General features: G+C 44.4%; 54 protein-coding genes, 1 tRNA gene, 1 rRNA gene and 1 other RNA gene. 23 read left to right on the top strand and 34 right to left on the bottom strand.

Features of this window, described 5'->3' with window-relative positions; genetic code table 11:
- Positions 1–108 precede the first annotated feature (108 nt).
- From L2717_RS09775 to L2717_RS09760, 4 genes are all read left to right on the top strand, one after another.
- Positions 109–468, top strand: coding sequence for a DsrE/DsrF/TusD sulfur relay family protein (locus tag L2717_RS09775; RefSeq protein WP_220772138.1), 360 nt, complete (start codon positions 109–111; stop codon positions 466–468).
- Positions 469–606: 138 nt separating this feature from the next.
- Complete coding sequence (locus tag L2717_RS09770; RefSeq protein ID WP_220772136.1) at positions 607–1,005, top strand: nitrous oxide-stimulated promoter family protein; 399 nt, start codon at positions 607–609, stop codon at positions 1,003–1,005.
- 360 nt (positions 1,006–1,365) lie between these two features.
- On the top strand, positions 1,366–2,250 hold the full coding sequence (locus L2717_RS09765; RefSeq protein ID WP_220772134.1) for a hypothetical protein: 885 nt from the start codon (positions 1,366–1,368) through the stop codon (positions 2,248–2,250).
- A gap of 177 nt (positions 2,251–2,427) precedes the next feature.
- A complete protein-coding gene (locus L2717_RS09760; RefSeq protein WP_220772132.1) occupies positions 2,428–3,012 on the top strand; it encodes a YSC84-related protein in 585 nt (194 codons plus the stop codon).
- Positions 3,013–3,091: 79 nt separating this feature from the next.
- Here the strand turns inward: L2717_RS09760 and L2717_RS09755 are convergent, their stop codons facing one another.
- The 6 genes from L2717_RS09755 to L2717_RS09730 form a co-directional block, all read right to left on the bottom strand.
- On the bottom strand, positions 3,092–3,697 hold the full coding sequence (locus L2717_RS09755; protein ID WP_220772208.1) for a hypothetical protein: 606 nt from the start codon (positions 3,695–3,697) through the stop codon (positions 3,092–3,094).
- Positions 3,698–3,801: 104 nt separating this feature from the next.
- On the bottom strand, positions 3,802–4,839 hold the full coding sequence (locus L2717_RS09750; protein ID WP_220772130.1) for an acyltransferase family protein: 1,038 nt from the start codon (positions 4,837–4,839) through the stop codon (positions 3,802–3,804).
- A gap of 2 nt (positions 4,840–4,841) precedes the next feature.
- On the bottom strand, positions 4,842–6,239 hold the full coding sequence (locus L2717_RS09745; RefSeq protein WP_220772128.1) for a hypothetical protein: 1,398 nt from the start codon (positions 6,237–6,239) through the stop codon (positions 4,842–4,844).
- 193 nt (positions 6,240–6,432) lie between these two features.
- Entirely contained in the window at positions 6,433–6,783 is a 351-nt protein-coding gene (locus L2717_RS09740) for a YkvA family protein (protein ID WP_220772206.1), read from the bottom strand.
- 50 nt (positions 6,784–6,833) lie between these two features.
- Entirely contained in the window at positions 6,834–7,592 is a 759-nt protein-coding gene (locus L2717_RS09735) for a helix-turn-helix transcriptional regulator (RefSeq protein ID WP_220772126.1), read from the bottom strand.
- 24 nt (positions 7,593–7,616) lie between these two features.
- A complete protein-coding gene (locus L2717_RS09730) occupies positions 7,617–8,156 on the bottom strand; it encodes a YbhB/YbcL family Raf kinase inhibitor-like protein (protein WP_220772124.1) in 540 nt (179 codons plus the stop codon).
- Positions 8,157–8,624: 468 nt separating this feature from the next.
- On the opposite strand from L2717_RS09730, the gene speFL reads away from it, so the two are divergent.
- The 3 genes from speFL to potE all read left to right on the top strand — a co-directional run bounded on the left by speFL (position 8,625) and on the right by potE (position 12,624).
- Positions 8,625–8,741, top strand: coding sequence for a leader peptide SpeFL (gene speFL / locus L2717_RS18245; protein WP_100199882.1), 117 nt, complete (start codon positions 8,625–8,627; stop codon positions 8,739–8,741).
- A gap of 316 nt (positions 8,742–9,057) precedes the next feature.
- On the top strand, positions 9,058–11,220 hold the full coding sequence (gene speF, locus L2717_RS09725) for an ornithine decarboxylase SpeF (RefSeq protein ID WP_220774111.1): 2,163 nt from the start codon (positions 9,058–9,060) through the stop codon (positions 11,218–11,220).
- A gap of 84 nt (positions 11,221–11,304) precedes the next feature.
- Positions 11,305–12,624: a putrescine-ornithine antiporter gene (gene potE, locus L2717_RS09720; RefSeq protein WP_220774110.1), complete on the top strand. Its 1,320-nt coding sequence runs from the start codon at positions 11,305–11,307 to the stop codon at positions 12,622–12,624.
- A gap of 178 nt (positions 12,625–12,802) precedes the next feature.
- Here potE and L2717_RS09715 read toward each other — a convergent pair whose 3' ends face one another.
- A complete protein-coding gene (locus L2717_RS09715; protein WP_220774109.1) occupies positions 12,803–13,327 on the bottom strand; it encodes a gluconokinase in 525 nt (174 codons plus the stop codon).
- A 123-nt stretch (positions 13,328–13,450) separates the two neighbouring features.
- Between L2717_RS09715 and gntU the strand changes: the two genes are divergently transcribed.
- A complete protein-coding gene (gntU, locus tag L2717_RS09710) occupies positions 13,451–14,794 on the top strand; it encodes a gluconate transporter (protein ID WP_220774108.1) in 1,344 nt (447 codons plus the stop codon).
- Between the two features lie 38 nt (positions 14,795–14,832).
- On the opposite strand, the gene gntR is transcribed toward gntU, so the two are convergent.
- From gntR to L2717_RS09695, 3 genes are all read right to left on the bottom strand, one after another.
- Positions 14,833–15,831 carry a gluconate operon transcriptional repressor GntR gene (gene gntR / locus L2717_RS09705; protein WP_220774106.1) on the bottom strand — a complete coding sequence of 333 codons (999 nt, stop codon included), beginning with the start codon at positions 15,829–15,831 and terminating at the stop codon, positions 14,833–14,835.
- 377 nt (positions 15,832–16,208) lie between these two features.
- On the bottom strand, positions 16,209–18,665 hold the full coding sequence (locus L2717_RS09700; protein WP_220774104.1) for a YgiQ family radical SAM protein: 2,457 nt from the start codon (positions 18,663–18,665) through the stop codon (positions 16,209–16,211).
- 213 nt (positions 18,666–18,878) lie between these two features.
- Entirely contained in the window at positions 18,879–19,289 is a 411-nt protein-coding gene (locus L2717_RS09695; protein WP_220774103.1) for an MAPEG family protein, read from the bottom strand.
- Positions 19,290–19,445: 156 nt separating this feature from the next.
- Between L2717_RS09695 and L2717_RS09690 the strand changes: the two genes are divergently transcribed.
- The 5 genes from L2717_RS09690 to L2717_RS09670 all read left to right on the top strand — a co-directional run bounded on the left by L2717_RS09690 (position 19,446) and on the right by L2717_RS09670 (position 24,073).
- Positions 19,446–20,666 (top strand): threonine/serine exporter family protein, encoded by a 1,221-nt coding sequence (locus tag L2717_RS09690; RefSeq protein ID WP_076500798.1) that lies wholly within the window; start codon positions 19,446–19,448, stop codon positions 20,664–20,666.
- A 181-nt stretch (positions 20,667–20,847) separates the two neighbouring features.
- On the top strand, positions 20,848–22,485 hold the full coding sequence (locus L2717_RS09685) for a BamA/TamA family outer membrane protein (protein ID WP_220774101.1): 1,638 nt from the start codon (positions 20,848–20,850) through the stop codon (positions 22,483–22,485).
- Between the two features lie 497 nt (positions 22,486–22,982).
- Positions 22,983–23,312 (top strand): DUF883 C-terminal domain-containing protein, encoded by a 330-nt coding sequence (locus L2717_RS09680; protein WP_220774100.1) that lies wholly within the window; start codon positions 22,983–22,985, stop codon positions 23,310–23,312.
- Positions 23,313–23,321: 9 nt separating this feature from the next.
- Positions 23,322–23,822: a hypothetical protein gene (locus L2717_RS09675; RefSeq protein WP_220774099.1), complete on the top strand. Its 501-nt coding sequence runs from the start codon at positions 23,322–23,324 to the stop codon at positions 23,820–23,822.
- A gap of 2 nt (positions 23,823–23,824) precedes the next feature.
- A complete protein-coding gene (locus L2717_RS09670; protein ID WP_220774098.1) occupies positions 23,825–24,073 on the top strand; it encodes a hypothetical protein in 249 nt (82 codons plus the stop codon).
- 228 nt (positions 24,074–24,301) lie between these two features.
- Here L2717_RS09670 and rnpB read toward each other — a convergent pair.
- Together rnpB and rsmI are read right to left on the bottom strand one after the other, a co-directional pair.
- An RNA gene (gene rnpB / locus L2717_RS09665) (RNase P RNA component class A) lies at positions 24,302–24,653 on the bottom strand.
- Positions 24,654–24,718: 65 nt separating this feature from the next.
- Positions 24,719–25,561, bottom strand: coding sequence for a 16S rRNA (cytidine(1402)-2'-O)-methyltransferase (rsmI, locus tag L2717_RS09660; RefSeq protein ID WP_220773310.1), 843 nt, complete (start codon positions 25,559–25,561; stop codon positions 24,719–24,721).
- A gap of 87 nt (positions 25,562–25,648) precedes the next feature.
- On the opposite strand from rsmI, the gene L2717_RS09655 reads away from it, so the two are divergent.
- The 4 genes from L2717_RS09655 (at position 25,649) to dolP (ending at position 29,145) form a co-directional block, all read left to right on the top strand.
- Entirely contained in the window at positions 25,649–27,556 is a 1,908-nt protein-coding gene (locus L2717_RS09655; protein WP_220773309.1) for a penicillin-binding protein activator, read from the top strand.
- Positions 27,553–27,879 carry a YraN family protein gene (locus L2717_RS09650; RefSeq protein WP_220773308.1) on the top strand — a complete coding sequence of 109 codons (327 nt, stop codon included), beginning with the start codon at positions 27,553–27,555 and terminating at the stop codon, positions 27,877–27,879. Before L2717_RS09655 ends, L2717_RS09650 begins: the two co-directional genes overlap by 4 nt.
- A 109-nt stretch (positions 27,880–27,988) precedes the next feature.
- Positions 27,989–28,582, top strand: coding sequence for a phosphoheptose isomerase (locus L2717_RS09645; protein WP_220773307.1), 594 nt, complete (start codon positions 27,989–27,991; stop codon positions 28,580–28,582).
- Positions 28,579–29,145 carry a division/outer membrane stress-associated lipid-binding lipoprotein gene (dolP, locus tag L2717_RS09640; protein ID WP_220773306.1) on the top strand — a complete coding sequence of 189 codons (567 nt, stop codon included), beginning with the start codon at positions 28,579–28,581 and terminating at the stop codon, positions 29,143–29,145. The genes L2717_RS09645 and dolP overlap by 4 nt, the downstream gene beginning before the upstream one ends.
- A gap of 76 nt (positions 29,146–29,221) precedes the next feature.
- On the opposite strand, the gene L2717_RS09635 is transcribed toward dolP, so the two are convergent.
- Positions 29,222–30,127 carry a DMT family transporter gene (locus L2717_RS09635; RefSeq protein WP_220773305.1) on the bottom strand — a complete coding sequence of 302 codons (906 nt, stop codon included), beginning with the start codon at positions 30,125–30,127 and terminating at the stop codon, positions 29,222–29,224.
- Between the two features lie 120 nt (positions 30,128–30,247).
- Between L2717_RS09635 and L2717_RS09630 the strand changes: the two genes are divergently transcribed.
- The gene (locus L2717_RS09630; protein WP_220773304.1) at positions 30,248–31,120 is read left to right on the top strand and encodes a LysR substrate-binding domain-containing protein; all 873 of its coding nucleotides are present in this window, start codon (positions 30,248–30,250) and stop codon (positions 31,118–31,120) included.
- Between the two features lie 56 nt (positions 31,121–31,176).
- Here L2717_RS09630 and trpS read toward each other — a convergent pair whose 3' ends face one another.
- The 3 genes from trpS to rpe all read right to left on the bottom strand — a co-directional run bounded on the left by trpS (position 31,177) and on the right by rpe (position 33,605).
- Complete coding sequence (trpS, locus tag L2717_RS09625; RefSeq protein ID WP_220773303.1) at positions 31,177–32,175, bottom strand: tryptophan--tRNA ligase; 999 nt, start codon at positions 32,173–32,175, stop codon at positions 31,177–31,179.
- A 72-nt stretch (positions 32,176–32,247) separates the two neighbouring features.
- Complete coding sequence (locus L2717_RS09620) at positions 32,248–32,928, bottom strand: phosphoglycolate phosphatase (RefSeq protein WP_220773302.1); 681 nt, start codon at positions 32,926–32,928, stop codon at positions 32,248–32,250.
- Positions 32,929–32,930: 2 nt separating this feature from the next.
- Complete coding sequence (gene rpe / locus L2717_RS09615) at positions 32,931–33,605, bottom strand: ribulose-phosphate 3-epimerase (protein WP_076500824.1); 675 nt, start codon at positions 33,603–33,605, stop codon at positions 32,931–32,933.
- A gap of 270 nt (positions 33,606–33,875) precedes the next feature.
- Here rpe and L2717_RS09610 point away from each other — a divergent pair, with 270 nt between their 5' ends.
- Positions 33,876–34,241: a hypothetical protein gene (locus L2717_RS09610; RefSeq protein WP_220773301.1), complete on the top strand. Its 366-nt coding sequence runs from the start codon at positions 33,876–33,878 to the stop codon at positions 34,239–34,241.
- Positions 34,241–34,426, top strand: a complete 186-nt coding sequence (locus L2717_RS09605; protein ID WP_220773300.1) for a DUF2970 domain-containing protein — start codon at positions 34,241–34,243, stop codon at positions 34,424–34,426. Before L2717_RS09610 ends, L2717_RS09605 begins: the two co-directional genes overlap by 1 nt.
- A 17-nt stretch (positions 34,427–34,443) precedes the next feature.
- On the opposite strand, the gene L2717_RS09600 is transcribed toward L2717_RS09605, so the two are convergent.
- The 9 genes from L2717_RS09600 to L2717_RS09560 form a co-directional block, all read right to left on the bottom strand.
- Positions 34,444–35,283, bottom strand: coding sequence for a Dam family site-specific DNA-(adenine-N6)-methyltransferase (locus L2717_RS09600; protein ID WP_220773299.1), 840 nt, complete (start codon positions 35,281–35,283; stop codon positions 34,444–34,446).
- Positions 35,284–35,331: 48 nt separating this feature from the next.
- Positions 35,332–36,771 (bottom strand): AAA family ATPase, encoded by a 1,440-nt coding sequence (locus L2717_RS09595; protein WP_220773298.1) that lies wholly within the window; start codon positions 36,769–36,771, stop codon positions 35,332–35,334.
- A gap of 18 nt (positions 36,772–36,789) precedes the next feature.
- Positions 36,790–37,866 carry a 3-dehydroquinate synthase gene (aroB, locus tag L2717_RS09590; RefSeq protein WP_220773311.1) on the bottom strand — a complete coding sequence of 359 codons (1,077 nt, stop codon included), beginning with the start codon at positions 37,864–37,866 and terminating at the stop codon, positions 36,790–36,792.
- Between the two features lie 8 nt (positions 37,867–37,874).
- Entirely contained in the window at positions 37,875–38,390 is a 516-nt protein-coding gene (gene aroK / locus L2717_RS09585; protein WP_076500830.1) for a shikimate kinase AroK, read from the bottom strand.
- A gap of 216 nt (positions 38,391–38,606) precedes the next feature.
- Positions 38,607–40,658 (bottom strand): type IV pilus secretin PilQ, encoded by a 2,052-nt coding sequence (locus tag L2717_RS09580; RefSeq protein ID WP_220773297.1) that lies wholly within the window; start codon positions 40,656–40,658, stop codon positions 38,607–38,609.
- A gap of 21 nt (positions 40,659–40,679) precedes the next feature.
- Entirely contained in the window at positions 40,680–41,207 is a 528-nt protein-coding gene (locus tag L2717_RS09575) for a pilus assembly protein PilP (RefSeq protein WP_220773296.1), read from the bottom strand.
- A complete protein-coding gene (locus L2717_RS09570) occupies positions 41,207–41,830 on the bottom strand; it encodes a type IV pilus inner membrane component PilO (protein ID WP_220773295.1) in 624 nt (207 codons plus the stop codon). Before L2717_RS09570 ends, L2717_RS09575 begins: the two co-directional genes overlap by 1 nt.
- Entirely contained in the window at positions 41,827–42,411 is a 585-nt protein-coding gene (locus tag L2717_RS09565) for a PilN domain-containing protein (RefSeq protein ID WP_220773294.1), read from the bottom strand. Before L2717_RS09565 ends, L2717_RS09570 begins: the two co-directional genes overlap by 4 nt.
- Positions 42,399–43,478, bottom strand: a complete 1,080-nt coding sequence (locus tag L2717_RS09560; protein WP_220773293.1) for a pilus assembly protein PilM — start codon at positions 43,476–43,478, stop codon at positions 42,399–42,401. Before L2717_RS09560 ends, L2717_RS09565 begins: the two co-directional genes overlap by 13 nt.
- Positions 43,479–43,666: 188 nt before the next feature.
- Here L2717_RS09560 and L2717_RS09555 point away from each other — a divergent pair, with 188 nt between their 5' ends.
- Entirely contained in the window at positions 43,667–46,192 is a 2,526-nt protein-coding gene (locus L2717_RS09555; protein ID WP_220773292.1) for a penicillin-binding protein 1A, read from the top strand.
- A 111-nt stretch (positions 46,193–46,303) separates the two neighbouring features.
- Here the strand turns inward: L2717_RS09555 and argH are convergent, their stop codons facing one another.
- From argH to argC, 5 genes are all read right to left on the bottom strand, one after another.
- Positions 46,304–47,671 (bottom strand): argininosuccinate lyase, encoded by a 1,368-nt coding sequence (gene argH, locus L2717_RS09550; protein ID WP_220773291.1) that lies wholly within the window; start codon positions 47,669–47,671, stop codon positions 46,304–46,306.
- A gap of 118 nt (positions 47,672–47,789) precedes the next feature.
- Positions 47,790–49,028 (bottom strand): argininosuccinate synthase, encoded by a 1,239-nt coding sequence (locus L2717_RS09545; protein WP_220773290.1) that lies wholly within the window; start codon positions 49,026–49,028, stop codon positions 47,790–47,792.
- Positions 49,029–49,087: 59 nt separating this feature from the next.
- Positions 49,088–49,993, bottom strand: coding sequence for an ornithine carbamoyltransferase (locus tag L2717_RS09540; protein ID WP_220773289.1), 906 nt, complete (start codon positions 49,991–49,993; stop codon positions 49,088–49,090).
- A 12-nt stretch (positions 49,994–50,005) separates the two neighbouring features.
- Positions 50,006–50,788, bottom strand: coding sequence for an acetylglutamate kinase (gene argB / locus L2717_RS09535; RefSeq protein ID WP_220773288.1), 783 nt, complete (start codon positions 50,786–50,788; stop codon positions 50,006–50,008).
- Between the two features lie 31 nt (positions 50,789–50,819).
- The gene (argC, locus tag L2717_RS09530; protein WP_220773287.1) at positions 50,820–51,800 is read right to left on the bottom strand and encodes an N-acetyl-gamma-glutamyl-phosphate reductase; all 981 of its coding nucleotides are present in this window, start codon (positions 51,798–51,800) and stop codon (positions 50,820–50,822) included.
- Positions 51,801–52,414: 614 nt separating this feature from the next.
- Between argC and ppc the strand changes: the two genes are divergently transcribed.
- On the top strand, positions 52,415–55,084 hold the full coding sequence (gene ppc, locus L2717_RS09525; RefSeq protein ID WP_220774909.1) for a phosphoenolpyruvate carboxylase: 2,670 nt from the start codon (positions 52,415–52,417) through the stop codon (positions 55,082–55,084).
- Positions 55,084–55,626, top strand: a complete 543-nt coding sequence (locus L2717_RS09520) for a YceB family lipoprotein (protein WP_220774908.1) — start codon at positions 55,084–55,086, stop codon at positions 55,624–55,626. Before ppc ends, L2717_RS09520 begins: the two co-directional genes overlap by 1 nt.
- Before the next feature lie 94 nt (positions 55,627–55,720).
- On the opposite strand, the gene L2717_RS09515 is transcribed toward L2717_RS09520, so the two are convergent.
- The 4 genes from L2717_RS09515 to rrf form a co-directional block, all read right to left on the bottom strand.
- A complete protein-coding gene (locus L2717_RS09515) occupies positions 55,721–56,995 on the bottom strand; it encodes a CinA family nicotinamide mononucleotide deamidase-related protein (protein WP_220774907.1) in 1,275 nt (424 codons plus the stop codon).
- Between the two features lie 53 nt (positions 56,996–57,048).
- Positions 57,049–57,228, bottom strand: a complete 180-nt coding sequence (locus L2717_RS18190; protein ID WP_248938041.1) for a hypothetical protein — start codon at positions 57,226–57,228, stop codon at positions 57,049–57,051.
- Between the two features lie 247 nt (positions 57,229–57,475).
- Positions 57,476–57,552: transfer RNA gene (locus tag L2717_RS09505), tRNA-Asp, on the bottom strand.
- A gap of 36 nt (positions 57,553–57,588) precedes the next feature.
- Positions 57,589–57,671 (bottom strand): 5S ribosomal RNA (rrf, locus tag L2717_RS18240); the annotation flags it as partial.

Raw genomic sequence — 57,671 nt, 5'->3', positions numbered from 1 at the left:
TATACGATCTTGCACTCAAATAGTTATAGCCAATTGCGCTAGACTGCGACATCCGGGTTAGATTATTAACCTAATTCCGCTGTGTAATACACATTAAGGACAGCCCTGATGCAAAGTATTCTTATCGTCGCCCACGCCACACCCTATGGAACAGAAAAGCTATTTAATAGCTTACGCATCGCATTAGCACTGAAGGATCAAGATGAGCAAGCCGTCGATCTTAAGCTGTTTCTCATGTCTGATGCGGTGTTTGGGGTGTTAAAAAATCAAACCACACCTGATTTAAGTTACAACCTACAACAGATGTTTGAGATCCTCTTGGCGCAGCAAGTCCCTATTTTATTGTGTAAGACCTGTGCTCAAGCTCGAGGTGTGACTGCGGATATGATCATCGAAGGTGCGCACATAGGTACGCTGCAAGACTTAACCCGCTGGACACTCGCTGCAGACAAAGTGATGCATATCTAAAGCTTATTTTAGGTGCAACACTTAAGGTTATTTAAAGCCTCATTTTGTGCGCACCTTCATAAATTAATACTTCTGTTTTGTCAGCACTGGCTTCACTGCTTATGATGGGATATCCGAGTAATAGACTAAGGTATTCCAATGGACGCTGCGCAACTGCTAACGGGCAAACTGCTTTACGAGCACCAAACCATAGCTGCGATGGTGAAGATACATTGCAAAGCAAAGCACCAAAACCAAAATATAACCGGTCTATGCACTGATTGTATTGAGTTATTGGATTATGCCGCAACTCGCCTAGATCGCTGCCCCTACGGTCAGAGCAAACCAACCTGCAATAAATGCCCAGTACATTGCTACAAACCTGTGCAGAAGCAAATCGTTAAAGAGATTATGATTTTCTCTGGTCCTCGGATGCTGTTGCCACATCCTATTCGAGCAATCAAACACTTACTTGCCGAACGCACGCCTGTTCCGAGTGTAGTGCCAGAAGCAGCATCCAATCGCCACCAGCGCATTGCTATCCAGCAAAAAAACTAACCTCATTCTTTTATCACGCCAAGTTCCCTGATATAACAGGGCTCTAGGTGTATGCCTAAGCAATCTGAAGATACGAGTTTCAGAGCGCCTAAGGTGTGTAAATCCGAGACGAGTCAATAACAGAATGTCGGCCACCTTTTTAATTGATACGACACTCTAATACAGTTCCCTAAGTGCTCCGTCTTGGCGGGCTTTAACGCACTTTATGCGGTGTTGACTATTTTTAACTTAGCCCACTAAGTTAAAAATAACCGCAATCGCCTTGGATAGCGCGAAGGCCATTTATGCAGGAGCAATAAATGGCATAGCCTAAAGTGCGTAAAATTCCCACTGCATCTTCAGATTGTTTGGGTACCGAATATGAACGAATTTAATAGTTTTTTCGCTCAAGCTTATTGGTGGTTATCGCTATTTGGAGGCTTACATTGCCTCGCGTTAGCTATTTATATTCGCTATTTTTATCAGGCAGAAACACATCAAGGTTTGCTGGCTAGTTTCTTGAGCCTTATTGCACTGTATTTTCTTACAGGTTTAATTAACCGCGATAATACCCCGATCCCGATACATCTCTTATTTAATCTTATTAGTCCGATTTACTTTTTACTTATGCCTTTATTGTATTTGTACTGTAAAAGTAGTTTAAGTCAAATAAGTCAACCTATTGGTTTTTCAAAACATTACTGGCCAGCATTACTCACCTTACTCTTCGCTATTATCGATATTGTTTTAAAATTAACGGGATATCAAACAGGCGAATGGCAATCTATCGCTCTGCTCCTTAAAGAACTGAATATCAACCAGTGGAGCGCCTTGCTCCCCGCACTGTTATCAATACAAACCTGCTATTACTTTATTGCGTTATGGATGCTATTTCGCCTGCATAAACAAAAACAAAGAAATATCACACAACCCCAAGAGACACTCGGTACCATTCGGTTTCGTTGGTTAATAGGGTTAACGCTTGCCATGCTGTTAAATTGGCTGATACGTGTATTTGTAGTGATTCTGCCTTTTTATTTTGGTGATAATTTATCTTTACTATCCAATGCACTACCAAGGCTCACTTTACTGCTCAGCATGTATATGTTGGCCGTATACGGTTTAAAGCAAATCACCCGTTCAGCCTATTTAAAAGGTCGCATGGCCAAACAACCATTACAGCCACACGTGATTCAGAATGTCCTCACCCCTGAGGAGTATGAGTTTTTACACCAAGTTCAACAGGACGACAGTGAAAAAAAATAAGATTCTTAATGATCTAAGAACTTATCGGTACAACTATACTCCAATACACACCATCAATATGACTCTGTGGCAAGCAACTCGAATACTGAACCTCAGCTGACACTCAAGTCGTTTAGGCTGTTATTTATTTCGATAAAGGCTAGTCTGGAAAAAACCAAAGACTGAAGAGGCACTACCATGAAATCATTTTTAACTGCTATTGCGGCATCAACATGCCTAATCGTGAGTTTATTTACAGCACCAATCGCACAAGCAGACGAAAGCTACGAGCAGGCTGTGGTTAATTTTCAAAAAGCGAAAGAAACCAGTAAATTTTTCGACACCGCCTATGGCTACGCTTTGTTCCCTACTGTCGGGAAAGGCGGCATTGGTATTGGTGCAGCCTATGGTAAGGGTCGCGTTTATAAAGGCGGCGTTTATATGGGTGACTCCAGCCTGACTCAATTATCTATCGGTTTGCAACTAGGTGGGCAAGCCTATAGCGAAATCATTTTCTTTAAAGATGCTAAAGCGTATGAAAACTTCACCAGTGGCAGTTTCGAGTTTGATGCCCAAGCTTCAGCGGTGGCGATCAATATGGGCGCGAGCGCTCAGGCAGGAACGACGGGTAACTCCGCCACTGCGGGCCAAGCCGGCAGCAATAGCTCAGCCAGAGGCTCTTATATCAATGGCATGGCAGTATTTACCGCAGCTAAAGGCGGCTTAATGTTTGAAGCCGCACTGGCAGGACAAGCCTTTAGTTTCGAGCCTAAAGCAAACTAATAAACGGTATTAACTGTTAAAAAATGGCGAGCCGCAGGGCTCACCATTTTTATATGTCTATCTTATAAAAAATTTAAACTTACTTGTGCCCCCAAGGTGCTGGCGGCAAGGCAACTGGCTGAGTGAGATCAAAATCGACTTGAAAATTGCGGTTTGCGCGCGTGAGCTGGTAGCTAAACGTCGTTGGCGTAATCGCAATATGCCACACATTGGTGATCGACTGAGTTAAGCCATTTTTAACAAAATTATCGATTGAGTCTTTATCAATAGGAAAAGATTGCTTCAGTAATGTCCCGTCATTGATGGTATCACCGCCATACATAGTCACAGCGTCTTCGCTTCCATCTTGATGGCGATGATCATGTTTCAACTTAAGCCCTTGTTGCGCCTTAGTCAGCACCCAAGTACGTGAATGGTCATCACCCACATGGAACGGGATCTTAAGCTCAGTGTCGCTGCATTCGCGCACATGCATAATTAAAGATTTACCACTAAAATCTGAGTCTACAGCGTTACCGGAGACCACTTTACCCGCAAAGGCTTGACCACAATGGCCGGCGATTTGCGCAAAGAAAGTATTCTGAGTCTCAGTGGATAAAGGCTCAGTTTGAGCCGCTATGGATGGTAAAGCAATTGAAGATAAACTGGCGAGCACGAGGCTCTGTAGGGCAATTCTGGACTTCATCATGTTCTCCATTTTTTAGATGAAAAACACCCTAACACTAGGAAATAAATTCAAACTGAATTTTCCCTAGTGTTAGGGTAAATGTCGGCAATTAAGGTGCGAGATTACCAACCGATATACGTGCGTGAACGGTTACCGAGACGCTTCTTGATAAAACGAGCGGTAATAATACTGCCAACCATCAAGAAGATAAAAATCGCCGCAGAGAATAGTATGCTGGTTATCCAAGACCCAGGTGGTAAACGGAAACGCATTAAGGTCGCAGTCGCATTAAACATCATGTCGAAGAGCGGGTGAATAAAGAAAATCGCAAAACTCATCTCAGCTATTTCAACTAACCAAGGCAAACGACTGCGCTCTGATAACCATTCACAAAAATTAAGTGTCAACACGCATAAACTTAGCTTTTGAATAAACTGCCAATCAATACCATTATATTCAAACGGTGCTTTATGGTAATTACCAATATGCTGCACGACGTAACTCTGCTCGACTAAGCTGACGATTAAAAAAATCACTGCTAATGCACTGAAAATAGAACCAAAACGTCTCAGCAGATGTTCATCTTGGGAATATAGAATACCAATCAAATAGAAAGGCATAAAATACACCACAGAGTGGATAAAGTTGATATTCCCTATCGGCCTATGCAACAAAATAGCCGCCACACAGCTGAGTACAAATAGCGTCCAGCGCATCTGTTGCGAGCAACGGATAAACCACAAGAAAATCGGTGAAAATAAAAATACCGCCATGATGAATGGAATATACCAATGTGGATAAAGGATATAACCATTACGCACCGTATAAAAAACACTCAACAATAATTGTTCGAGCGACTGGTGCTCCATAAAGATCCAGCGTAAACATAGACAGACTAGGCCGATAAAAGATACAACTAAAAAAGGATAAAGCACATTTTGTACTTTATTTTTCATGAACTTCTTGTAATCAAAATCCTTATAAAAAATTCGATGGAAAAAGTATCCCGAGATAAACACGAATAATGCAGTGCCTCCTCGTAATAAGTTCTCCAGTAATAACGGGAAACCTTCCCCTGAGTTATAAATACTGTGGCCAAGTACGATAAAGATAATCGCAATGCCACGCATGTAGGTAAATTCGAGCTGATTTTTTCTCATTATTAATTCATCGCACAGTAGAGGGTTCTTCCATCAACAACACTCGCAGAAACCCTAATAGTTCCATGGACTTCTGCTTCATTAAATACCAGATACTGACCCTCTCGTTGAAAAGGGAATACCAAAGGTAACAGAGTTGCAGCTTCAATGCCCTCACAAAAATTCTGCATCGGCACATCGAGCAACGGACTGCCACTCACGGACAAGTTACCAAATTGCGAACTCATCCCTAAATAGGCTTGCGTCATCTCATCTTGATAGGGCACAACATAAAAACCAGAACGCACCGTACCGATATCAATAAAACTGCTGCTATCACTCACGCTCGGCATCACCAATAATGGCACTTTGGGATCCTGCACTTTGAGTAACAGCTGAGATAACTTCTCTTGTGTGGCGGGATAGTAAGCCAACATATCCTGTAAGTATTTTTTCTGTTTATTATCTTTTTTCTCTGGAGCTTGTATCGGTTTAATGCGATTTAATAATATATCCACTGGCAACATCCCCGACATGACCGACTCTTTCCATCGGTAAGGATCTTGAGTGCTATCCAACAATATGCCTGCCAGAGCGCCTATATTTTCTGCCTCAGCAGTCCAGCCACCCCACATTACCTGTTGTTGATAATAGTCATGCACATATTGAGTCAGTATTTGTTGATAACCGAGTAAGGTTTGATTTCGGCTTAATAAACGAGCGCCAGCAACTAACTCAACATATTTGGCACTACCTTCTATTAAATCATTGATATAGCTTACGCGGTCTTCATTGGGTGCCACTTGGCGCCACTGCTGCAACCAATAGGCGGCATGACCTAAAAACAAAGACTGCTGCTCAGGTTCTGCTAATGCCGCCATTAAGGCGTCAAATAACTCTAAACGATAATAACGAGCATCGAAGTTGAGAGGAAAAACTTCACCTTCATAATGGCGGCTATCTTCTAATACCCGCCATTCGGATTGTGCATAAAAATGAAAAGCTTCATGCAAGGCGTTACCCGCCCAGATTAGAAAAGTGAGGTCTGTAGATTTAGTGTCGGCGTTAAATTGAATATTCGGCGCCTCAAGCTGGATTAATACACCGGGCTGACCTTGATACTGCGGAAAGCCAAAGTTGACTGACAGACCCGAATGCAGGTTCACGGATTCTAAGACACTATTGTCTTGAATAACCTCGCCTCCGGGTTGACGTAGCCAAACGTTACCACCATAACTGAAAAGGTGTACTTTATCTTCAAGACGAAATCCCGGCCATAAGGCTTCACTCTGGCGACTATTTTGTGCCATAAAATCGAGGTAAAGACGGGCGAGTTGTTCCGGAGATGCTTCATCGGCAAACGCAGGAGTAGTGGCAGAAACACCTAAAAACCATAGGATCACCACCATAATATTTTTCATTTATCAGCCTAAACCAACACGAGGGGTTCACAAAACAGCGCTAGCATATAGCGCAATCAAGCAATAGTGAAACGTTTGTAAAAAAATATATTTACTCTAGCCATTTTAAGTACAAGCCAGCGCTTGGAGTCCGAATAAAATCATATTTTTAGCATTATTCCACCGTGATTAAATCATGGCATACGCAGGATGCTTAAACCTTAGGTTCATTCGGTTTATCTCCAAACCACAGTGCGAGCTTATCCGCCGCGCGAGATTTAACCTCATCGTCAATGTATAAGCTCACCATAGTTAGCGCCGCGGCAAGAGCCCCTAAATCGTCAGTAAAGCCAACTAAAGGCGTCAAGTCAGGAATGGCATCTAAGGGCGAAATAAAATATGCCAGAGCACCAAAAATAACTGATTTAGCCCATTTAGGCGTATTCGGCTGCTGCGACGCATAATAAAGCCACAGAGCACGCTCGATCACTTCCCTGCCCGCCTGACGACTAAAGAGTTTAATCTTGTTCCAAAATCCGCTGTCGGTAAATTGCTCATCCGCCATCATATCTCTCCTGCAGTTTAAGATTATTTAAGTTTCAATCCACTCCTTATTTACAGTGTACGACGATAAGCCGCAGGGGTCAGGCCAAATTGTTGCTTAAAACGTAAGGAAAACTTTTCCGCAGATTGATAACCACAAGCTAAAGCGACTTGCAGTAATGGTTCGCCTGAGTTTTGCAGCATGGCCAAACCATGGCTCAGCCGGACTTCGACTAATAATTGCCTAAAACTGGTATCTTCTAGCGCCAATTTACGCCTAAGGCTAGCTGTACTCATGTGTAACTTGTCAGCTATCTCCTCCTGCTGCCATAGTGCCGAAGGACTCACGCTCATCAAGGCTAAGGCAGCTTGAGTCACGCTGCGCTGCGTGTGACCATACAACCAGTTCACACTGCGTTTATCCGGCAAACTGAGCAGTAACGCGGCCAGATAATGCAGCTGAACAGAATCCGTCAGAGACAAGCTCAAACTCTGCAATAATGCATTCCAAGCTAAGTCCACCGCGCGCGATACGTTTTGGACTGGCATGGGGTCACGCCAATCGGCAGTGTTCAGTAAAATGCCTTGGGGTAAATCGTGAGGGAGCAATAACTGCACTGCCCGATAGCGCCCAAGAAAAGGCCGATTCACAAAGCTGATATGCGACCCGGCAGGAATTAACAGTAACTGACCTTGGCCCACCAAAACGGATTCGTCTTGCCAAAGTAAAGACTTTTCCCCATGAATAACTCGAATAATCGACGGCTGGTGCACAGGTACTTGAGATAAAGATTGTGCCTGCTTCGAATCATATTCAAACAAACGGATCATGACACCAGCCTAATTATCAGTGGATTATCGGTTATATACCGCGGTCAACTTGGCGCTACCTAAGGCTTGTGCTCTGAGCATAAAACCTAATAATGCAGGGCTAGCGTCCTTTGGCAGCTCTAATGCACTAGGCAATGCCCACACAGTAAATTCATACCTGTGTACGCCATGCCCTTCTGGCGGACAAGCGCCACCAAAGTCAGTGGTGCCGAAGTCATTTTTCAAGGCGATAGCACCTTTGGGCAGGGCATTAGCATGCGAACCAGCACCTTGCGCCAATGATGTTTGTGCTGCGGGTAAGTTATATACGGCCCAGTGCCACCAACCACTGCCCGTTGGTGCATCAGGATCATAAACCGTCACCGCAAACGCTTTCGTCCCCGCAGGTACTTCAGTCCAAGTCAGTTGTGGCGAAATGTTCTCACCTTGGCAACCGAAACCATTAAATACTAATTGCGATGTGAATTTATTGCCCTCGCTCATATCTTTGCTCGTTAACGTCATAGCATGTGCCTGTCCAAATAAGCCCAACACTAAACTCGCCCCTAGCCACCATTTATTCATGTCTATCTCCTATTGATGTTTCGACCTGACCAATCTACGTCAATCTAAAAGATAACATCTGCCCTAAAACGGCAACTTTCTGCCCAAAATGCTCAAATATGAGAATAAAACTGTCATTTTTGCAATCCTTGAGCATGCAGGCAGTTTTGTAAAGCGAATTTATGCATAACCATGCAAGTGCGTCATGCGGTATAAACTAAGATACTTATTACCACAGCCCTTTAATTAAGATTAGAAAAAAATAATAAGATATTTTATGCAAATAGTATCATTTAAATAATGCTGGCAATATTTACTTTCATAATTGAGATAACGATACTTAAGTATGATTGACTCAATCTAATAATGATAAATAAGTTAAATCAAAGTGCTGACTATTAAAAAGTAAGACATAGGTCATGATTTTATTTATAACTGACATATAAACTTCACTCCGTAATAAAACCTAACTATTTTCTCTAAGTCATAATGGAGTCGTATATGAAGAGGAAATCTAAAATAATGGCGCATATCCGGCGCACACGGCATATCATGATGCCCAGTCAACGTGACTATTTCGATCACTCCTTTATCTTCCTCCGCTAATTTCAGCGCAGTAAGTAGGCCAACGAACAGGTCTAAAGTGCTATTGCTCTAATTTTTGCAAACACTTAATGTACTGTCTTTATTGGTTTATTAACTTGCATCACTATCAAAGCATTTTTTATCCGTGTAGCTTTACTGAGGCTAAGCTATTTGCACGCTTAATAAATATATTTTAACTTTTATTTATTTCGCCAAATAAGCACAACCACATCTAATCTGCGCCCGAAATAGCTATATCTAATTTTTATACTATTAATTTTTAATTAGGTATAGGCACACTTGTATCTATTTTTTAAAAGTAAAAGGGAAATTAACTATGAAATCATTAAAGGTAGCCGCTAGCTTATCTGTTAGATCTTGTTTCGATATCGACAGAGAAGTCGTCAATGTATTAACCACAGATTTTTGCGATGTGGGCGCGGCTGTAGTCTCTGTTGATGATGTTAGAAACGGTATTGTTGAAAAGATTAAAAATACCGGATTAAAACTACCCATTTTTGTTTCAGTTTGCTGTGAAGAAACTTTCCCAGATGATGTTTGTTCATCTATTACAGGGGTATTTGAACTCTGCGGCGATAACACTGACTTCTACGGAAAACAGGTTGAAACTGCAGTCAATAAATATGAACAAGCGCTATTACCTCCTTTCTTCGGCACATTGAAAAAATACGTTGAAATGGGTAATTCCACCTTTGCTTGCCCAGGTCATCAAGGCGGACAATTCTTCCGTAAACATCCTGTGGGTCGTCAGTTTTTCGACTTTTTTGGCGAAACGATTTTCCGCGCCGATATGTGTAACGCCGACGTCAAATTGGGTGATTTACTGATCCATGAAGGCGCGCCACTTGCAGCGCAGAAATATGCTGCCAAAGTCTTTAATGCCGATAAAACCTACTTTGTACTTAACGGGACTTCATCTTCAAATAAAGTGGCGACCAATGCGCTGCTTGCTAAAGGCGACCTGGTATTATTTGACCGCAATAACCACAAATCAAATCACCATGGTGCGTTAATTCAAGCCGGTGCAACACCAATTTATTTAGAAACAGCGCGTAATCCCTTCGGTTTTATTGGTGGCATTGACGCTCATTGCTTCCAAGAGTCCTATTTAAGAGATCAAATTCGCGAAGTCGCCCCAGAAAGAGCCGATGAAAAACGCCCTTTCCGCTTAGCGATTATCCAACTAGGCACCTATGACGGCACTATCTACAATGCTCGACAAGTAATTGATAAAATTGGTCATCTGTGTGACTACGTCTTGTTTGACTCGGCTTGGGTCGGTTACGAACAGTTCATCCCAATGATGAATGAATGCTCACCACTCTTGCTAGAACTGACCGCCGAAGATCCTGGTATTATCGTGACTCAGTCGGTACATAAACAGCAGGCGGGTTTCTCACAAACATCACAAATCCATAAAAAAGATAAGCATATCAAAGGTCAAGATAGATACTGCAACCATAAACGCTTCAACAATGCTTTTATGATGCATGCCTCTACTAGCCCCTTCTACCCTTTATTTGCGGCACTAGATGTGAACGCGAAAATGCATGAAGGCGCAAGCGGTCGTTACCTGTGGCGCGAAGCGGTAAAAGCGGGTATAGAAGCACGTAAGCTACTGCTGAAAAAGTGTAAATATATCAAACCATTCGTTCCGACCATGATAGATGGCCGCCTATGGCAAGACTATGAAACAGAGCAAATGGCCGATGACTTACGCTTCTTCGAATTCGAGCCCGGTCAAAAATGGCATTCATTCGAAGGTTATGAAAAAGGCCAATACTTCGTTGACCCTTGTAAGTTCCTATTAACCACACCAGGCATAGATGTAGAAACGGGTAAATATACCGACTTTGGTATTCCAGCCACTATTTTGGCTAACTTCTTACGAGAAAATAATATTATTCCTGAGAAGTGCGACTTAAATTCGATTTTATTCCTGATGACGCCTGCGGAAGATATGGCCAAGATGCAACACTTGGTCTCACAAATATCTCGATTCGAGAAATTAGTCGATGAAGATGCGCCATTATCAGAAGTATTGCCTAACGTCTATAACGCGAATAAAGCGCGCTATCAAGACTATACCATCCGCCAACTCTGCCAAGAAATGCACAATCTTTATGTCAGCCATGATGTAAAACAACTGCAAAAAGAAATGTTCCGTAAAGCGCATTTCCCAATCAAAGTCATGGATCCACAAGAAGCAAATTTAGAATTTATTCGTGGCAAAGTCGAATTAGTGCCGCTATCGCAAATTGAGGGAAGAATTGCCGCGGAAGGTGCGCTTCCTTACCCACCAGGAGTGCTATGTATGGTACCAGGTGAAATATGGGGTGGCTCTGTTCAACATTATTTCCAAGCTCTCGAAGAAGGTATCAATCTATTACCTGGATTCTCACCAGAACTACAAGGTGTTTATCTCGAAAACACTCCAGACGGTAAAATTCAAGCTATGGGCTATGTACTAAATAAATAATGAAGACTGACTGCAGAGTTAATTAATCCGCTCTGCAGTCAATTTCATACTCCCTATAATAATTCACCTAATTAGGTTATTAGTATGAGTAAATCAGAAAATAAAATTGGCGTCGTCCAATTAACGATTATCACCATAGTCAACATGATGGGTTCGGGCATTATTATGCTGCCCACCCAATTAGCTCAAGTCGGTACTATTTCGATTTTATCTTGGTTAGTCACAGCCGCGGGTTCAACTGCCCTCGCCTATGCGTTTGCTAAGTGCGGTATGTTCAGTAAGAAATCCGGTGGTATGGGCGGTTATGCCGAATATGCCTTCGGCCGCTCTGGCAACTTTATGGCCAACTACACCTACGCCGTTTCGCTGCTCATCGCCAACGTCGCGATTGCTATTTCGGCCGTAGGTTATGCCGCCGTGCTGCTCGATGTAAACTTAAGCCCGATGGCCATTTGTCTTGCAACCATTGGCGTGCTTTGGCTGGCAACGATTGCTAACTTCGGTGGTGCCCGTATCACAGGTCGTGTGAGTAGCGTGACTGTGTGGGGGATTATTCTGCCCGTAATTGGTGTGTCGCTAATTGGTTGGTTCTGGTTCGACATCGACCTCTACAAAGGCGCATGGAACCCGCATGATATGCCATTTTTCAAAGCTTTAGGCGGTTCTATCGCGATGACTTTGTGGGCATTCCTTGGTTTAGAATCGGCCTGTGCAAACTCAGAAGCCGTCGATAATCCAGAGAAAAACGTACCGATCGCAGTAATGGCCGGAACCTTAGGTGCAGCGGTAATTTATATCATCTCTACCAATGTCATTGCCGGTATTGTGCCAAACGCCGAACTTGCCATGTCGAACGCACCCTTCGGTTTAGCCTTCGCGCAAATGTTTAACCCTGTCGTGGGTAAAATCGTGATGGCCTGCGCCATTATCTCTTGTACTGGCTCGTTATTAGGTTGGCAGTTCACTATTGCCCAAGTGTTTAAAGCCTCTGCCGATGAAGGATTCTTCCCTAAAATATTCTCTAAAGTCAGTAAAGCCGACGCGCCAATTTGGGGTATGACCATTATCGTATCCATCCAAACTGTTTTATCTCTGATGACCATTAGTCCATCACTGAGCAAACAGTTCGAAGCACTCGTTAACCTTGCCGTCGTCACCAACATTGTGCCTTACATACTGTCGATGGCTGCCCTTGGCATAATGCAAAGACAACAAAAAGTGCCCTTTAATAAAGCCCGTATTGCCAACGTGATTGCAGTGATCGGTGCCTTGTATAGCTTTTATGCCCTCTATAGCTCAGGCGAAACCGCAGTAATGCTTGGCGCCATAGCCACCTTCTTCGGTTGGACTATCTTCGGTGTGATCTCAAACAAAGCGCCCGTTGCCGATACTCGTCCAGCCTAAATACGGCTAAGACATATCGAAAACAATTAATTAGGGGTCATAGGCTAGCCTATGCCCCCTAGAGAATACCTGCTTATGGCTTATCAATAAGACTCGTCTCGCTCTTTAAAGCAAAGGTCAATCCCCAAAAGTCATCACCAATGGTAAGCCTTATGCTCTGTTCCAATGTTAGACATTACTATTTTTCGCCATTTATCGCCTGAATACAGCGCTGCACCACTTCTTCAAAAGATCCATCGATGCTCACTTGGATAACATCAGCTTCATCAGTAGCGGGTATTTCCAGCGTGTCGAACTGACTTTTGAGCAGCTCAATCGGCATGAAGTGGGCTTTTCTCGCCAACATGCGTTGCTTGACGAGTTCAAAGTCACCGTATAGATGAATAAATACGACTTTGCTATTGCCTTGACGTATTAAATCACGGTAATGGCGACGCAGTGCAGAGCAGACAATAACTCCCCGTTCAGCTTTTTGCTCAATACTATATACAGCATCATTGATACGCTCTAGCCAAGGGGCACGATCAGTGTCGTTAAGCGCTGAGCCCGATTTCATCTTGATGATATTGGCTCTAGGGTGCAGGTCATCACCATCAATAAATTTTGTCTCTAACGCCTGTGCGACCGCTGCACCAATCGAAGATTTACCACAACTAGAGACGCCCATGAACACATAGCTATCGCCTTTTTTTGTCTTAGTCATTTCTGTTAACCTCGGGCTCATTTTCCATTTTTGTTACTTCCCACCTTATCATATTACGGGTAATATGTTACCGGTAACCTCCAAAAATGTGGACAACTTAACGAACAAGGAAAAGTACCTATTATGTCCGATATGTCATTGATCCTGACAGCGCTCGGTTCAATCGCCTTGCTACTGTTCTTAGTGATGAAAGTAAGATTACATGCCGTAGTATCACTGATACTGGTGTCGATAGTGGCTGGGCTTTTCTCTGGCATGAACCCCGCTGATATCACAAACACGATTCAACAAGGCATGGGAGGCACCTTAGGTTTTGTTGCTGTTGTGGTCGCTTTAGGTGCGATGTTTGGACGGGTAATGGAAGAAACCGGCGCGCTGGATCAGATAGCCCATACCCTGTTAAATAAATTTGGTAACAACAAAGCTCACTGGGCGATGACCTTTACGGGCTTTATCTGTGCGCTACCCCTCTTTTTTGACGTTGCGGTTGTACTGCTGATTGGCATCGCCTTTGCTGTAGTTCGAAAGGGGGGCGGCAGCGTAGTTAAAATAGGGATTTCGCTACTCGCGGGTATCGCAACCTGTCAGGCGTTTCTGATTCCCGCACCAGGGCCCATTTTGGTCGCTTCCCAACTTAATGCTGATTTTGGCTACATGATAGTGTTCGGTTTGTTGGCATCCATTCCAGCAATGATTTTAGGCGGCCCGCTCTTTGCCAGTCTTATTGCCAAAAAAGTCCATGTTGAGCTGCCAGCCCACGAGCAGCAGGAAAAAGGTGAACGAGAAGGCGGACCTATTCCCTCATTTGCTTTATCAATCAGTATTGTAATTTTTCCACTGCTGCTTATCGGCTTAAAAACGATTGTTTCACGCTTTATTGATGAAAAATCCGATCTGCATAATTGGCTCGCATTGATTGGTCATCCATTTACCGCCATTTTGCTCGCCTGTTTAATCGCATTCTATGTGCTGGGTGTTAGGCGTAATATCCCCAATGACCGCATTATGGAAATCTGTAGTAGTGCGCTTCAACCTGCTGGAGTCATTATTCTAGTCACCGGTGCCGGCGGCGTGTTTAAGCAAGTTTTGATTGATTCAGGTGTAGGCGATGCGTTAGGTAATATTTTAGCGGGTTCAGGTTTACCGATTGTGATACTGGCCTTTATTTTGTCGGCTTCTGTGCGCGTTATTCAAGGTTCGGCCACTGTGGCTATGTTAACCGCTTGCGGCCTTATCATCCCGATACTTGAACCACTAAACTTAGGTGGCGCTCAATTGGCGGCAATTACCATTGCCATTGGCGGTGGCTCGATTGTGCTTTCGCACGTCAATGACTCAGGCTTCTGGCTCGCTAACCGTTTTCTTGGATTGTCGGAAAAACAAACGCTGCAAACGTGGACCGTGATGGAAACCATTATTGGTACGACGGGCGGCATAGTTGCAGTCATTATCTCTGCGTTTCTTTAATCACAATAGATATATTGAACCAAAGACTCTAGGGGAAACTACAAGGTTTCCCCTAGATCAATCCGATAACCTAGCTCTATGACGGATTGTTCGATCTCTTTGCCATTTAACCTATCTAATAACTCAGTTGCTGCTATACGACCAATGTCATTTCTTGGGGTAATAATACTCGCCAATTTTGGCGTCATAGATTGGCCAATATCATGGCCATGAAACCCCGCAACACCTATCTGCTCAGGCACTTTAATCCCTTGTCTTTGGCACTCAAATATCACCCCTGCGGCCAAATCATCGTTAGTGCAAAAAAAACTGTCCACGTAGGGATATTTCGCTAAGGTTTGTTGTAACAGCGATGCCCCTAAAGAAAACGAAGAAGCATCATTGGTGGTCATCGCCAAGGGTGTGAGCTTAGCTTCTGCCATTGCTAACTCGTAGCCTTGCATCTTAAGTTGGGTGCGCACATCCATTCGAGCGCCTAAGTAAGCAATGTGTAGATAGCCTTGTGTAATCATGGCTTGCACCATCTCGTAAGCGGCAGCAGTGTTATCAAAACCAACACATTGCTGAATCGCAGGCGACACGCTATCCATCATTTCGATTACCGGAATACCCGCTGTTTCAATCATTCGTACGGTACGTGGGGTGTGGTAACTCTCAGACAAAAGTAATCCATCAATATTATAAGAGAGCAGTGATGCAATCCGCTCCTCTTCTACTTCAGCCTGATAACCATAGTGAGCCAGCATGGTTTGATAACCGCGTTGACCGGCCACATTCTCGATACCGCGCAGCACTTCTGCAAACACTTGGTTGGTTAAAGAAGGCACTAATACACCAATGGCGCGGCTAGTTGATTGAGCCAAGATTTCTGGCGCACGATTAGGGATATAGCCTAATGTTTCTAGCGCGATAGCGATCTTTTCTTGAGTGCTTTGTGCCACCCTTGTTGGATTTTTTAAATAGCGGCTCACCGTCATTTTGGTCACACCAACTTGATCGGCAACATCTTGAAGAGTAGGTCTGCGCTTTTTATTCATAGTATCTAATGTTAGTTAACAAGCCGCGGATATGGGTGAGATGTATAGCTAAAATATCGAATATAAACAAACAGTAGGCATAATCATCACTCGGAGATCTTATAATAGTTCATCTAGTGATACCAGCTACGGACTATTTTATCGTCAGCTTCTCGTTTTTGATAATTTACCGATAAATAGTAACTGGTAGTATTAGGCACAAAGCTCAGACGATAACGCGCCTGTATCTGCTTATTTAAAGCAAAGCATGGACATATTTCAGCAAGGCAGACTCGCGGTAAAAAAGGATTAGATAGGGTGTTACGGGATAATCATGCTACAAGGCCACTCCACGTTCTGGAATGGCCTTGTTATATTGGTCGGCAGCTAAAAAGTGATTACTTAACCTGTTGATTACCTTGAGAGGATTTACCCGCAGCTTTACCACCACTTCTTGATGGATTTGTACCTTTTATCCCGGCACCGCTCTGGACTTGAGTACCGCCTTTAGTCTGGGAGTTTGACTTAAAACCTGACTGACCAAAGGGCGCTTTAGCGCCAGGACGACTCGAATTGGCTCCGCTGGGCTTAGATCCACTAGGTTTAGATCCCGCTGGCTTAGTGCCATTCGCTGCGGGTTTCCCACCTTTAATGACAAGTTTTGATTCTGCGTTAGCGTTAGCCTGAGCACCACCTTTAGCCGAACCTTTAGATTTACCATCGCCTTTACGGTCATCAAACTGATTACCCGAAAAGCGCGTGAAGGCTTTTTGACCTTGGTTAGCGTCTTTCATCCACTTAGGCCCGCGTTCATTACGACCTTCTGGTGGCACTAATTGATGCGGACTATTGCCAATTAAGTCTTCACGTCCCATGGCAGTTAATCCTTCACGGATCAATGGCCAACCCGCGGGGTCGTGATAACGCAGCAAGGCTTTGTGCAAACGACGTTGGCGACCTTTTTTCGGCACAGGTACCACCTCACTGGTGTGCTTGACGTTTTTCAGCGAGTTTAATTCGGTATGATAAATCGTGGTCGCATTGGCCATAGGTGATGGATAAAAGTTTTGCACTTGATCGAGCTTGAACTTACGTTCCTTCAACCACAGCGCTAAATTCACCATGTCTTCGTCGGTCGTGCCTGGATGCGCCGAAATAAAGTAAGGGATCAGGAACTGCTCTTTACCCGCTTCTTTCGAGAACTTGTCGAACAGTTCTTTAAACTTATCGTAAGCGCCCATGCCAGGTTTCATCATCTTATTGAGCGGCCCTTCTTCGGTATGCTCAGGGGCAATTTTTAAATAACCGCCAACATGGTGCTGCACTAATTCTTTGACATACTCTGGATTTTCAATCGCCAAGTCATAACGCACACCCGATGCAATTAATACCTTCTTAATACCTGGCACAGCGCGCGCCGCACGGTACAAGTCGATAGTGTGTTTATGATCTGTGCCTAAGTGGCCACAAATTGATGGGAATACGCAGGATAAACGGCGGCAGGTTTTTTCAGCTTTCTCGCTAGTACAACCTAAGCGATACATGTTAGCGGTTGGACCACCTAAGTCAGAAATAACACCTTTAAATCCCGGGATTTTTTGTTGAATATCTTTGATTTCTTTAACAATCGACTCTTGTGAGCGACTTTGAATAATTCGACCTTCATGCTCGGTAATCGAACAGAAAGAGCAGCCTCCAAAGCAACCACGCATGATATTAATTGAGGTTTTAATCATGTCGTAAGCAGGGATTTTATCCTTGCCATAAATCGGATGTGGTACACGTTGATAGGCTAAATCAAATACCGCGTCCATTTCATCGGTATTAAGCGGCCATGCAGGCGGATTGACCCAAACAGCGCGGTCGCCGTGGGGCTGAAATAGCGCACGAGCACAGCCTGGGTTTTGCTCTTGATGTAAAATCCGCGAAGCATGGGCGTATAAATATTTGTCTTCAGAGACTTTTTCAAATGCTGGCAGCAATACATAGGTTTTATCCCATGGCTTAGGGCGCGGAGGTTGTACACTAATAGCTTTAGGCGCTTCGTTGTCAAAAATCTTTACATCCGATGGGCCAGATAAGTTAGTACAACCTACATCATCGCCACCATAAGGGTTTTGCAGTGGTTCGATTTTATGCAGTTGGTCAATCTTGCGCGAGTCCATACCGCGCCATTCTGGTAATGGCTCTTTACGGATAACAGCTGTGCCACGCACATCGTGCAGCGAACTAATCGGTTCACCTGCTGCTAAACGACGCGCGACTTCAACTAAAGGCCGCTCGGCATTGCCATACATCAGCAAATCGGCCTTTGCGTCAAAAATCACACTGCGACGCACTTTGTCAGACCAATAATCATAATGGGCGATACGGCGTAAACTGGCTTCGATGCCGCCAATGATCACTGGCACCTCTTTAAAGGCTTCTTTACAACGTTGGGTATATACGGTTACCGCGCGATCAGGGCGCTTACCGCCAATATCTCCGGCGGTATAAGCATCGTCAGAACGTAAACGACGGTCAGCGGTATAACGGTTGATCATTGAATCCATGTTGCCAGCGGTTACGCCGAAAAACAGGTTGGGTCGGCCCAGTTGCATAAAGGCATCTTTACTCGACCAATCGGGTTGAGAAATAATCCCCACACGATAACCTTGTGCTTCTAACATTCGGCCGATCACCGCCATGCCAAAGCTTGGATGATCCACATAAGCATCGCCCGTGACTATAATAACGTCACAGCTATCCCAGCCAAGCTTATCCATCTCCTTGCGAGACATAGGTAAGAAAGGCGCAGTACTGTCGCCCGTACCCCAATATTTGGGATGACTAAAGAGTGTGGATTCAACTTGCATCGTTTGTGACCCGAAAACGTAGTATCAAATAAAGGCGTCACTGGAACAGCGATGCCAATTTAGGGACGCGGAGTATAGCAGGCAACGAAGGATAAGTACGATTAAAAAAACATCAACCAAGGCATATTTGAGAGTATTTAAGCCTTAAGTGCAATACCCTTAAATCCGCTATGGATATGGCTTAGGGCGAAATCGACCGCCCATCTTACAAGCCTACCATCCCTTTGCTAACCCTTGGATAAAATACAACAAATCCACCAGCGCCAAACTGATAATCACTAGCCAAGTGAGTAATACACCCCAAAAGCGGCCAAAATGATAACCGCCTTGGCCGTGAGTTAACCCAATAGCATGCAGTAAGCGTGCGACTATCCACACAGTACCAAAGCAATGCAAATAGAATACTGGCAAGCCACCCGTCTCAGCCACCAGCATCAAAATTAATACGATAGGTGCATTTTCCATCAGGTTAGCATGGACTCTGCATGCCAAGGAAAGCGCGCTATTACCACTATCCCCAAGGCCAATCTTGTGGCTTCTTCTTAATTTTACGACTCGATAAGCTAAAGCTACGGAGAGTAATCCCGTAAGGCTAGCGTAAAGGCCCGTCACCATCATAGACATAGATATCTCCCTGTATCAAAAAACTGACTATAGCCCGAGCGGTAAAAATTCAGTAATTTATTTATATTTTCGTTAAAAGGCATTAACCTTTTAACGAAAATATCGGTTAATATGCGCGCGTCATCCCCGACAACTTTTATACAGTGAATACCCCGATTGGATAACGACGAGTTTATCGAAAAACGTAGATTTATCATAAAGCTAGGCAAGGCTTTACATAAATTTGGCACACCCGCCTATCGGCTAGAAACCCATTTACAAACCGTCGCCCGCACCTTAGGTATCGAAGGCTATTTTTTGATTTCGCCCACTTCGATGACTTTTGTATTGCAACACGATACCGATCAAGAATACAACCATGCGGCTCGAGTCAAACCTGGCGAGCTCGATCTCGGCTCACTCGCCCGCACCGACGAATTAGTTGATGAATTAACATCAGGAAAACGCACCTTAGCCGAAGCCTTAGATCGCCTCGAAGAAATTGCCAACAAGCCTAATCCCTATGGCCCAGTATTAACCTGTTTTTCTTTTGGTACGGCAGCCGCGGCCTTTGCCATGTTGATGGGCACTGGCTGGAACGATGTGTTTTGGTCAGGACTGTTAGGTTTGTTGGTTTATGGCTTGGTATACCGCGCCGAGCGTTCAGCGCGTATGGCCGAGGTACTCGAACCCTTTGCAACTATTCTTTGTGCCGTTGCCGCCTGTGGTATAGCGCGAATCGATCCCAATATTAATATCCCAGTAGTGATCCTCTCCTCCATCATTATTTTTATTCCTGGCTTAGCGTTAACGCTAGGCTTAGCCGAACTCGCAGCCCGAGATTTAATTTCAGGAACTGCGCGCATTATGGATGCGACAATGCAGTTATTTAAGCTGTACTTCGGTGCCGTGCTCGGCATGGCAATCGGTATCGCCGCATTTGGTGAAGCGATTCATACAGAACCAGAAGGCTTGCCACGTTGGGCGATTTGGTCAGCAGTGCCCATTTTATCTATGGCATTAGTGTTTATCTTCAAGGCGCGGATGCAAGATTCGCCTTGGGGTGTATTAGCGGGAATTGTTGCGTTTTTCTCGGCCATGCTGGGTGGACATTATTTTGGTGATTCTGTGGGGATTTTTTTCGGTGCTTTAGCCGTAGGGATTTACTCCAACCTCTTTGCCCGCTGGATGAAAGCACCCGCCTCCATTGCACTGCTGCAAGGCATCGTCATCTTAGTGCCTGGCAGTAAAACCTATATTGGACTCAATGCGTTGATCTCTGGTGAGACCATGCTGAATCAATCACACATAGGATCGCAAATTTTCCTGATTTTTATGTCACTCATTGCAGGACTCATCTTTGCTAATGTCGCCGTACCACCTAGACGAACCTTGTAACAAGTTTGAATATAGCGGCAGCGTACTACCCTGCAACATTCTTAAGCTAACATTAAGTAAAATAAGAAACTTCTTTTACTATTTCCTTGACGAGCAGCCCGTTTCCGTGTGTTATTAAATTGTAAATTGCAGCGTAAAATTATTTTTACTGCAGTCGTCAATTTCATCGGAGTGGCCTTTTATGCAGAAATTCGTCCAGTATGCATGCATCCTACCTTGCTGCATTAGCAGCTGCCTCAATGTTGCCCAAGCAGAAGATGTTAAAGCTGAACATAAGGTTAAAGAAACCAAAAAAATCAGCAAGATAGTAGTGGTTAACAACCCCATTTTTGATGAATCCGCTCCGGATGCTTTTTTTATCCACCGCTGGGCTAACGCCTTACATATTAATACTAAAGAATATGTGGTCCTCGATAATCTGACGTTTAACGAAGCTGATAGTATTAGCCAAAAAGATCTCGACGAATCCCAGCGACTCCTCCGCGCGGTGCCCTACATTCGCGATGCCAAGGTTTATGTTGCCGAAAAAGATCCCGAAGCCGATACCGATCCAGCACTTGAATCTGTTGTCGTCGAAACTTGGGATAACTGGTCCTTACTCCCGACTGCAAGCTTAAGTAGCTCAGGCGGCGACACCCGCTATTCTTTTGGCGTTAAAGAAGACAACTTGTTTGGAACAGGTATCCGCACCCGCCTCAAATACCAATCTAATGAATCCCGTAATGGTTATGCCTTTGCCTTTGAAGCCCCGATCAGCATTATCGAACACGGTATCCTTGCGGCCGAGTTTTATGATAATAGCGACGGCCAAGCCAAACACGTTTATGTCAGTAAGCCATTCTATTCACTTAATACTAATACCATGTATTCAGCAGAGTTTTTAGATGAGAACCGTATAGATACGCTGAGACAAAATGGGGAGGATGTGAATGAATTCGAGCACACCATTGATTACCTCAATCTACAATATGGCTGGTTAATAAATAAGAACAGTGAACATCTTTCTCGCTTTATTACTGGCGTGACTCAAGATAAACACGAATTCGTCAACACTGAACTCTATCCTACATCAATGCTCCCCCCAAATAGGGACTTTATGTATCCTTGGGTCGGCTACGAGTTTATTCAAGATGATTTCTATGTACTCAATAACGTACATCTCATTACAAATAATGAGGACTTTAATCTAGGCTGGCACCACTACGTACAACTCGGCTTAGAAACCAATGACGTAGACGACAACAGCCCTATTGGCTACCACGTTAAATGGCAAAGTGCTGGCGGTTATAAGTTTGATAATCAGCTATGGCTATTAGAAATGGGCGGTACAAGTACCATCGCTACCAGCCAAAAAGACACTTACACAGTGGATATTCAAGCTGAATATTTCTATCAAATTCATCCTAAGTGGACGGCTTATGGTAAAGCTTGGGCTCGCCTTTCACAGAACACTTATCTGGATCTCACCGAAGGACTAGGGGATGAAACTGGCGTGCGCGGTTACCCCAACGAATATCAACAAGGGGATAATCAATGGTTGCTCACCGCAGAGATACGCAATTACCCCAATATTAATTTATACCAACTGGCTGAACTCGGCTGGGCAGTATTTACCGATTTGGGCCAAGCCTCTGGTGGTCAACTCGCCGATAATAACGAAGTCAGCGGCCCTCTGGGTAGCATAGGCATTGGTGCGCGGATTTACTCCTCACGCTCTAGCTATGGCAACGTTGCGCATATTGATTTCTCAGTCCCTTACACTGGCGGCGATGCAACCAATAGCTGGGAATGGCGATTCTTAGTAAAGCAAAGTTTTTAAGTATTAACGCGCCCAGCCTTAATCATGCCGATAAAAACTGCCTAACTAACAACTAAAACATTAATTTTAAAGCATTAAATTAACTGTAAATAAAAGCACTGCATTAGCACACTATGCCAGAGGCACGACCGATTCACTTAAATTAATAAAGCAAAACATTGCTGACATTTTTCACGATAAATGGTGATCACAGACGAGATATTGAAACTGACCCAATGTATAAGCATGCCTTAAGCAAAAACTTGAGTATGTTGTCGCCATGTCTTAGTTACAGTACAAAGTACAACCATGATTGATGACGTCCTTCACTTATCATTCGATAGGTAAAAATTACTCAAAATAGGTAACTTCTACAGCAACAGGGCTACACCCCTTAAGAGAAATCCAGATTAAGCAACTGTTTTATAACACTTATACTATATGGCACATCGATTGCTACCATAGTATTAAGTACAGTATGTTGCTGTATTTTGCAGTGTTTTCCAAGGAGGCTCCCTATGGCCAGCTCAAAAAGTACAACAGATAACGCTAACACTACTGCCACTGTAGATTCACTCGTTGCTGCCCCCGTTACAGCAAAAGCGGCTGAGGCAACTCATCATGCCGTTGATGCTGTAGCAGTAAAAGCCGCCGCCGCTGAAGATACATTACGGAAAACAGCCGCTAGTTCGCAAGAAACCCTTGCCCACAAGCAAGAAGAAGTCAAACAGCAGCTGCACGACTCATACAGTAAAACACGTGAGTTTGCCGTACAAAACCCACTCGCCACTGCGGGGATCGCGTTTGCAGCGGGTGCACTGTTCACGGCTTTACTACGTCGTCGCTAAGGTAACGTTATGCAGAGCCGTGAAAGTTCTGACGCTCCTGCGCAAAAACCAACTCAACCTGTTTATACGGGTACGGGGCAGGCTGCACCTATGCAGTCGCCCCCAAATAGCGCGGTAGAGCAAGCTATAGAACAGCTGTCATTGATAGCTGCGCTGGGTCATTCAGCAAAGCAAAACTATATTAATCAGTTAATGCTGGTTGAGAAAATAGCTAGCGCAGAATGGCAGCTAACTGGGCGCAGCCTAATTATTGCTGCGGCGTTAGTGGTTTGCTTTGGCGCTGGTATAATCCTATTTTGGGGTAGTATTTTATTAGTACTAGGTTATTTGCTATTTCAACTGAGCCACTCAGTGTTGATTACCGCATCTACTTTAGTGATATTGCAATTTATTCTATTGTTTTGGTGCTGGCGCAGTCTTAGTTATGTGCTTTCACAAGCCGGTTTTTCAAATACTTGGCAACAGATACGCCTTTTGTTCTTTAACGGCACAACAAGAACAGGAAACTAAACATGCTAATTCAACGATTACTGAAAAAAAAGCAGGTAAGACTCGCTGAACTAACGGAGCAAAGCCGAATTCAAAATGAACAATTACAGGTAAATAGCCAATTATTGGCGCAACATATTCGTATTTTTATGGGATCAACGCCTGGCTTAATGATGAGTTTCGGTCTTGGTTGCTTATTTCAACTGCGCCATAACAGTACCGTCAAATTAGTGCGTAGTCTGTTTGGTTTGCGATGGATAACCAAACTCTAACTATCTAACAAAATAAGTATTTAACAAAATATTTTAGAAAGGCTTCGGGTGAAGCGAGTGAAGTAACTCAGTATTAAAATGAGTATGTAGCAAAGCATAAATACAAACTGTATGACTGTAACGATAGAGATGAACAACAGGCTTGAGTGAAACGGCTAAGATATGGATAAACATTTAAATAATAAAAAGCCCGTTTGTCTTTAAAGACAAACGGGCTTTTTATTGAATGAGGTGAGTTGGCCGATAAGCCGGGTCCTGTCTAGGACAGTCATTCATCTAGGCCTGCAATCGCTCACAGGCTCAAGCGACCTACCCGGTTCCAACGCGAGCCACGCCATACGGAACCCTATTTGGTCTTGCTCCGGGTGGAGTTTACCTTGCTACGAACTATTGCTAGCCGCACGGTGCGCTCTTACCGCACCCTTTCACCCTTACCGACCTGATAAATCAGGCAGGCGGTCTACTCTCTGTTGCACTTGTCGTCGGTTCGCACCGCCCAGGCGTTACCTGGCACCCCGCTCTTTGGAGCCCGGACTTTCCTCCCCGTTCTATTGAACGCGGCGACTGTCTGGCCAACTCGGCGCGGATTATAGCCTAAGCTACCCTGATGCACCACAGATAATCCGCTCGCAGTAGTTTTAGCGCTTATAAATCAGACTCTAGGCCGTATTTATACAATGCATTCTTTTTAAGCCCATGAATTTGCGCTGCAATTGCAGCAGCTTTCTTCAGCGGCAATTCTTCGCACAAGAGTTTAAGCGTATTAATCGCCACAGTGGGGATACCTTCGTCATCACTCACATGGTGACCATGCACCATCAGCACGATTTCGCCCTTTTGCTGGTTAGGATCTGTGCTCACTTTAGCGAGCACCTCAGAAACGGGGCCAGATAAAAAAGTTTCAAAGGTTTTAGTCACTTCACGCGCCATCACGACATGACGATCAGCGCCCAGCACTTCAACCATAGTCGTTAAGCTATGTTCGATGCGGTGTGGTGACTCATAAAAAATCAGCGTGCGCGGATCTTCTTTTAATGCCAATAACTTATCGGCGCGAGCTTTTTCTTTTGATGGTAGAAATCCTTCAAAAGTAAAACGGTCCGATGGCAAACCAGAGGCACTTAAGGCGGTAATCGCCGCGCAAGGGCCCGGCAAAGGGATCACATTAAAGCCTGATTGACGCACATGGGAGACTAAATGGTACCCAGGATCGGAAATCAACGGCGTACCTGCATCTGAAATCAGGGCTATCGATTGACCCGCAGCTAATTGGTCCACTATCCATTGGGCACGTGCGCGCTCGTTATGATCATGCAACGCTGTAGTTTTTGTGGTAATTCCGAAATGACTCAATAACTTACCACTGTGGCGGGTATCTTCACAGGCGATTAATGAAACCTGATTCAGCACCTCTATTGCCCGTGAGCTCATATCGCCCAAATTACCTATGGGAGTAGGAACTATGTAGAGTGCGACACTTTGGTCCATATATACCTCTGTAATGACATGCCAAGACTTTCGTCAAGCGCGAGAGAAGGTTAAACTAGAGGCCGCATCTTACCAGAGTGAAGCCCAGTGTTAAAAAGCCTGAATACAACTAAGTTCGTTTCCGTGGCCATTTTATCGGTAATCTTGGCGGGTTGTGGTGTTTCATCGCCCAATCCCACTGGAACGACCGCGACGGTTGCGACCTCATTAGCAGCCGCACCCTTGGCGGCAAATGTCTATTTAGCCCAAGCGGCTAATAGTAAGGATCCGCAGCAACGCGATACTAACTTGCTGCAGGCGGCTCATGCCTATATTAATGCCAATGACTACGCTGCGGCGCAAAAGCTACTTAAATCAATACAGCCAAGCTTAACGCAAAGCCCAACACTACTGGCCGAACATAAATACTTAACGGCGCGTGCGCTTGAACACACCTCGACTTATAGTGATGCGCTTAAAATGCTCAATTACCCGAGCAATTGGAGCTTACCCAGCTGGCAGATGGCGGCTTATCATCAGTTCAAAGCTCATTTATATCAATTGAACAAACAACCAATTGAGCAAGTACGCGAGTTGAGTTTACTGGCCACTTACTTACCCCCAGCCCAAGCCAACGAAGTAAATAACACCATTTGGCAAGTGCTGCAGCCGATGCACGAACAAACGCTAAAGGCCTTTACCCAAGATGCTAAAAACCCTGTATTTACCGGTTGGTTACAACTGGCTTATATCGCTAAGCATTATGCCGTTGATCCTTCTCAATTAGTGCGCTACTTGGGCGAATGGCAGAAGCAAAATCCTTATCATCCTGCCGCTGCCAAATTACCCGCTGATTTGGACAGAGCCTTAAATGCTAAGCCGTTTACACCGAAAAACATTGCAGTGCTGTTACCGCTCACAGGCACAAGAGCTAATGCTGCCAATGCAATACGTCAAGGTATACTCGCCAGCTACATGGCTAAACAAAACGATCATGTGGCCGTTAACTTTTTTGATACCGCCGACGATGCCGCCAAAGCCTATCAGCAAGCCGTAGCTGCGGGAGCCGAGTTTATTATTGGTCCATTACTACCCACTGAAATTGAACAACTGCAAGTAATGAATGCAGCGAACACTGCCACCACTAATGCAGCGGCCAATACAGCTAATGCTACCAACCCAGAAAAAATAGCCAATACCGTTGCAGTCGTCCAATCGGTGCCACAATTATTTTTAAATCAAGTTGATAAGTTTACACCGGACCCAAATAAGTTTTACTTTGCACTATCCCCCGCACAAGAGGCGGCCGATGCAGCGGAACATTTATATCAAGACGGCGTCACTATGCCATTACTGCTCGCCAGCAATGATGCACTGGGCAAGCGTATGGCCGAGAGCTTTATTCAAGCGTGGAAAAAGAAAAGCGACAATGCTGTCGAAGTCTATTACTACGATGGCGGCGACCAAATGAAAACCACAGTGCAAGATGCCCTCGGTGTACGAGATAGCCAAGCACGTATTGCTCGTATCAAAGAGCTGGTAGGTAATTCTGTGCAAGCAGACTTCCGCTCGCGCCAAGATATCGATGCCATTTATATGATTTCAACCCCGCAGGACCTTACCTTACTAAAGGCTTTTATTGACGTTAACTTCAGCGTGTTCACTCAACCTGTACCGCTATATACGTCAAGCCGCAGTCGAGTTGAGAATGAAAGTACCCAAACTGCGCAAGATTTAAATAACTTAACCTTAAGTGATGCCCCGTGGTTGATGCAAGACGGTGAAGAAAACCTAATGGTCAAGACCTTATTTCCTAGCTGGAATAACAGCCAGAAGCGTTTGTTTGTAATGGGTTATGATGCAATGGACTTGATCGGCCGCTTAGCACAAATGCGCTCTTTCACCGGTTACCAATACAATGGCCGTAGTGGCGCGTTATCGGTGAGCTCCGATGGCATAGTTAACCGTCAATTAAGCTGGGGACGTTACCAAGCAGGCAGCTTCCGCCAGTTATGACACTCGGACAGCAGGCAGAGTCGCGCGCGCAACATTACCTTGAACAACAGGGTTTAACGTTTGTAGAACGCAATGTCCGCTATCCGTTTGGCGAAATTGATCTCATCATGCGCCATAAGAATCATTGGGTATTTGTCGAAGTGAAGTATCGCTCGGCAAATTTGTATGGCGGCGCATTACAAGCACTAAGCCGCGCACAAATCACCCGAATTCGTAAAGCGGCCAGCCATTATTTACAACTCCATCGGCTCGATGTGCCCTGTCGTTTCGATGTTATAGCGATAGAGACTGAGCAAATTCATTGGCTGATTGATGCTTTTTAAGCACCAAAAGCCAAAGAGTGATAATACAAATTATTTTTAACGTCTGTGCCTCAACTCCCGCGCGGAAATATGGCATGATAGCAACACTTTATCCTGAAAGGATTTATCCATGTTAGAACGCATTAAAGACAGCTTTACTGAATCTATCCAGACAAAAATCGATGCAGCCGAAGCACTGCCAGAATCTATCGCCAAAGCGGCAGAGATGATGGTGCACTGTCTTTTGGGTGGCCATAAAATCCTCGCATGTGGTAACGGTGGTAGTGCTGGAGATGCGCAACACTTCTCTGCTGAGCTACTCAACCGCTACGAGATTGAGCGTCCACCCTTACCGGCTATCGCCCTGTCTACCGACACGTCGACCATTACTGCCATCGCCAACGACTATAGCTATGATGAGATTTTCTCAAAACAAATCTTAGCCTTAGGTCAACCGGGTGACATTCTGCTGGCAATTTCTACCAGCGGCAACTCAGGTAACATCATCAAAGCCATGGAAGCAGCATTAAGCCGCGACATGACTATTGTTGCGCTAACGGGTAAAGATGGTGGCGCGATGGCAGGTCTGTTGAGTGTGGGTGATGTAGAAATCCGCGTGCCTTCGAACGTCACAGCACGTATTCAAGAAGTGCACTTACTGGTTATCCACTGCCTATGTGACAATATTGACCGTACACTCTTCCCACAGGACGAGCAGCAATGAGACACTCTGCCCCACTGTTAATAGTTTGCTTGCTGCTACAAGGTTGCGCCGGTGCTGTTATGGTGGGCGCAGTGAGTGGCGCTATGATGGCCAACGACGAACGTACAGTTAAGACTCAGCTCGATGATACTAATACTGATTTTAGGATCACTAGTGCATTACTAGAACAAGAAGATCTTAAAAAACAAACCAATATCACTGGGGTGTCAGTCAATGGTAATGTGCTGCTGATAGGCCAAGCGCCTAACTCTACGTTAAGAGATAAAGCTGTTAGGGTCGTACAAGATCTAAAACTAGGCGGTAAAATCCATAATCAGATCCGTATCGGCAATCCAACATCATTTACCACGCGCAGCAACGACACTTGGGTTACGACCAAAGTGAAAGGCCGCATGCTAAATGAAAAGGGATTAGATGTTACGCGGATTAAAGTCATCACTGAAAACGGTGAAGTTTTCTTGCTGGGTGTTATTCATCGTTCGCAAGCAGACTTAGCCGTTGATATCGCCCGTAATACCGCTGGTGTACGTAAAGTGGTTAAAGTATTTGAATACGCAGAGTGATTGAATAACTTGATACTTTTAAACTTAAGCCTAAGTGGTGAGCTTGCTCACGTACTTAGGCTCAATGCACTAATCATCATTTTAGCGTAACCGTATCTGCCACTTTAGGTACCGAGGTTAATACTTTAGGCGTCGATTTTAGAAATAGTGAACCTAGCCAAGGTAAAAATAACGAAGGCAATACAATTAAAGCCGCGCCGAGCCAACTTAAGTTATCCAACCATTCATCAAATAACAGCCAGCCTAAAAACACAATAAATAATAAACCCGTATATTCTGCAATAGCGATATCGCTGGCCTGTGCCTTACGATAAGCTAATACGCAAAACCAATGGTATATTAATAAAAAAACATTACTCAGCAAAGCCACGCCCACCAGCTCCCAACTTAAACCCGCAACGCCTTGAAATGCCACAATCAGTAATGTTGCCGGAATACCCAGCAAGTTATACAGCATTAGTGTTAATACGGGATGCTCGGTATGAGGAACCTTTTTTAGGGCTAACTGATTCACCGCAAAAGTAAAAGCAGAAAATAGTACCGCAACGCCATACCAGTTCATTTCGCTCGGACGCAGGATAATCAAAATACCCACAAAACCTAAGCCAGTACAGATAGTTTGTGCGGCAGTGATCCGCTCTCTCAGGAAAAAATACCCCATCAAGATGATCATTAAAGGTGCCGAGTAAAATAAAGAACTCACGGTTGCTAACGGTAAAGCCATTAAACCCATAATTAAAAAAAGCGCACCAACTGAGCCTATGTTGGCACGCCAAAGGTGAACTGAAATATGTGTCGTCATCGGCCGCTGTGAATATAGCCACACAGGTAACAACATAAACACTGAAGAAATTTGCCTAACCAGGAGGAAAGTTGAGGCACTGGCATCACTCGGCAACCACTTGATCGATACGTCATAGAAGGCACTAAATAGATTACCTACTATCAATAAAATTAAACCGATCACTACTGGGCGCTGCATTATTTAATATCCATAAATCTCAATGGCCGCATGATAAAGCCCACAAGACTTAAGCTGAAGTGATGCTTTCTCATGCTAGATGAACTATATTCATACTAAGGTCTTTAGGTATTGAAAATAATGAGAAAGCTCCCACCATTGCGCGCTTTACAAGTGTTTGAGGCCGCCGCCAGACAGCAGCATTTTTCTAAAGCTGCCGATGAGTTATGCATTACTCAAAGCGCCGTTTCGCACCAAGTACGAGTATTAGAAGAATATTTTGGCGAACAACTGTTCAACCGTCAGGGACGCAGGCTCCAGCTAACCCCTAAGGGACACGGATTATTTCTAGAGTTAGAACGGATATTCAATGAATTAAGCGACCTTAATTTTAAGGTTGCCGATACGCACAATCAACAGCTCTGCCTAGCCGTTTATAGCTCATTCTCGGTGAAATGGCTGATCCCACGACTGGCCGATTTTCGTCGCCAATATCCGAGCGTGAAAATCCGCCTCGAAATGATTACCCAAGATCCGGACCTCAGCACCAGCACGGCAGATATCTTTATCGCCGGTAAACTTAATCAACGCGGTTATTGGCAACAGTTACTGCATAAAGAACGATTAATTCCTGTGTGCAGCCCAAGCTTTTACCTTAAATGGCGTGACATTAATCTGAATAATTTTCAGCAGCAAGCCCTGCTCGTTGTCGATGAAGGGCCGTTAGGGCTCGACTGGCACAAATGGTCATCGGCGCACCAGATCCCACTTGATAATGAACAACAACATGTGTTTAGCCATATTGTGATGGCAATTGAAGCGGCGATTGCAGGTCAAGGCTTAGCCCTAGCGCCAGATTTTATGGTGACTGGCGATATCGCCACCGGACGTTTAGTCGCCTTAAATCTCCCCGATGTACATACCGGATTTGAATTTACTTTCTTTTGTAAACAGCGCCGTTTATCGGAACCTGCAATTGCGGCCTTTTCCTCTTGGCTTAAATCACAGGCTTAAGGGAATTTTGAGTATAAAAAAGCCGACGCAGACGTCGGCTAAATAATTGATATAAACTAAATCAATAAACCAATTTTTTCATAAACCTTTTTCAGTGTCACTTCAGCGCGTGCTTGAGCATTTTCAGCACCCGCCCTCATCACTTGGTCTAAGTAAGCTCCGTCGCTACGAATAGCGCGGTAACGCTCTTGCAGTGGCTCTAACATGCTCACAACCGCTTCGCCCGCGGCGCCTTTCAAATGACCATACATCTTGCCTTCAAATTCGGCTTCTAAACTTGGAATACTCTGGCCAGTGACACCCGACATTAAACTGAGCAGGTTAGATACTCCTGGCTTATTGTCCATATCAAAACGTACTACTGGCGGCTCTTCGCTGTCAGTCATGGCTTTTTTCAGCTTCTTCAGCACAGATTTAGGATCTTCCAGCAAGCCGATAACGTTGTTACGGTTCTCGTCTGACTTCGACATCTTTTTCAGCGGCTCCTGCAGTGACATCACTTTAGCGCCATGCTCTGGAATAAATGGCTCAGGGATAGTGAAAGTATCACCATAGGCATTATTGAAACGGGTGGCGATATCGCGGGTTAACTCAAGATGTTGCTTTTGATCTTGGCCTACGGGGATTTCGTTGGCTTGATAAAGCAAAATATCTGCCGCCATCAGTACCGGATAGTCAAACAACCCCACATTAATGTTGCTTGCGTGCTTTTGTGATTTATCTTTAAATTGAGTCATACGGCTCAACTCACCCATTTGGGTGTAACAGTTTAATGCCCAAGCTAATTGAGTGTGTTGCGGCACCTGTGACTGAATAAATACTGTGCTTTTTTTAGGGTCAACTCCACAGGCCAAATAGAGGGCTAAGGTATCTAAACACGCCTCGCGCAATACTTTAGGATCTTGGCGCACGGTAATGGCATGTAAGTCGACCACACAATACAGACAGTCATGACTATCTTGCATCGCAACCCATTGACGCAATGCACCCATGTAGTTACCTATGGTTAATTCGCCGGACGGCTGCGCACCGCTAAATACTATGGGTTTGGTCATTACGTCGTTGCTCCACTATTTTATAAATGATAAAGAAAAAGGCTTTAAAAAAGACTAAAAACGGGTCAACACTTATTGCTTGGTAGGATTTACCCAATTCAAAATGTCGCTAAACTGCTCACATACGGCGTCTGGGCCACTGAGCCCAATATCTTCACCGTAGTTATAGCCATAGGTCAAGCCGATTGATGCTATCCCCGCCGCTTTCGCCGCTAAAATATCATTTTTAGAGTCGCCTACCATCAATAACTGACTTTTCTCTAATTGCCATTCACGTAATACATGCTGTAGCGGCAAAGGATCTGGTTTCATTTTAGCGAGCGTATCGCCACCTAACACTAAACTGAAAAAGTCGTTAATACCAAAGGCATTAAGTAACGGCAAGGTAAAACGGTAGGGCTTGTTCGTCACCACCGCCAGCTTATAACCAGCATCGAACAAAGTTTGTAGTACTGAGTGGACATCAGCATAAAGCGCACTATACTTTTCAAGATTTTCTTGGTAATGATGCATAAAAGTTGGCATCGCAGCATCGAGAGCTACTTGCTTAACATCGGTTCCCAACGCATGGGTCATGGCACGGCGCATTAACATTTCGGCGCCGTTACCCACCCATGTCCGTACCTGAGTTTCTGTGCAACTACTTAACCCCAACTCAGCCAAAGCGGCTTGAGTTGCCATAGCAAGATCGGGCACGCTGTCAATCAACGTACCATCAAGATCAAACGCAATCGCTTTAATTTGATCCCACATATTTACGCCCCAACTTTAGCAAGTTCAGCGCGCATTTCATCTACTACGGTTTTGTAATCAGGCTGACTAAAAATAGCCGAACCCGCGACAAACATATCAGCACCTGCGGCAGCAATTTCAGCAATGTTATCAACTTTAACGCCGCCATCGACTTCTAAGCGAATATCAAAACCACTGGCATCGATACGCGCCCGCACTTGACGTAATTTATCTAACGTTGATGGGATAAAGGATTGCCCACCAAAACCAGGATTGACTGACATCAACAAAATAACATCAAGCTTATCCATCACATGATCGAGGTAATGTAGCGGAGTAGCAGGATTAAACACCAGACCCGCTTTACAACCACACTCTTTAATTAACTGTAAAGTACGATCAACATGTTCTGAGGCTTCTGGATGAAAAGTAATAATAGAGGCACCGGCTTTAGCAAAATCGGGCACGATACGGTCAACCGGTTTCACCATTAAATGCACATCGATATCAGCGGTAATACCGTAATTACGTAACGCTTGGCACACCATAGGGCCAATCGTTAAGTTAGGAACATAGTGGTTATCCATCACATCAAAATGCACTACGTCGGTTCCCGCATCTAACACGGCTTTTACATCATCACCTAAACGGGCAAAATCGGCAGATAAAATCGATGGAGCAATCAAGAATGGACGCATAAGACACTCGCAGCTATTTGGATAAAAAGTTCCTTATTTTACCCTGAGCTAAGCTAAGCCTCTATAGCTAAGGCCACATTTCGAGTAATTGATGCGTTATATCAATACAGCAGCACATTCTGCCACTATGACAGCAGTTAGGGATCTCAATGAGGATATATAGGCTAATGCTTCATAGCATTTGGGAGAGTATTGCTAAATTTTTGTTCATAAACTAAGCGAGTTTGTTATACTCGTGGCGCGGTGGAAGTTAATTTGAAAGGAAATGCTATGAAGGGGCAGTTTAGTCAGTTTTTACGCTATGTTAAGTCAGTGACATTTAAGTCATCGATGATGGTAGCCTTTACTGTAGCCGTCGTCGCTACGTTAGCCTTTGGTGTTGAAAAAATTACTGAAAATACTGAAACTGCATCTTGCGCTTGCAATTTTGGTACGCGCTATAATACAACTTTACCCAGTAGTCACCCCAATAATCGTTGTTCAGATCAGGCACAAACCTTAAGCTGGAAAACGTGGTTTACGGGTAAAAACCGTTCGAGTCAATTCCACTTTGTTGATTTACTTGAGTTATTATATGGTCATCAAGATAAACCTATGGATGATCTCAAGCCCACCACCTCGCATCTTTCCTATTAATGCTTAGCCGTATTTGGCGAGTATTTCACAGTACCCTTGCCGCCTTTTTCGGGGTGCAAACTCACAATAATCGCCAGAAAGATTTTCAAGCTGGGTCACCAATACCTTACATTATTATGGGTATTATATTGGCAGTTATTTTAGTCGCAAGCCTAATGTTCCTCGTAGGACAAGTACTTAGCTAACGGTTAATCGACAGTAGTTATTCTTCTTTAGCATCGTAATTTTCATCATACAACGCCATCAACTCATCTACTTTATGACGACCACTGCCATTTTGACTGATATTGCGCTGCACCTGAATTTTAGCTAAATGAGCACCGCGATATAACTCACGGGTCAATGGAATATCATGGTTGCTGATCAATACCGGAATACCACGCTCTAGGGCGGTATGACGAGAATGACGCGCCAGCAATGCTTGATCATCTAAGCTAAAACCCGCGCCGACATAAGTCGTAAAACTGGATGTGGTCGATAATGGCGCATAAGGTGGATCGCAATAAACGACATCACCGCTACGGGTCTGTTCAAAGGCTTTTTCGTAACCAATGCATTTAAACTCAGCACGTTGCGCTTTTTCAGCAAAAGCCCAAATTTCCTTTTCAGGAAAATAAGGTTTTTTATAGGAACCGAAGGGTACGTTGAAGCCGCCTTTACGGTTATAGCGACATAAACCATTAAAGCCATGACGATTTAAATAGAGGAAATACACGGAGCGCAAAAATGGATCACGACATTGATTAAAGTCGGTACGCACTTGATAGTAAGCTTCCTTTTGATTCATCGCATCCACAAACAAAGCCTTAGCTGCGGCAATGTAAACGTCTGGTTGATGCTTCACAATTTGGTATAGCTCGATCAAGTCCTGATTAATGTCACAGAGTAGGTAGCTAGGGTAATCCGTATTTAAGAAAACCGACCCAGCGCCCACAAATGGCTCAACCAAACGGTCTCCAGCGGGTAAATAATTGGCCAACTCATCCACCAATTTAAATTTACCGCCCGCCCACTTAAGGAAGGCTCTGTGTTTTTTTCTCATTTAACTTGATGAATGCCGACAAAAATAAAGGCCATGATTGTACTCTGTTTATTCTGAAATTTCACGACTTGGAAGGCTTTCTTGTAATCGATAATCTTTCAAATCGGCCCATTTTCGGACCCAAGGCTGATCAAGACGATACTTTTTAACCAGCTGAGCAGCCACATTCGACGCTAACTTACTGCTGCTATAATTACCCACAAGGACAACCCAACGTTGTTTATATTTTGCAATTCGAACGCCATCAACATTTTCAATACCCTGTAATGTGGCGCGCAAAGTTTCAAGCTGATCAACACTGGCAATCTGTATGGTGTAACCTTTAAGTGGCTTTTGCGTATCAAAAATAGCTTTAGCTATCGGTCTGTCAGCCTTTGCAGCACTTGTAGTTGAAGACTGCACATCAACCATTCTTGCTTGCGATGAGGCATCAATAACCAGCTTATCTTCAGTAAAAGACTTGCTACTCACTTCACCTATGTTCGCTAAGGCAGCGGCATCAGGCTCTGGATGTGGCGCTTCACCGTGGAACTGGCTTAGAGGGTCTACAGCTTGTTCTATTTTGACTTCGGCGCTATTGATAACCTTCTCAATATCAACCGTCTTTAGTCGCTCAGCACGCAGGGTAAAATAGGGCGCTAACAATTGCTGCCCGTAAGATAAGAAAGCGGGTGAATCTATTGCGGGGAAAGTCACCGCTTCTAGCGCTGGCCCCTTAGGGAAGGGCTGAACCACACCAAGCCATATCGCAAGAGCCAATAACACACTCACTGCGGCAATAACTGTAGTCTTATATTTCTTCCAGGAAGACACCTTCTCCGGTGGAGTATGCAACGCTTTCTCTAAAAGAGTGACCACTTCTTGCGGCGTCCCAGCTTGCTTTTCAAGCTGACTGCGTACGATTTCCCTTGGAGTAAAAGGATTTTGGTCGCTGCACCTGAGCAAAGTTTGATACAAAGCCTCACGCTCAGGCATGGTTAACGGCTCAATACTGATTGGTAATATTTGGCGCCGTAATTGCTCGGGTAGTTGTGCTAGCAAGTCGGTTAAAAAACTCGGTGGAACCGTAAGCGTCACCGCAATATTCTTACCCGCACACTGAATTTGATTAAGAATAATACACTCAGCCCACAGGGCCTTAGGCAATAAATGCGCATCATCGATAATGATATGTAAGGGTTTAGTTTGCGTGCTCGCAAGCCGCAACAGGGTATCGGCAAGGGGAATGTCATCGTCAAAAATGGGGGATGATATCAGCTGGACCAGAATTTTACGGCGGATCTCAGCGCTATCCGCATGCATAGGACAAATCACAAATGCCGCGTTTGACTCGTCAAAATCAGTCGCTAATCCTGTAACTAAAGTGGTTTTACCTGAACCGCTGACACCAGAAAGCACCAGCAGCTGATCGCTATAACTGGCAACATGATGCATTCTTTGTATGAGGGCTTCCTGAGAAGGAAGCAAGACAGAACCCTGAAACGTCACTCGCCCACCACACAGTTTTTATGCGCTGCGAATAACCTGTTCAAGGGTAGATTCTGTGACATGACTAAAAACATCCGCGCGGCCTATTGCCGTAGGGAGCACCAGTCGAATCTGACCGCCTAAAACTTTTTTATCGCGTCGCATATGTTGAATGAAACTGTCGAAATCCATAGATTCCGGTGCACTCACTGGAAGATCAAAAGCTTGTAGTAACTTTATGATACGACAAACAATTGACTCATCGATATATCCCAGTGCCTTAGCTGTTTGAGCAGCAAGGACTGTGCCAGCAGACACGGCTTCACCATGCAACCAATTACCGTAGCCCATTTCTGCTTCAATCGCATGACCAAAGGTATGGCCCAGATTCAATAAAGCACGTACTCCCTGCTCTGTTTCATCTTGGCTAACCACATCGGCTTTAATTTCACAGCAACGAGAAATAGCATAAATTAATACTTCGGTATCTAACGCTTTTAGTGCCGATACATTATCTTCAAGCCATTGAAAAAAATCAGCATCCCACATGATCCCATACTTAATGACTTCTGCCATTCCCGCCGCGAATTCACGCGCTGGTAACGTATGTAAGCATTGAATATCGATAAGCACGATTTGTGGCTGATAAAAAGCCCCAATCATGTTTTTACCAAGAGGATGATTAACCGCCGTTTTACCGCCGACGGAAGAATCCACCTGCGACAATAAGGTTGTTGGTATTTGAATAAAATCGATCCCACGCTGATAACATGCCGCAGCAAAGCCAGTCATATCACCAATCACGCCGCCACCCAAAGCCACCAGCACAGAATCTCGACCATAGTTTTGCTGCAGCAATGCAGTAAAAATAGTATCTAAATGTGCTAAGTCTTTGAATTGTTCGCCATCGGGAAGGATTACACTCTCTACCTCACCAAACGAAACCATCGTCTCTTGTATCTGTTTTAGATACAAAGGCGCGACAGTTTCATTGGTGACGATAAGAATACGTTTTTTAAGCAGATAGCGAGACAAGGTCTCGCCATCACTCATCAAATTCTGGCCAATATAAATGGGATAACTACGTACACCTAAATCAACCTGAATTTGCTTCATCATCCTGCCTAAAAACCTAATTGCTCAATGATTTGGTTAGCGACAATCTTTGCACTTTGATCATCGGTTTTGACAATCACATCAGCAATTTCTTCGTACAATGGATTACGGATCTCTGCAAGATTCTCCAACACTTCTCGAGGATCATCCACTTGCAATAATGGGCGTCGCTTGTCTCTTTGAGTACGAGCAACCTGTTTGTCGATAGTCGTTTCCAGATAAACCACAATGCCACGTGCAGACAGATGATTACGGATATCTTTGCTTTGTACTGAACCACCACCGGTGGCAAGGACAATACCTTGTTTTTCAGACAAATCAGCAATAACCTGAGCTTCACGAACACGGAAGCCTTCTTCACCTTCGACGTCAAACACCCAAGCAATATCAGCGCCTGTGCGTTGTTCAATCTCTTGATCTGAATCGTGGAATTCTAAATGCAGCATTTGCGCCAGATGGCGACCAATTGTGCTTTTACCTGCGCCCATAGGGCCTACCAGAAAAATATTACGTTTTTCAGCCATTTCTTGTACGTCGGAATCTTATTGAAAAGTATGCCTATATCGACTCAATATCAAGCCGACCTATATGTTACCTTGCTCTTCTGAGACTAGACCGTGGATTATCTCAGTTTAGGGTCTACTATGGCAAGTCATGTGCGCTATTTATGCAAAGAATTGTATGACTTCAATAATAAAGCCAGCATGAATTGCTGGCTTTATTCAATATAGAGCAAGTGCTTAGATCTTCTCCCCGACTATTTTTGGGGTAACAAAAATAAGTAGCTCCTGGCGCTCATTTTTGTCAGTTGTATTGCGAAACAGGAAACCGACCAATGGAATATCACCCAGAATAGGTACTTTACTCACGCGGCTGATCAGGTTTTGCTGATAAATACCACCAAGGACGATTGTCTCACCATTGTCTACCAGCACTTGAGTGCCGATACGTTGCGTATCAATTGCAACTGCAGGACCCGTTGGTGTATCGACCGTTTTCCCTTGAGAATCTTGCGTAATTTCGAGATCTAAAATGACGCGATTGTCGGGTGTAATTTGCGGCGTGACTCGCAGTGATAACACGGCTTTCTTGAAGGTAACCGAGGTCGCACCGCTTGATGTTGACTCTACATAAGGAATTTCAACACCTTGCTCAATATAAGCTGACTTCTGGTTAGACGTAGTAATACGAGGACTGGCGATAATTTCGCCTTTATTTTCTTGTTCAAGCGCACTCAGCTCTAAGTCAAGGATAGTGCCGTCAGCGAGCTTAGCCACATGAAAAGCGATACTTGCAGGATTGGTAACTGCCGCAGGTAAGTTAACGTTCAAACGTTGATCCGGTGTGGGAATAATACCATTGGCAATATTCTGCGCCCCTTCCAACGTCCCTGAAGTACCCTTACTTCCCTGTTGATCGGTTACGCCCCAACGGATACCCAAGTCTTCCGAAACGTCATCTTTCACTGTTACCATGCGCGATTCAATCAGTACTTGGCGAATAGGGATATCGAGCACTTCGACTAAACGATGAATATTCTCAATCGTTTCTGCGGTATCTTTCACCAACACGGTGTTGGTGCGTTCATCGACAGCGACAGAACCTCGCGGTGACAGTAGGCTAGAGTCAGCACTTTTAAGTAATTCGGCAATATCAACGGCTTTAGCATAGTTAATTTGGAGATATTCAGAATATAGCGGTGCTAATTCTTTAACATCTTGCCTATTCTTCAGGTTTTGACTCTCACGGATTGCCAACTCTTCACTAGGCGCAACCATTAAAATGTTCCCTTCGATGCGCTTGTCTAGACCTTTCGTTTTAAGAATCAAGTCTAATGCTTGATCCCAAGGCACATCATCTAATCTTAGGGTAATGTTGCCTTCTACCGTATCACTGGTGACTAAGTTAAAGTTGTTATAGTCGGCAATAATCTGCAATACAGTACGTACCGGAATATTTTGAAAATTAAGCGATAAAGTACGGCCATTGTATATTTTGACATCTTTTTTGGCGGCGACTCTCTCCACTTTATTCATTGAAAGCCTAAATAGACTGTCCTCTTGCTTATAGCTGAATTCATATTCACCGGTGATATCGACTAAAATGCGTGCAGTTAAGCCTTCTTTATATGTCTCAAAACTTTTTACGGGTGTTGAAAAATCTTTTACATCCATCACATATAGCAGATCGTCATTAATATCCGTGTTATAGAGTTTCACTTCGAGCTTAGCACCGACTTGCTCAACGTTAGCCGCTACAGAGCGATTATTTAAATAAATTAATAACTCGCCGCCGCCTTTGTCATTACGGCGAAAATCAATATTTTTAATACTATTAACAAATGGATTTTCGGCCTGAGTTTGAGCACCGACGACTTCATCATTAATGGTGAGTCGATAAATATTGCCAATGACTGAACCCTGGTAAGGTTTCACTTTGGATAAACCTAAAGTCACTTGTAGCCGAGTATCTTGTTGCTCTGTAGTGATATCATTAACTCCGACTTGATTAATCGGTAAGCGATCCTTAGATAGGCTGGAGATACTGTTATCAAATGTCAGTACCAACTCCGCAGGCGCAGCGCGTGAATCAATACTAGGTGCTGTGACTGCATCTTCAAAGACTAGTTCTAGCTCCAGTTGGTGGTCAACCAAGGCATGATATTTGACATCCATTAATCGATTTGCCGCAAAGCTTGACGGCAAAACTCCAAATACCAGTGAGAAGCCAATAATAGACTTAATTAAACCTGAAGCTATTAATGGTATTTTTATCGCGGCAGAAGATCTCATTATTTCCTCATCCTTCGCTTGTTATTCTCCAGAGAGTTCTAAATTGCTTGTCCTTTCAGACCAACAACCTGAACCATCCGGAATTAGTTCTACTACTTCAACATTTAGTGAAGTAACCTTAGAGATCCGTCCATTGAAAAAACCTAAATATTCACCCGCTCCCATTCGATAAACGCTACCATCATTGGTTTCAACTAACGCCCACGTTGTATCGCCTTCGCTTAAAGTGCCGCGCATTTTTAAATTATCTAATGGATAAGTCTCTAACCGTCCTTTGCGACGTTTTAAATCTGGCTGCAAACAATCCTTACTGGTATCGACAACTTCTTCAGTTAGCTCACGAGAAGGCGGTACAAATGGGCTACGCAATAGCTCGGCTTGATAAATAAAGTGCTCAAATTTGGGTGGTTCTTTCAAGGGTTTGATATGAGCAACATGTTGTGCCTTGGTTGTAGTAACAAATAGCTCTAAATCACTACGATCGCCAACACACCCCATTAAAAAAAGACTCAAGGTTAGTATGGGTAAATACTTAAGTAGATATTTCATTATTGCGCCCCCTGATTAACAGGTTTTTCGGGCGGTAATTCAGCACCTTCTTTAAAACGATAAGTTTTAGCGAGAATATCCATCGCTAAGTTACCCGCGTCATCTCGCTTAATGGTGAAATCATGGAGACTAACAATGCGCGGCAACTTAGCAACACCACTCACCATATTACCAATTTGATGATAATCCCCAGTTACCGACATCTTAATTGGAAACTCAATATAAAAATCCCGCTGGATCTCAGGCTCCCAATCTAAACTTTGTATTCTAAGGCCAGCATCGGTTGCAACGAAAGTCAAATCATCAAGTAACCCTGGCATTTCATTCTCAGAGGGCAACATTTTTAGTAGTTCCGCAAATTGGACCTCCATCGTTGCTAATTGCTCTCGATACAATTTTAAATTTGCGGCGAGTTGGTATTTACTCTGGAAATCATCTCGAAGTTGGAGCTCTTTATCTTGCTCCGCAACATAAACATCTTTTGCATCAGAAACAACGAGAAAATAACCCGCAGTAAAAACACACAACATTAATAAAATTGCGAAAAAGACTTTAACTTGTTTAGGCCAGCCACCAATATTTTCAAAATCGATGTCATTAAACTGACTGAGATCGAGCTTCATTTACTCGCTCCTTTTGTCATTTTTTCAGGCTCATCCACATTTGCGCCTTTAATCGTGACTCGTAAACTAAATTGCTGTAATTGGCGTAACTCTTCATTTTTGGTCACAATTGACTGCATATTAGGATCGGTTAGCCATTCAGAAGCTTTTACCTTACGCATCATATTAGCGACGTTATTGTTTGACTCACTGCGTCCCTCAATCAGTAACAAACTGCCTTTTTTCTCTAGGCTAGAAAGATATATCCCGGGGGGGACGATGCGAACAAGTTCATCTAATACATGAGTCGGTAAATTACGCGATTGTTGTAAATTCAAAATAATATCTGTGCGCCGTTCAATATCTTTTTTACGTTCATTAATTTTTTTAATTTCGGCAATTTGTGTATCGAGCAAACTAATTTCCGATTGCAAATAAGCATTACGCGTTTGTTGCTCATCCGTCATTATTTCCAACAAAGAGACTGCAACGTAGACTAAAATTGCCGACGCCAAGAAAACTACCGCTAAAATACCAATATAATCGCGCTTTTGTTTTTCTCTGGCTTCTTCGCGCCAAGGGAGTAGGTTTATGTTCGCCATTGACCGTAACTCCTTAAAGCTAAACCACATGCGATCATATATTTACTTATGGAAGGCTGCAGAGCGTTTTTAACCGATTCGTCAGCATGTAAACACCCTTGAAAGGGATCGGCAATAATTGTATGAATACCTAATTCATTGGCCAGTAAATTAGCCATACCCTCTAATCTAGAGGTTCCACCGCATAATACGAGATAGTCGACTTTATCTTTACCGCTTGAGGTGCAATAAATTTGTAAAGTACGCTTTATTTGTTGTAATAGCTGAGCTTGGAAAGGTGACAAGACTTCAAACATATAGTTTCGCGGTAAGTCACCTTCTACTTTTGCTTTTTCAGCTTGCTCGTAAGTCATGCCATAGAAAGACAATATTGACTGCGTAAATTGTTCACCGCCAAAGGCTTGTTCCCGTATAAAGGTTGTTTCGCCCGACTCAACCACCGAGAATGTCGTCATATTGGCGCCAATATCCACCATGGCAACAGCTTTATACTTCGCCCCTTCAGGCAACTGGGCAAGAATTAATTCGGCAGCACGCCCCAAAGCATAACCTTCGACGTCAACGACCTTTGCCTCAAGTTCTACGCTATCTAGTGCATCGACTCTGACATCAATATTGTCAGTACGACATGCGCTCAATAATACATCGACTTTAGTAGGGTCTGTACTATTCACACTGAGAGTTTCAAAATCAATACTGACTTCATCGAGAGAATAAGGAATAAGATTATCAGCTTCAATTTCTATTTGTGCTTCCATCTCTTCCTCACTAAGAGAGGCGTCCATATAAATAACTTTCGTCATTACCGCTGAGCCTGAAACAGACACTGCGGCATATTTAACTGATTTAGGCAGATTACGTTTTATATACCTAAGGCATTCAACAACAGAATCCGCATCACGAATATCGTGATCGTTAACGGCACCCTTTTTAATAGGCACTGCCGCATGACTCAATATTTTGTATCCATCAGCAGTCTTACTGAGCAAAATGGCTTTAACTTCATGGGAACCAATATCAATTCCTACCATCTGCGGAGCCTGACGCTTCCATAAATTTGAAAGCATATCCATTGTCACTTGTAATTTATATTTCAGTTAAAGAGATTAGCACAAAATCAACTTGTTATACGTACTTGTATAGAATGTTTCGTCATTTTACAAATGCTATTTCATAAGTCGAACGTTTTTACTTCACCAAGACGTGAGTGCCTTATATACTGTCGCACTTAACGGAACATTAGGATCAAATTTTGGTGAAGTGGTTAAAACGTATTGTAATAGCACTATTCAGTCTAGCCCTTCTGGGAATAGGCGCCATTGTGGCAGCATACTTTTATGTTTTGCCAGATCTTCCTGATGTTTCAACGCTTAAGAATGTACAGTTACAAACACCACTACGCATATACAGCAGTGACGGTAAGCTGATTTCTCAATTTGGTGAAAAACGTCGTATTCCATTAAAATTGGATGAAGTCCCAAAACCACTGCTACAAGCCTTTATTGCGACTGAAGATGCGCGTTTTTATGAGCATGGTGGCATAGATCCAGTCGGTGTACTTCGCGCCGCATTAGTCATGTTAACCACTGGTGAGAAAAAGCAAGGTGCAAGTACCATTACTATGCAGGTTGCGCGTAACTTCTTTTTAACCCGCGATAAAACAATTATTCGTAAAGTGAAGGAGATCTTTATCTCCTACCATATCGAAGAATTGCTCACTAAAGATGAGATTTTAGAGCTCTACGTCAACCGCATTTACTTAGGCCAACGCGCTTATGGTGTAGGAGCCGCTGCTCAAGTATATTTTGGCAAAGATGTAAAAGATCTCACATTATCAGAAATGAGCATGATCGCAGGCTTACCTAAAGCACCTTCAACACTCAATCCAATCACGTCACCCTCGCGTGCATTAGCCCGTCGTAATCTGGTACTGATGCGAATGAATGAAGTGGGATATATCAGCCAAGCAGAATATCAAGCTGCATTACAAGAACCTCTAATAGCCAAATACCATGGTGCTGAAATCGATCTCTATGCTCCCTATATTTCTGAGATGGCACGCGATTATATGGTACAAAAGTACGGTGAAGAAGAAGCCTATACTAATGGCTATAACGTCTACACCACCATTTCATCGGATATACAACTGAAAGCTCAGCAAGCGCTACGTAATAACGTATACGCCTATGACGAGCGCCATGGTTATCGCGGGCCTGCCGCGGTATTGTGGACTAATGAAAAACTTGATCTAATTGAAATAAAAAACGAACTTGCTAAGGTCGCTTCAGTACAAGAATTAAACCCAGCAGCAGTCATCAGCATTACCGGCCAACAAGCCAACGTAATCACTGCCAACGGCGAGACAAAAGTGCTTACTTGGGATGGCTTGAAGTGGGCACGTAAATTTATTACCGATAAGCGTCAAGATAGCGTACCTAAATCTGCCGCAGATATACTCAAAGTGGGTGAGCGTATTTGGATCCGTGATAACGGCCAATATTTACAGCTATCACAAGTGCCTGAAGTTGCGAGTGCAACTGTGTCACTTGATCCACAAAATGGGGCGATTCGCTCCTTAGTCGGCGGATATAGCTTTAGCCAAAGTCAGTACAATCGTGTGACGCAAGCAAAACGTCAATTAGGTTCAAACATCAAACCGTTTATCTATGCTGCTGCATTAGAAAAAGGCTTTACCTTAGCGACGCTGATCAATAACGCCCCGATTAATCAACCCGATATCAGCCAAGGCACGGCATGGCGTCCTAAAAACTCGCCTGACATCTACGGCGGTCCAACCCGTTTACGTGTCGGCTTAGCCCAATCGATTAACGTGATGTCGGTGCGAGCCATGCGCCATGTCGGACTCGACGCCACTATTGCAGAGTTAATTAAATTTGGTTTTGACCCGAACGATTTACCTCGCAATGAATCCATCGCGTTAGGTTCATCTTCTGTCACACCATTGCAAGTGGCAACCGCATTTAACGTATTTGCCAATGGTGGTTTTTTAATCGAGCCTTTCTACATTGACCGAGTCGAAGATGCCTACGCCAATGTGATTGAAAAAGCCAATCCAACCTTAGCCTGTAAACCTAGTCAAAACGTTAATCAGGCGCTGGTATCAAACAATCCAATGACATTTGGCGAAACAAGTACACTGCCTAGCGAACCAATCACCCAGTGTTTTGGGCAAACAGGTCGCTACGCACCGCAGATTATTTCAGAACAAACAGCCTTTCTAATCACCGAAGCACTGAAAAGTGTAATCTGGGGCGGCGGTGATTGGAGCCACGGAACCGGTTGGCAAGGCACAGCTTGGCGCGCGGCAAAACTGATTAAACGCCATGATATTGCAGGTAAAACTGGTACAACCAACGAATCTCGCGATACTTGGTTTAGTGGTTTTAGCCCTATTATCACCAGTACTTTCTGGGTCGGCTTTGACGATCACGGTCGTCAACTTGGCCGAACCGCATGGAATGCCAACGGCGAACCGGATCAAATCACCGGTGCAGAGGCTGGCGCTAAAACAGCAGGTCCTGGTTGGAACGAGTTTATGAATAGTGTGTTAAAAGGCACACCTGAAATTATCTCCGCTCCACCTGAGGGTATTGTTTCAGTTCGTATTGATTTAGCCACGGGTAAATTGACCCGTAAAACTGACTATACCAGTGCATTTGAATACTTTATCTCGGGCACAGAACCTAAAGAATATACCAGTGAAACGCAGGATGAAAATAGCCTGTTCATTGATGCCCCTGCCGATGATTTATTTCAATAAATAACTATTGGTTTAAATTTGATGGTTTAAACAACCTTGATAAAAACTCATAAAAAACGCGACCATTGGTCGCGTTTTTTATTAAGTTTACTTTATTTTTAATCGTTTATTTTAACGCACTTTCTTGGCCGCAATCGCCTGCTGAATTTGTGGCAATGCAGTACCACCGAGCACATCACGTTTGGCTAAGCAGGCTTCAATCGTTAAGTTAGGATAAACATCATCCTCAATAACCGCTGCAAAAGCTTTTAATTCAGCCAAAGACAGCTCCTCCAGCGGAATTTGCTTCGCTATCGCTGCAACCACGACTTCGCCAACAACGTGGTGCGCTTCACGAAAAGGCATACCCTTAGAAACTAAATAATCAGCCAGCTCTGTCGAGTTTGCATAACCTTGCTGCGCCGCTAACAGCGCATTAGGACGATTAACTTTCAAGCCCGATAACACTAACACTGCCATATCAAGACAAATTGTCCAACTATCAACCACATCAAACAGGCCTTCTTTATCTTCCTGCATATCTTTGTTGTACGCTAACGGCAGTGCTTTCATCGTAGTGAGAATGCCCACTAAACTGCCATAAACTCGGCCGGTTTTACCGCGGATAAGCTCTAGTGCATCAGGATTTTTCTTCTGTGGCATCAGGGATGAACCCGAGGTCACTTCATCACTCAGGGAAATAAAGTTCGCTTCACCTGAGTTAAAGAAAATCAAATCTTCAGCCATACGGCTTAAGTGCATCATGCTGATCGATGCCGTCGAACAAAGCTCAACAACGTGATCTCTGTCTGACACACTATCAAGACTATTGAGCGTTGGTGAGGCAAAGTTCAGCGCCGTTGCTAACGCATATCTATCCATTTTATAAGCAGTGCCAGCGAGGGCGCCAGAACCTAATGGACAAGTATTCGCACGAGTTAACGCATCGTCTAAACGGCTGATATCGCGCTCAGTCATTTCCACATAGGCTAAACACCAGTGGCCAAACGTTATTGGCTGTGCGCGCTGCAAGTGAGTATAACCTGGCATAACCGCATCAAACTCACGTTCAGCCAACGCCAGCAATTCAGCATGTAAGCTTTGAAGGCGCGCAAGCAATGCTGCGCCTTCTGATTGGCACCAAAGCTTTAAGTCGGTGGCAACTTGATCGTTACGGCTACGGCCAGTGTGCAGTTTTTTACCTAAATCGCCCACTTTAGCAATCAAGGCAGACTCGACGAAACTGTGAATATCTTCAGCGCCCGAGGCGAGAATAATCGCTGGATCGCTATTCACTTCCACCAGCAACTCATTGAGCGCTTTTTTCAAGTCGCTGCATTCCGTTGCGGTAATAATACCCACGCTAGCAATCGCATCAGCCCAAGCGATAGAACCAACCACATCCTGTTCGAACAGGCGATAATCCACGGGTAGCGAATCGTTGAATAATTTGAATAGCGCGCTCGTTTCGCCCTGAAATCTTCCACCCCATAAAGCCATGCTAACTCCCCTTACTACTGATTTGAAAACGACTCATTTACATCAAAAACTAAGTCTAAAAACTGCATCAAAACCTAGAAACAAAAAAAGGGCGCTAGGCGCCCTTTTAAACGACCTATTACTTAGACTTAACGTCATTAGCGTTGAGTGCGCGGATGCGGCTCGCTAATGAGTACAGGCGGATAAAGCCTTCTGCATGCTTTTGGTCGTACACTTGATCTTCACCGAAGGTAGCAAACGCTTCTGAGTACAAGCTATTTGGCGAACGTTTCTTCACTGCCGTTGCTTGGCCTTTGTAGAGTTTAACCACGACTTCACCATTAACTGACTCAGCCAATGACTCAGATGCTGCAAGAAGTGACTTACACAATGGCGTAAACCAACGGCCGTCATACACTAAATGCGCCATTTGTGCGGCAACTTGCTCACGCCAGTTACGGCTGGTTTTGTCGAGTACAAGCTCTTCAATCGCACGCAGTGCTGCGAACATCACTGTACCGCCTGGAGTTTCGTAACAGCCACGAGACTTCATGCCAACTAAACGGTTTTCAGTGATATCGATACGACCCACACCGTGCGGTGCAGCAATGGCGTTTAAGGTCATCAGCGCCGCATAAGGCGTTAACACTTGGCCATTTACTTTAGTGATACGACCATGTTCTACTTCTAACGACACATATTCTGGCTTGTTTGGTGCACCTTCAGGATCGGCTGTCAGAGTCCATACGCCTTTGCTTGGCTCATTCCATGGATCTTCTAACTCACCACCTTCGTGGGAAATATGGAAAGCGTTGGCATCACGGCTATAGATTTTAGTCGCCGACGCTGACGTTTTAATATCACGCTCGGCTAAATAAGCCAGCAGGTCTTCACGGCTCTGCATGGTCCATTCACGCCATGGTGCAATCACTTTTAAATCAGGGGCTAATGCGGCAAAGCAACCTTCGAAACGCACTTGGTCGTTCCCTTTACCGGTACAACCGTGGCACAGAGCATCGGCGCCCACTTTACGGGCCACTTCAACCTGCGCTTTGGCAATGATTGGCCGCGCCATTGAAGTACCCAGCAAATAAGTGCCTTCATAAATCGCACCGCTGGCAATCGTTGGATAGATATATTCTTTAACGAATTCTTCTTTTAAATCGACGATATGGCATTCAGACGCACCAGAAGCTAAGGCTTTTTCAGTCAAGCCCACCAGCTCCTCTTCACCTTGGCCGACGTCGGCACAGAATGCGATGATTTCACAGTTATCGTAGTTTTCTTTTAACCAAGGAATAATGGCCGAGGTATCTAAGCCACCTGAATAGGCTAAAACTACTTTTTTTACACCCGTATTTTTAATTTCGATAGACATCTTATATTCCTATACTCGTTTCTCATCAAAGAGAAATCAGGCTACTACACAGGGTTAATTTAACTAAATATGCTTACCAGTACCGCATTTTGCGCATGCATCCGATTTTCAGCTTGCTGCAGAATTAAGGAACCAGCACCATCCATTACTTCATCTGTTACTTCTACACCACGGTGGGCAGGCAAACAATGCATAAAAAAGTGAGCGCCCGCTTTCGCCATTAAGGCTTTGTTCACTTGAAAAGGAGCGAACTTAGCTTTTATATCCGACAGCGGTGTAGGGTCACCCATTGAAATCCAAGTATCGGTATAAATAGCATCATGGCCTTCAATTGCTTCAATATCTGAGGTCAATACTATCTTGCCACCATATCGTTTAGCGAGCTCTTGCACTTCTGCCACTACGTAGCCATCAGGAAAGTTACCCGCTGGGCAGATCACTGTCATGGTGGCACCGAGAATAGCAGCGCCATACATCAGCGAATGGGTAACATTATTGCCATCACCAACATAAGCTAATTTGGCTTTGCTGACATCGTCAAATTGCTCTGCCAGCGTTAAAAAATCAGCTAATGCTTGGCAAGGATGATAAAGATCTGACAAAGCATTAATCACAGGCACAGTGCCAAACTCGGCTAATTGTTCTATGGTGGTGTGCGAATAGGTTCTGGCCACAATCGCATCCGCCCAGCAAGACAGGTTAGCAGCAAAATCAGCTACCGATTCCCGTTGACCTAACTCGCCATTTTGCTGATCTAAATATAAACAGTGGCCACCAAGCTTATTAATACCGATATCAAAGCTAACGCGCGTTCTCAGTGAAGGCTTTTCAAATAACATCACCACACTTTTGCCTGCCAGCGCATGGCGGTACTCCGCTGGATTGGCTTTAATCGTCTTTGCCAAGGCAATCAGATCGAGTAACTGCTGCTGGGTTAACTCTTTTATCGATAGTAAATGCTTCATAACCTACTCCATTTATGGTTGGATTTGTGTTCCTACGGCTTCACCTTTTGCTAATGCGATTAATTGGCTTGCATCACGCCACGAGGCAACTTGTACTGCTTGCCCCATCCATTGTGCTACTTCGAGTGCAGCTTCAACTTTGACCTTCATTCCCTTTTCGATCACGCCTTGCTTAACAAGATCAGCAATTTGCTTGCCGTTTAAGCTGCGGATGAGCTGACCTTTACCATCGAGCACGCCAGACACATCCGACAGCAGCACTAACTTACCGCCAACCAATTTAGCTAATGCGGTCGCCGCTTGATCAGCATTGACGTTAAGCATTTGGCCATCGTCCATCATGGCAATGGAACTACAAATCGGCATCCAACCTTGGGCGAGGATAAACTTAAGATAAGCGCCATCTTTTGGTGTCACTTCACCCACAAGGCCTAAACGCTCATCTTTAATCTTAGCCGAGACAGTATTGCCATCTGCGAGGCTCATACCCACACTCACAATCCCAGCTTTAGTCGCTGCGCCTTGGAGGATCTTGTTCGAAGTGCCCGCAAGTGCGCCGGCAATAATCGGCATTTGCTCAGGCGGAGTCACCCGTAAACCTTCTAACTTGACGGTTTCCATGCCGTTTGCCGCTAACTGTTCATCCACCAAACAGCCACCGCCATGCACCATCAACACTTGCTGACCATTGGCTAACATAGCCGCAGCCGTATCCATTAACCGCGCCATCCCCATTTCACACTGCAGCAGCGCGCCGCCCACTTTAAGCACTAATACTGAGTTGTTTGTAGACATCTTGACGACTCTCTTAAATAAGGATGAACGATTAAAGGTTAAAATGAATCTTTATGCATTGCAGCGCTTGGCTGGCAGCACCTTTCATCAAATTATCGATTGCACTGGCTACCACTAAGTAACCGCTATTCTCATCAAACTTCCAACCTAAGTGGCAGTTGGGTGTCAGCACCACATCGTCCACTTTAGGGAACTGATTGTGCTTCACAGTGACCCATGGCGCCTTGTCATACACACTATAGGCCGCTGCCACATCGGCAGTTGTAGTGCCTGGTTTTAGCTGTACGGTAATAGTCGCTAAAATGCCACGCTTAAAGTTGCCAAGATGCGGGGTAAATATCACTTCTTGGCCAAGCTGAGTGGCGATCTCGGGTTGATGTCTGTGGCCTAATACGCCGTAGGGTGTCAGGCTCACTTCGCAAAAACTGGTGTGTAACTGCGCTTTACGGCCTGCACCTGTTACGCCGCTCACGGCATTGATTACCGGATAAGCCGATGTCAGTAAACTCGCTAGCGGTTTTAATGCTGTCAATGATGCGGTCGGGTAACAACCTGGCACAGCAATCATCTTAGTCGCAGCAATGTCACTCGCGTTCCATTCGGCGAGGCCGTATACCGCTTTAGCTAAAACTTCAGGATATTCATGCTCAAAGCCATACCACTTTGGATATTGCGCCACATCGCTGAAACGATAAGCACCGCTTAAATCGAATACCGCTAACCCTTGGCTATAAAACCAAGCGGCTAAATGTAAGCTCACTGAATGCTCAGTCGCTAATACCACGGCATCGGCTTCGGCAACGATTTTTGCCTTAGCGTCATCGGACAATGGCGACAGCGTTAATGCAATATGGCTATAACTAGGGTACAAATCCGCTAAAGGCTTACCTTTATCTAAACTGTTTTCAGAAACATACAAACCCTGAATCTTTAGCGCGGGTTCTGCATGGATTAAAGCGGTGAGCTGTGCGCCTGTGTAACCACTGGCACCAATAATAGCGATATTTTTCATGTGTTTTTTAACCGAATCAAAGGATATTAAACAATAGGTAAGTAGCCTACACGCAGCAGCGCATATCTATGATGACAAGATTATCGTCGCAGGAAATTGTTATGGGTCGTTATTTTATTCACTGTCTGGTATTTGCTCTGAATCATGATATTTACTCTACAGGTCACAGAAGATGACTCATCTCTACTGCTGGCTAGACTACCACGGATATCTAATTATGCAATATATGTGAATATATATTTTCAATTTATTTTATAATTTACCGCGAATGATCTCACCTAACCTTAGCGCGTCAATTGGTTTAACTCGTTAATAATAAAGTTATCCATAGCAAATAAGTTTCAATGAAAACCCATTCTCTTAACAAAAAGAAAGAATGTAATAAAGTTACAAATAATGCACTTCATATTCACTTACGCCAATCATCAAAAAATATTGCGTTACTTCGCATTTATATTGAATATTATTCAATAATTGTAGCGATTAGTTGCATATCAGATAAGCCAGTCGTATAAGTTATAAGTTCTCCTGTTGACCGCGGGCCTAAGTGATAGGTATTGTGCTAACGGGCTAAATGTAATGCGGAATTTCAATGTTTTTTATTCGGAGTAACTATGGTTGTAACTAAGGCTGGCAATATGACCGATATGTATGCGTCATTAAAATCAAACGTGAGTATGTTAGGACAAATTCTCGGTGATACGATGCGTACCCACCTAGGAGACTCCTTTCTCGAGAAGGTCGAGCAGATCCGGAAACTTGCCAAAGATTCACGCCGAGGAGATCAAGCTGCCAGAGAACAAATGCTTGAGTTACTCACAGCATTACCCGACGAAGAACTCGTTCCATTTGCAAAAGCCTTTAATCAGTTCCTCAATTTAGCTAACTTATCAGAGCAATTTCATACTATTAGTCGCAATTGTGACGAACTCGTTTGCGTACCCGATCCCGTAGAGCAACTACTAGGTCGTATGCTCAATGGCAGCGTTGACCAAAGTAAAATGCTTGATTGCCTTAAAACACTGGATATTGATCTGGTGTTAACAGCACACCCAACTGAGATTTCCCGTCGCACTCTAATCCAAAAATATGCAGCAATAGTCGACTGCCTCGCAGAGCAAGAGAACGACCAATTATTAGATAGAGAGCGTCAGCAAGTTAATTTACGCTTACGACAATTGATTGCTCAAATCTGGCATACCAATGAGATCCGCCGCGAACGCCCGACACCAGTAGATGAGGCCCGTTGGGGATTATCTACAATTGAAGAGTCACTCTGGCAAGCGGTACCCGACTTTTTAAGGCAGCTCAACGATCAAGTACAACAGCGTACCGGTCAGCAATTACCTATTGATATCGCACCGGTACGTTTTTCAAGTTGGATGGGCGGCGATCGCGACGGTAATCCGTTCGTCACCGCAAAAGTCACCCAAGAGGTGCTCGACCGCAACCGCCACGCAGCCGCTAGATTATTCTTAAAAGATATCGTCCTATTAGTGGGCGAGTTATCAATGGAAAAAGCCAACGCAGAGCTCACTGCTTACGCCAACAACTGCTGCGAACCTTATCGTTACGTACTGCGCGATTTACGCCAAAAACTGCGCAATACCATAGATTATTTAAATGCGCGTATTGAAGGCCATAATCCGGAGATCGATAAATCCAGCCTGATCTGGCAAGAAAGTGATCTTAAAGCGCCGCTAGAAATGCTCTACAAGAGTTTGACCGACTGCGGTATGCGCCTAATTGCCAATGGCTTATTGCTCGATATCCTCCGTCGCCTCGCCTGTTTTGGCATTCACATGCTCAGACTCGATATTCGTCAAGATGCCAGCCGCCACAGCGATGTTCTCGCCGAGTTAACTCGCTATCTCGGCATGGGTGACTTTAATCATTGGGACGAAGCCGAAAAACAAGCATTCTTATTACGTGAACTCAGTAATCGTCGCCCACTGCTGCCAAGTAATTGGCAACCTTCGGATGATGTGGCCGAAGTACTTAATACCTGCCGCTTAATTGCTAAGCACCCTGCTAAGGCTCTCGGTTCTTATGTTATTTCAATGGCGGGGAAGCCTTCAGACGTATTAACGGTTTTACTGCTACTTAAAGAGACGGGTTGCTCGCACCCGATGCGCGTAGTGCCACTATTTGAAACCTTAAGCGACTTAAATAATGCCGCTAAATGCATCTCCGATTTACTCAATATCGATTGGTATCGTGGTTATACCAAGGGCACGCAAGAGGTGATGATCGGTTACTCTGATTCAGCCAAAGATGCCGGTGTTATGGCCGCAGCCTGGGCACAGTATCGCGCCCAAGAACAATTGGTCGCCGTCTGTAAACAAGCGGGCGTTAAGCTTACTTTGTTCCATGGTCGTGGTGGCAGTATTGGTCGCGGAGGCGGTCCTGCGCACAAAGCGATTCTATCGCAACCACCGGGATCCGTTGATGGGCGTATTCGCGTGACTGAACAGGGCGAAATGATCCGCTTTAAATTTGGTTTACCAAAAGTCGCGGTGCAAAGTCTGGCATTATATACCTCTGCCGTATTAGAGGCGACACTGCTACCACCCCCTGAGCCAAAGCAACAATGGCGCGACTGTTTGGAACGCCTAGCAGAAGAATCCGTGAGTGCTTACCGTGGTATAGTGCGCGACGAACCTGATTTCGTCGCTTATTTCCGCGCGGCAACACCAGAAGTTGAGTTAGGAAAACTACCATTGGGTAGTCGCCCTGCCAAACGTCGTGTCGATGGCGGCATTGAAAGCCTGCGCGCTATACCATGGATATTTGCATGGTCACAAAACCGATTAATGCTACCGGCATGGCTCGGCGCTGGTGAAGCGTTGCAAGCCGCCAGTGAACGCGGAGAAATGGGGTTACTGCAAGAAATGGAACAAGAATGGCCCTTCTTCAGCACGCGAATTTCGATGCTCGAAATGGTCTACGCCAAAGCAGAACCTAACTTAGCGCGCTACTATGAAACCTGTTTAGTACCGAAAGAGTTGCATCACTTAGGTGAAACCTTGCGCCAACGGTTAGATCTTGGTATTAAAGTCGTGCTCGAACTGACAAAATCAGATAGTTTAATGGCGCATACACCATGGAATCGCGAGTCAGTTAAACTGCGAAATCCGTATATCGATCCCTTAAACTTCTTACAAACCGAGCTATTAGCACGAACACGTAAGGAAACAACTGAAACACCCGCGTCCGAACATGTGCAATTAGCGCTAATGCTAACTATTGCTGGTGTGGCGGCGGGTATGAGAAACACTGGTTAATGAAAAAACTTTCCCGCACGATTTGCTTGGGACTGACTGTACTGCTTGGCGGCTGCGTCTCTCAGTACAGTATCACCGAGCAAGAAATGGAACAGTATCTCAGTAAAGAGATCCATTTTGAGGTAAAACAAGGCAATCAACTCGTTGGCATTGATGTGCGTATTAACGATATCAGCGTCAAACTGGGTCAGAAGCCTGACACAATGAGCGTAAGTGCTTCAACAAAAGTATCGATCAATAATCCGATATTTCCATTGAACGCGAAACTCACCACGACTTTCGAGGCTAAGCCTTGGTATGACAGTGCAACGCACAGCATCTATCTACGCCAGCTCGAATTAGTCAAAGTGGAGTCAACGCCAAAGGACATTGAAAGAGCGATGAGCTCAGCAACACCGCAGGTGATGGGCTATCTAAGACAGTTCTTAGAAAATCAGCCGGTTTATGTACTTGATACTCAAGATAGCAATCAAGCACTGATGGCCAAAATGGCTGAAAGCCTTCAAGTTGCTCCGGGCAAGTTAGTGCTTAAATTTAAGTAAGTCGCGTTTAAACTAAGCAATCGAGTCTCAATAAAAATGCTCCCTCGGGAGCATTTTTATTAATACGTTTAAACTGACGTAAACCTTTAAAAAGTTACTTGCTGAATCGCCCTATCGAAGAGTAATCAACAATAACGGCTTCACCAAGAAGTTCACGCCTCAACATGTCGTAAGCGACTGCCGCACTAAGGCTACGCACCAGATCTCGCGAACGTCTGGGCAATTTTATCATCTGACTATACACCCCGTTACGGGTCGCTAAAGCTATCGCTACCGTCCCGACAGGTTTCTCATCAGTGCCGCCGTCTGGTCCTGCTATTCCACTGGTGGCCAGTGCATAATCACTGTCTAGGATTTGCCTTGCCCCCTTGGCCATTTCTTCTACTGTCGCAATGGAAACCGCACCGTGATCATCTAACGTTGATGGATTAACACCTAATACACGCACCTTGGATTCGTTACTGTAAGTCACTAATCCATGGTGTAGGTAAGATGAACTACCGGAAAAATCCACTAACTGGCTCGTCAACATTCCACCCGTGCACGATTCTGCAATGCTTAACGTTAACCCAGAGTTCACTAACTTATAATGAATCTCTTCTGCAAGCGTAGCCTTATCTTCGGCAACGACAGCAGTACCAAGCACCATCTTAATATGCCCAGCAACACGAGGTAATACCGCAATAGCGTCTTCGCCACGAGCAAAAATCTTAATTTCAATATGCTGCATAGAAGAGCGGTAACCAATCGTAATACCTTCAGGCAGCTCTAAGGGCTCTAGCTTATCCGCCAACACCGACTCGCCTTGTCCTATGGTCAAGAGTTTCTTTAAGCCGACCTTAGAGTCAAGATTAAACTCTTCACGGATAAAAGGCACAAACTGCTCAGTCACCATATTCTTAAGCTCAAAAGGCACGCCGGGCGTAAAGAATAACCACGCGCGGTTAAGCTTAACCCTAAAACCACAGGCAGTTCCCACAGGATTATCAACCATTACAGCAGATGCTGGCAACATGGCTTGTTTCAGATTACTGAGTGGCATTTCGCGGTTATTGCGCGTAAACCACTCTTCTAAACGTTCACGCCACTCTGCATTCTCAACCAAAGACTCGCCTTTAGCCTTAGCCATAGCTAAAGCAGACATATCATCACTCGTAGGTCCTAAACCACCATTAACCAAAATCACATCGGCATGTAAGCTACGCTCTTGGAATACAGCAATCAAATCCTCGAGACGATCGCCAACCGTAACCCGACGCTGCAGCTCGACCCCATACTCCATCATAGTACTGGCGAACCAAGCGGCGTTGGTATCAACAATTTGACCCGCTAACACTTCTTCCCCAGTACAAATCATCTCTAACTTCATTTTAGATCCTTGTTTATTGCAACAAATTAACCATAAGGTAAGTAACCGCTTAATTAATAGCAATAGCCAAGCTTGATCCAAAGTTCAGATCGCTGTAGAGAAATCGGAGCATAATTCGAGATAATACTAATCGTATTAAATATCTGTTCATTCAGCGGGAATTCAACGCGCTTTAGACAAGGCGAAGGCTTGAATGCATAGTGGTGCTCTGTCAAAAGCCTTAAACGCAGTATAAAGCGCTTTGAAACCCGCCCTTGGGGAGCCTCACAAGCATCCCACTCCCGTGTTGCATTGACTTAAAAGGGAATAACCATTTCTGCGTCAACGCGCCTCGGATTGAAATACCTGTGAGGCTCTGAACTGATTAGATATTTAATGTGATTGGTATGATTGGCATAATTCTACGCGATATTTTAATTAATAATGTATTTCTCACAACGAAAAAAGCCTCATCTTTCGATGAGGCTTTTGTCTTTATGTTGGCGGAGCGGACGGGACTCGAACCCGCGACCCCCGGCGTGACAGGCCGGTATTCTAACCAACTGAACTACCGCTCCTTTAAGCTAACGTTTACACATTAACCTAAATTAGGCGCTTGGCGATGACCTACTCTCACATGGGGAGACCCCACACTACCATCGGCGCGTTTGCGTTTCACTGCTGAGTTCGGGATGGG

Source organism: Shewanella glacialipiscicola (assembly GCF_023283485.1).
Lineage (GTDB): Bacteria > Pseudomonadota > Gammaproteobacteria > Enterobacterales > Shewanellaceae > Shewanella > Shewanella glacialipiscicola.
Note: the sequence above shows the minus strand (reverse complement) of the source record. Positions and strands in the feature narration are given on the sequence as shown.

Coding starts and splice junctions, on each gene's coding strand:
- L2717_RS09760 (WP_220772132.1), top strand. CDS start 2,428: ATGAAATCATTTTTAACTGCTATTGCGGCATCAACATGCCTAATCGTG.
- L2717_RS09650 (WP_220773308.1), top strand. CDS start 27,553: ATGACACTCGGACAGCAGGCAGAGTCGCGCGCGCAACATTACCTTGAA.
- L2717_RS09740 (WP_220772206.1), bottom strand. CDS start 6,783: ATGGCGGATGAGCAATTTACCGACAGCGGATTTTGGAACAAGATTAAA.
- L2717_RS09515 (WP_220774907.1), bottom strand. CDS start 56,995: ATGAAGTTAGAGATGATTTGTACTGGGGAAGAAGTGTTAGCGGGTCAA.
- L2717_RS09765 (WP_220772134.1), top strand. CDS start 1,366: ATGAACGAATTTAATAGTTTTTTCGCTCAAGCTTATTGGTGGTTATCG.
- L2717_RS09610 (WP_220773301.1), top strand. CDS start 33,876: ATGAAGGGGCAGTTTAGTCAGTTTTTACGCTATGTTAAGTCAGTGACA.
- L2717_RS09580 (WP_220773297.1), bottom strand. CDS start 40,658: ATGAGATCTTCTGCCGCGATAAAAATACCATTAATAGCTTCAGGTTTA.
- argH (WP_220773291.1), bottom strand. CDS start 47,671: ATGGCTTTATGGGGTGGAAGATTTCAGGGCGAAACGAGCGCGCTATTC.
- L2717_RS09600 (WP_220773299.1), bottom strand. CDS start 35,283: ATGAGAAAAAAACACAGAGCCTTCCTTAAGTGGGCGGGCGGTAAATTT.
- L2717_RS09630 (WP_220773304.1), top strand. CDS start 30,248: ATGAGAAAGCTCCCACCATTGCGCGCTTTACAAGTGTTTGAGGCCGCC.
- L2717_RS09745 (WP_220772128.1), bottom strand. CDS start 6,239: ATGAAAAATATTATGGTGGTGATCCTATGGTTTTTAGGTGTTTCTGCC.
- L2717_RS09755 (WP_220772208.1), bottom strand. CDS start 3,697: ATGAAGTCCAGAATTGCCCTACAGAGCCTCGTGCTCGCCAGTTTATCT.
- L2717_RS09605 (WP_220773300.1), top strand. CDS start 34,241: ATGCTTAGCCGTATTTGGCGAGTATTTCACAGTACCCTTGCCGCCTTT.
- L2717_RS09770 (WP_220772136.1), top strand. CDS start 607: ATGGACGCTGCGCAACTGCTAACGGGCAAACTGCTTTACGAGCACCAA.
- L2717_RS09775 (WP_220772138.1), top strand. CDS start 109: ATGCAAAGTATTCTTATCGTCGCCCACGCCACACCCTATGGAACAGAA.
- speF (WP_220774111.1), top strand. CDS start 9,058: ATGAAATCATTAAAGGTAGCCGCTAGCTTATCTGTTAGATCTTGTTTC.
- L2717_RS09520 (WP_220774908.1), top strand. CDS start 55,084: ATGAAAAAACTTTCCCGCACGATTTGCTTGGGACTGACTGTACTGCTT.
- L2717_RS09730 (WP_220772124.1), bottom strand. CDS start 8,156: ATGAATAAATGGTGGCTAGGGGCGAGTTTAGTGTTGGGCTTATTTGGA.
- L2717_RS09545 (WP_220773290.1), bottom strand. CDS start 49,028: ATGTCTATCGAAATTAAAAATACGGGTGTAAAAAAAGTAGTTTTAGCC.
- rpe (WP_076500824.1), bottom strand. CDS start 33,605: ATGCGTCCATTCTTGATTGCTCCATCGATTTTATCTGCCGATTTTGCC.
- L2717_RS09560 (WP_220773293.1), bottom strand. CDS start 43,478: ATGCTTTCAAATTTATGGAAGCGTCAGGCTCCGCAGATGGTAGGAATT.
- ppc (WP_220774909.1), top strand. CDS start 52,415: ATGGTTGTAACTAAGGCTGGCAATATGACCGATATGTATGCGTCATTA.
- L2717_RS09680 (WP_220774100.1), top strand. CDS start 22,983: ATGGCCAGCTCAAAAAGTACAACAGATAACGCTAACACTACTGCCACT.
- trpS (WP_220773303.1), bottom strand. CDS start 32,175: ATGACCAAACCCATAGTATTTAGCGGTGCGCAGCCGTCCGGCGAATTA.
- L2717_RS09645 (WP_220773307.1), top strand. CDS start 27,989: ATGTTAGAACGCATTAAAGACAGCTTTACTGAATCTATCCAGACAAAA.
- argC (WP_220773287.1), bottom strand. CDS start 51,800: ATGAAAAATATCGCTATTATTGGTGCCAGTGGTTACACAGGCGCACAG.
- dolP (WP_220773306.1), top strand. CDS start 28,579: ATGAGACACTCTGCCCCACTGTTAATAGTTTGCTTGCTGCTACAAGGT.
- L2717_RS09685 (WP_220774101.1), top strand. CDS start 20,848: ATGCAGAAATTCGTCCAGTATGCATGCATCCTACCTTGCTGCATTAGC.
- L2717_RS09620 (WP_220773302.1), bottom strand. CDS start 32,928: ATGTGGGATCAAATTAAAGCGATTGCGTTTGATCTTGATGGTACGTTG.
- gntU (WP_220774108.1), top strand. CDS start 13,451: ATGTCCGATATGTCATTGATCCTGACAGCGCTCGGTTCAATCGCCTTG.
- L2717_RS09570 (WP_220773295.1), bottom strand. CDS start 41,830: ATGAAGCTCGATCTCAGTCAGTTTAATGACATCGATTTTGAAAATATT.
- L2717_RS09565 (WP_220773294.1), bottom strand. CDS start 42,411: ATGGCGAACATAAACCTACTCCCTTGGCGCGAAGAAGCCAGAGAAAAA.
- L2717_RS09540 (WP_220773289.1), bottom strand. CDS start 49,993: ATGAAGCATTTACTATCGATAAAAGAGTTAACCCAGCAGCAGTTACTC.
- gntR (WP_220774106.1), bottom strand. CDS start 15,831: ATGAATAAAAAGCGCAGACCTACTCTTCAAGATGTTGCCGATCAAGTT.
- L2717_RS09675 (WP_220774099.1), top strand. CDS start 23,322: ATGCAGAGCCGTGAAAGTTCTGACGCTCCTGCGCAAAAACCAACTCAA.
- potE (WP_220774110.1), top strand. CDS start 11,305: ATGAGTAAATCAGAAAATAAAATTGGCGTCGTCCAATTAACGATTATC.
- L2717_RS09715 (WP_220774109.1), bottom strand. CDS start 13,327: ATGACTAAGACAAAAAAAGGCGATAGCTATGTGTTCATGGGCGTCTCT.
- L2717_RS09750 (WP_220772130.1), bottom strand. CDS start 4,839: ATGAGAAAAAATCAGCTCGAATTTACCTACATGCGTGGCATTGCGATT.
- L2717_RS09695 (WP_220774103.1), bottom strand. CDS start 19,289: ATGTCTATGATGGTGACGGGCCTTTACGCTAGCCTTACGGGATTACTC.
- aroB (WP_220773311.1), bottom strand. CDS start 37,866: ATGAAGCAAATTCAGGTTGATTTAGGTGTACGTAGTTATCCCATTTAT.
- aroK (WP_076500830.1), bottom strand. CDS start 38,390: ATGGCTGAAAAACGTAATATTTTTCTGGTAGGCCCTATGGGCGCAGGT.
- L2717_RS09735 (WP_220772126.1), bottom strand. CDS start 7,592: ATGATCCGTTTGTTTGAATATGATTCGAAGCAGGCACAATCTTTATCT.
- L2717_RS09635 (WP_220773305.1), bottom strand. CDS start 30,127: ATGCAGCGCCCAGTAGTGATCGGTTTAATTTTATTGATAGTAGGTAAT.
- L2717_RS09700 (WP_220774104.1), bottom strand. CDS start 18,665: ATGCAAGTTGAATCCACACTCTTTAGTCATCCCAAATATTGGGGTACG.
- L2717_RS09670 (WP_220774098.1), top strand. CDS start 23,825: ATGCTAATTCAACGATTACTGAAAAAAAAGCAGGTAAGACTCGCTGAA.
- rsmI (WP_220773310.1), bottom strand. CDS start 25,561: ATGGACCAAAGTGTCGCACTCTACATAGTTCCTACTCCCATAGGTAAT.
- argB (WP_220773288.1), bottom strand. CDS start 50,788: ATGTCTACAAACAACTCAGTATTAGTGCTTAAAGTGGGCGGCGCGCTG.
- L2717_RS09575 (WP_220773296.1), bottom strand. CDS start 41,207: ATGAAATATCTACTTAAGTATTTACCCATACTAACCTTGAGTCTTTTT.
- speFL (WP_100199882.1), top strand. CDS start 8,625: ATGGAGTCGTATATGAAGAGGAAATCTAAAATAATGGCGCATATCCGG.